This is a genomic window from Moorena sp. SIO4A5 (assembly GCF_010672005.1).
GTDB lineage: Bacteria > Cyanobacteriota > Cyanobacteriia > Cyanobacteriales > Coleofasciculaceae > Moorena.
This window is the reverse complement of the sequence record NZ_JAAHHZ010000033.1, coordinates 1-57671: the sequence shown is the minus strand read 5'-3', so window position 1 is coordinate 57671 and position 57671 is coordinate 1. Positions and strand designations below refer to the sequence as shown.

Here is a 57671-nt window from a genome sequence, read left to right as displayed (position 1 = left end):
TTTTTCCCAGTTGTAGTTAGCTTGCACATATCGTTGTGCCTTCTTAGCCATTTTTGCCAACTCCAGAGGTTGCTGTATGCCTTGGGCTAGACAACGAACGCAGGAGTTAGGGTTTCCAGTCTCGAACAGCAGACCTCGCTCTTGACCAACAAGTTGCCGATGTGGCGGAATGTCACTTGCCACCACTGGGATTCCTTCCCGCATCGCTTCTAGCATCACTAGGGGCATTCCTTCTAAATCAGAAGGCAAAACGAAAATCCCTGCTCCTCGCATGATCTCTGATAAGCGAGATCCTTGGAGTTCACCCGTGAAGAGTATATCGTTATTTCCAGCTGCCATATTGACCAGCTTCGAGGTAAACTCAGGCATTTCACTGATACCACCAGCTAGAACAAGTTTCCATCCTCTAGGCTTGAGGGATTGAAACGCCTCTATCAGTAAATCGGGTCGTTTTTCCGGTACCAGTCTGCCTAGGAATAGAATATAACGTCCCTGTTGTAGTGAGAGGGATTTAAGATAGGGAAATTTCGGGTCTGACTCAGCATATATCCCTGGGGCGTTGGGGATGTCAATTGTATCAATGCCGTAGGTTTTCCAAAAATAAGACTTGAGATTGTTTGATACTACAACCAGTTCATGGGCATAGTTCACTGCCACCTTTTCTCCCAAGTGGATGATACTACTAGAAAGTCGGCCCCACTTAGCTCGTTGCCAGTCCAATCCATGACAGGTAACCACAATCCCTGTAGAAGAGGTAATTCTGGGAATCCAGCTAAACAGGGCTGGACCGACAGCATGGAAATGCACAATGTCATAGCGTTTGATAATTGAAGCGATCGCAGCGAAAGCAGAACTGGTCAACGCATCTAGCCCTCTGAATGATAAGGAGGGTAGGCAAATCACTTGCACACCTTTGTATTTATAAGAGGAAAACCAGGGGGTTTGGGTATAACTCGGTCGAGCGAACAGATCTACCGAGTGACCTTGTGCAACCATTTTGGGATAAACTTCCTGACAGCAGCGCTCAATTCCACCCTGTTTAGCCGGTAAACCTTTTGCTCCAATTACGGCAATTTTCATGATTTGCGATTCTCTTTTAGAAACGGTAGATGTAATCAGACATTGGATAGTAGACCTCTTGCAAAAGTCCCAAACTAGTCTCCACAATCCGTATTGCCTATTGCCTGATCGGAAGTACCCTACTTATGCAAGAAGTCTAATTTAAATGCATTCTGCGGTAGTAGTAGATGACACAGAGCGCTGTTTCCAACGATGCAACATGTCTTTGTAGACATCGCTGACGACTGTGTGGGCTGCATAGGGCTGGGCATTCCTGACACAGGACACAGCCGGATAATCCTCGGCATGTTGCAATACATGACCCAGAGCATTTGCGATCGCATTTGGTGTTCTTTCGTAGGCCACCATCCCACTGTCAGCACGGAGCAGTCTAGGGGTTTCACCACAGTTGGTAGTTACTACAGGTGTTCCACTCGAGAGTGCTTCCAGGACAACCATAGGAAGACCCTCGTAGGCACTGCTCAGTACAAAGGCGCTGCTGATCCGGTGCAACTGGGCTAGTTTTTCAAAGGACACGGACCCGAGCATGGTGACTCGCTCACAGAGCGCCAAACGAGCAATTTCAGAACGGACTTCACCAGCTAATTCTCCATCCCCTGCTATGAGCAGATGAAGACTCGGGTCGTTGAGCGCTGCGTACGCTCGCACCAGTAAAATCGGATCTTTCTGGGGATGAAGGCGACCTGCGAACAAAACAAAACGTGTCTGTTCTGGTAAACCTAGCTGCTGGGCAAGGAGTTTCCTTTGCTTCTCCTGTTCCCTCGCTTCTAACGGATAAAAAATCTCAGTATCAACTGTGTTTTTCAGAAAAGTGACACGCTCAGCTACAGCGGGGTAACGTTCCTGGTAGAATTTTGCTGATTCCGTATTACAAGAATAAATCTGGTCAAATTGCTTAATCAGGAAGCGCTCCAGTGCAAAATACCCTGCCGGAAAATACTGCCATAGCATGGCCTTCTTACTAGTGCCAGCAGCAATCTGCTGCTGAATATCATTGTGAATGAAAAGGGTCTTATCTCCATACCAGTTGAGAGCTGCTAGAGTTGGTTCAAGGCGATGGAAGTGGATAAAATCAGATGCCAAGCAACGACCTAACAAAGCTGCTGTATACTTGACAGTAGTCGGTATAAAGCCCCTAACATTATCATTGAGCATATTAAATAGGGGCATGAATTGGATTGACCGACCAGCATACTCAGTCTTTTGCCATACCCCTGTCGATGATTTGGGTTCTCCTGTTCCTACCAACCGCACCTCAAACTCACTCGGAGCATATTTAATGAAGGAGCGGATCACTGTCTGAATGCCACCGATGCTGCTATTCCATGGATTGAACTGGTAGAAAATCGTCAAAATGGGCTTACGCATGAATTCAAGTTGAGACTTTAACTAATTGCCTGAGGCAACAAAATCAGAGTGATTTGCGCCAACCACTGGTTTGAGGGGGTTCAACTTTTCCTGAAACCAGATGGATTGCCAAGTTGGCAGGATTTTCTAGCCTCGAGAGTATATTATTCACAATTCTGTTCTTTTTCACACAAAATTACTATGAAGTTTCTGTCAAGTATCTGTATATTTTTTGTGAATTTATTGTGGACAATAGTATTGCGGTAAGCATTCCTTAGGAAAGGAATGCTTACCTCTTTTATTCAAAAACTGTTCGCGTAGCGTGGCCAATGGCTGATAGCTGATTGCTTACGTATTGGGATACTTCAGAGGGGCATACAGCAGGTTGGAATTTCTTGGAGTACAGTAGCTATAGCGGTTTTTTCAGCAAATGCAACAGGCAACAGAACAGAAACAACAGATGACAGGGGAGACGCCTGTTCTACGGAGCGCTGATAGCTGATTGTTCTTCTGGCTCAACATCTCAATTCAATACAACTCGGGATTACCCTAAATCCAGGAACGGAACCACATCCGCAGGTGATACCCTGACTCAGACAAGGGTAGACCTAAGTAAATTGGTAACCAGAATATAAAAGCTACTACAACTACCAAGATGACGGTGACACCAGCACTACGATACTGGTTTTGCTCACTGTGTAGCCAGCGGTCAACTAGCCAAGCCAGTGCTAATCCAGAAAACACTGAAGCTCCCATATAATGATAAAGAAACGTGCAGCGAGTCACTTTCGTCCACGGCAATAGGTTAGCGGCGTAGTTTACGATCAAATAGAGGGTAATCCAGGTATAGGAAGTTGGTATGGATTTCCAGCCCACCCCTTCTAAGATCCGTTGGGTTAACAGCAGCAGCAGCAACAAAATTGCTGTAGTCGAGAGCCACCATAGGAAAGGATTGCCCATGGCATGGACATCATAGATTACATTGCTCGCACCAGCCGATAAGGGGGAGTCAGTGGCAACAGCTTCAGGGGTGTGACTAGCAGTCTGATAAAAGTAAGCAACCGGACGCCACATCAACAGCCAACTATACCACCTGGAACAGTAAGGATGGACGTCAGTGCCACTGCCCACATTTTGATGGAAGGTTAAAATTTTGACTTGAGACTCCCAGAATCCAGGGCTAGGATTCATCAGTAAGTGAGGAATCCAAAGGAAGCTGTAGGTGACAACTGGTAAAATCACCAAGTTTAGCACGATGTGCCCGACATTCAGTTCCGTCAGGTTCTGTAATGGATGGCGTCCCGATGCTATAGGGCGAGTACGGGTTTTCTGGCCAAAATAAGTTCTAAATAATTGCCATACCCAAGCGACAGCCCATACTATATAAATGCCTAACAAAAACCACAAGCCATTCCACTTAATCGCTGCGGAAGCACCAAAAAACACACCAGATAGGATTAGCATCAGCCAGCGTTTTGCACTGTGATGATTCAGAGCTAGCAGAAAAAACAACTGACCCAGTAATCCCAAGATCACTAAATATATATTGTTCAGGGCATAGCGGGATTCTACCAGGAATAAACCATCAGTAGCTGCGAACAGAGCAGCAATCAAAGCATAGCTGCGACGTCGATTGAGTTGATAAGCCACAGCCGCCACTACGATCGGAATCAAAGAACCCGTCAGGGCATTCAGCCATCGGTAACTCCAGGTAGACCGTAAGGAACCAGTCAGGTCGTTAACCGTATCCTGCCCAAAGGGGAGGTGAGAGCCAATCCAGATGCCAATGGCAATGATGTACTGACTTAGGGGAGGATGGGGATTGAAAAAGGAAGTACCGGTTAAGTAGTTATTGGCAAATATAGCGTAGTAAACTTCGTCGAATACCAGGCGATTAAATCGACCCAGTCCCCAAAATCGCAGGGCGAGTGACAGTAAAACAATGGCAGTTATGCCAATGCTAAACCAGGGGATAGACGAATCAGACGGCTTTTTTGGCAAAATCATCACCATCGAGGCTTGGGTTATCGGTGAATGGCACACTCAATCTGGAGTAGAGGAGACCTTGATCAGAAATTCTTTTCTGGGGGAAGAGCGGGAAGAGAGATAAGAGTGGAAAGACAACACTGCCCCTTTATCCCCCCTTGTCTACCTTCCCTAATTCAGAAAGTATAAAATATGCCAATTAAATGCACACTAGCTTAATAACCTGTAAGCTGATCACCTGCAACCTGTAACTTATACCTGCTCAGCATCTGTAGCTCGAATAAATGAAATTGGTATAACTTATCCCTATTATCCCTATTATCCCTATTATCCCTATTATCCCTATTATTCCTATTATCCCTATTATAATTTTTACCCTTTTTATGATTTTGACACGCTTATCCTCCCTTCGTCTCTCCCTCTTGCCTATACAATTGTGATAAAAATTGTGATATAACTAGAAAAAATATCAGACAAGTATTCCTGATTTTCCTCTAACTGGATTGAAAAACTAATAATAGGCCTCACCACTGACCTGGCGTTATTATTATCAAATAACTTCACAATTTACACACAAAATATCCCGAATTTATAACTGTTGGTAAAGATTATTAATGGATAAACCTTTTATCAAAAAAACGGTTATTTATGCCAGTTTTTGAGTTAAAATTTATCTGGTTTATATGGACAAAGAGAAAAATATATTTTTCTCTTTGAGGAGAGTTATTACTGGGTGTGCTGCCACTCTAAACCCTCAATAGCAGTAAATATAATTTTCTCTATTAACGAGAAAATTATGCCTCTGCTAATGACTTAAAATTAAATGATTAAAACAATCACAACCCACAGAGTTAGCACATACTAAACACTTATGAGCGGACGACTTATTAATCAAAAAAATGGCATAAACAGTAATCAAAGAAATGACACAGAGATTAATCAAATAAATGGCACAGAGCACGATGACGACCTCCGAGGTAGCGATGAACAAGTTGTACGAGATGAGATCTACGGCCAAGGGGGTGCTGACAGTCTATTCGGAGGTCCCGGAGGTGACTATATCAACCCTGGTATTGATAATTATGCTGATGTGATCTGGTATAAGAACTTTTCCGAGAGGACGGACATCATCGAAAACTTCGATCCCAACGATGAAGATATTGTGGTTCTAACCTCTGGTTTCTTTTGGGATCTTGTTCACAACCAAGGTTTGAATTCAGATGCAAATCTTGGAGATTGGTTGAAAATTGAGTTGGAAATTGATCAGTTTGGTTCACATGCTCTTATTAAAGTAGATCGAGATGGTCTTCAAGGCAACACCCCCTTCAGAACATTAGCTACCCTGAAAAATGTTGATACAAACGATCTAACTATAGATATAGTTGATGGCGATTTTATCATCGGATGATTAACCACAGGTGATTTAGGATTGTCAAGATCAGCTTCGAGGTTACGTGTGGAACCAATCAGCAATCCGGTCAGTCTTTAACCCAAGACTGTCAGATGGGTTTCCAGCGTCTACTCGGAAAAAATATCCAGTTTGGAACTGGGAAGCATCTACCCATGACTAATCTCTAGTTCTCAACAAAGATAATAAATATGTTTCACCTTAAAAACCACAAGTGCTTCTCTTTGAGAACAGGTATTGTCAGCCTGATCGGTGTGGCCAGTCTATTTGATACTAATCCTGCCTCAGCCATCATCATCACTAATGGTAGTTTTGAAAACAATTTTACGGGCTGGGAAACATTGGGTAGTGCTTCTGTGCGCACCGCAGGTTTTGGTAGTAAACCTACTGACGGCAGTTTCTATGCCCAGCTAGATACATTCCTTCCCCAGGAACAAGAGAACTTCATGGAGCTAGCCGATTTTCTAGAGCTGGACATTACAGCGCTGGATCAGATCGGCAATGGAAAGGGGGAGGTGTTTGAAGGATCAGCAATCAGAACTAGCTTTACAGCAGAAGCAGGAGATGTTATTAATTTTGATTACAACTTCCTCACAGATGATTTCGGTTCTGAGTATTTTAATGACTTCGCTTTTGTGGGAATTTCCGGTCAGGTGAATGGTTTGGCTGATACGTTCTCAGTATTAGCTGATTCCAAGACACCGTTTGTGAATGAAACTGGTTTTAGCACCTACTCTCAGACAATTGTTGGCTCTGGAACCTACACCCTGACCATAGGTGTGACAGATGTGGGAGATGGTGCCTTTGATTCAGGAGTACTAATCGATAATGTCAATGTAGTCAGACTCGAAGCACCTGATCCCCCCCCAGTTCCACAACCAGATCCTCCCTCAGTTCCACAACCAGATCCTCCCTCAATTCCACAACCAGATCCTCCCTCAATTCCACAACCAGATCCTCCCTCAATTCCACAACCAGATCCTCCTACCTCAGTTCCAGAACCAACCTCTGTATTGGGGTTACTAGCCCTTGGGGCAATAGGTGTGAGAAGTAAGTTGAACAAACACAAAAAAAAGTTTGAGGGAACTAGTAAAACACAGAGCTAGCTAATGGGGAAACCCGCGAACAATGGACTACAGACAACGGACCAATGAACTAGAGCGACAAGGAGCGAGTTTTGGTTGCTCAGTAATTCTAATCATGACAGAACGCCAGGTCAGATTTATATTCTGCAATAGTTTCGCTTCACGCCTATCCCAACGGCATGACAATCTCTTAACTTAGACTAATTACCAAAGACCGTCATACAAAGTTACACATGCTCTATAATCAGAGTTATGTTATTAGGAAATAATACTTATTATGCTAATCAGTGACCAACGTAAAATCAATCTCCGCAACTTGTAATAGCCTTGTAATAGCTCCGTGCTCTAGGGCTTGTGCTCCTCGTGTTATTATTAATGGTCCAATGAGCAGAACTTTCTCGCTTTACCAAATCTTTTGAAAACTTAATATATAGTGATACCAAGTGGCGAGTAGTCAGCTATCAGCTATTAGCCGTCAGCCCAGAAGCTTAGATCTGACCCTCAACCAATAACCAAAAGCTGCTTGGGGCTTGGCACAATCAATGGCCTTACTGAACTAAGCAATGATATCAAGTAGTGTGGTATCAGTAGTCAGTTACCCAGTAACCATTACCAATTAGCTATTACCAATACCCTATTTTCGTGAATGTGGAAAAACTGTACTGTTGAAGCTTGAAAATTAGGAATTATAATATACTGTGGGTAAGATCTCCATCCTATCCACCTAGCGCTACCACATAGCACAACATTTCTTATGGGGACAACTACAGTTTTACGAATAGGCGATCGCGTTATTAGTGCAGAAGAAATTGTTCCCCTGCTAGCTGGTTACCAATTGCTGCCACCGTTAATCCGTGAGATTATCATTGACGAGGCAGTGGCTACCGCAAGCTGCACACCAGAGGAGAAGGCTCAAGCCTATCAGCAGTTCTTGGAAAAAAATCAGCTCATTGACGAGACGGCTAAACAGGCTTGGCTAAAGCAGCGTGGTATGAATCCAGCTCAATTAGAAGCCCTAGCGGTACGAAGTATTCTGATTGAGAAATACAAACAACAAACCTGGAGTCACAAACTGGAATCTTATTTTCTGGAACGGAAGGGACAATTAGACCGGGTGATTTATTCCCTGATTCGGACTAAAGACCCAGGGGTAGCCCAAGAAATATATTTCCGGATTCAAGAAGGAGAAGAGTCTTTTGCTGACCTAGCCAGGGAATATTCCCAAGGACCAGAAGCTCAGACTGGCGGATTAATCGGTCCGGTGGAACTGAGCGTACCTCACCCCGCTTTAGCCCAAATGCTTCGCCTGAGCCAACCCGGACAACTGTTCCCACCGACACGCTTGGGAGAATGGCTGTTAATCGTGCGTTTGGAGAAGTTTATGCCAGCGCAGTTAGATGATTCGATGCGCCAGCGACTGCTGAATGAATGTTTCAGTACCTGGCTAAGTGAGCAACTGAATCAGCAATTAGCAGCGCTAGATTAACAACTTTACTCTCTTATGAAACAAAACTTAAGAAACTAAAGAGAGGGCTTTGATTCCGGATTTGGGGGAAGATAGGCGGGATTTGGCTAATAGTTTGATCATCTCGCGCCAGATGGAGAAGATTCCAGAAAACCCGTCTAGCTTGCACATATGGTAATCCTGAAACTGTGCCGTGGCTAAATGATCAGTAGTCTATGGCGATCTGGTAAATTTTTGTTGTTTAAGGCTAGTCTCAATAGATTTTCCCTGTTTCCATCATAGCATAGCGAACTAGTTACATTTCTTAATGAAAGAAGCGCTAAGCAAGTCCTAGGGTGCTCTACAGAGTCTTTACATAAAAGACAGACCTAGTATTTGTAGCATATCCTCATAAATACCCCATGAGAAGCTGTTATTAAATTTAAGCTAACTAATCTCAAATTTAAGCTAACTAATCTCAAATTTAAGCTAACTAATCTCAAATCCTAAGAGGCTCAATGACCTATACAACAACAATTCAAGAGTTTCTAGCTGGTATTTCGCCGTTCAATCAATTGTCAAGGACAGCACGGCAAAAACTGTCCACTAGTTGCCAACTGTTGCGCTACCGCATGGGCCAGACAATTGTGGTCAGGGATAAAATGCCAGGCCAAGTCTCGATTCTATTCCAAGGTAAAGCCCGTCTGATTGGCTATGACCAACGCCGTCAAACCCCCACAACCCTCAAATTACTACAACCAGGAGCGATTATTGGCTGGGTAAGTTTGGTCAGGGGAGTACCGTGTGAAACTGCGATCGCATCGGTGGAAGCGGTTTGTGTCACCATCAATGTGGCTGACTTCTTAGGGCTGCTAGATACAGAAAAATCTTTCTCAGATGCCTTCAAAGCCCGTTGTGGTCTAGTGGAAATCTTTGATCTTTTGGGAACAGAGTTGGGGCGTCGGGCTGAGGCAGAGACTGACCTCAAAGCACTTGCCATGTATGCCTGGTCAGACGCTTTAGTTTATAACCTACCTCGGGGCAAGCAAATGTCGAGCCAACTCGACCCCAATCGAGTATGGTTTGTGAGTGGGGGAGCAGCCGCCAATTTACCAGTAGGGTCTTGTCTGAGTTCAGAAGCATTGTCTAGCTTACAGGTCAATGGTCATGGCGCAACGCGCTTGGTGGGAATTCCAGAAGCTATTTTCTCTGAGCAAACCGCCACTGACTCGGAAACCCTGGCTGAGCCTACCGATACAATTCCCAGTATACAAGACGATATTCCCCAGGCTCCAGACCGACCGGATCAGGCTCCCGAGACGATTTACCCTGAGCAAACAACTCCTACAAAATTCCCCTTTATACGGGGTAAAGGAGCGGTGCAGGAATCCTTGGCTTGTTTCCAAATGCTGAGTAAGTACTTTAAAATGCCTTTCCGCAAAGATAGTATACGGAAGGTGCTAAAAAACCAGCATGCTCGCACCGGTCAAATCTCCCTTCAGCACTGTGGTGCAGTGGCAGAACTGATGGGATTAACTGCCCAACTCGCAACAATACCAGCTCACGCTATCAAACGTTTACCGACCCCAGCGATGCTGTTGTGGCACGATAGCTTAGCTATTCTCTATGAAGCCAGTGAACGGCAAATAGTGCTGGCGGTGCCACAGCTGGGAATTCAAAAGCTTAAACCCAAGGATTTTGAAGAAAACTGGGGAGAAGGCGGGCAGGTACTTCTGTTAAAACCTACCAAAGACACCCCTACCCAGCGGTTTGGTCTGAGTTGGTTTTGGCCTTCTATCGTTCGTTACCGCAAGGTATTGACGGAAGTTTTAATTGCTTCTTTCTTTGTCCAACTGTTGGGTCTAGCCTATCCCTTGATTATCCGGGTACTGATTGACAAAGTGATCTCCCAAAACAGTACCGATACCTTGCAAGTACTGGGAATTTTACTGTTGGTGGTGTCGGTTTTTGAGGGGGTTTTAATCACCCTCCGTACCTACCTGTTTGTAGATACGACCAACCGTATCGATATGGCTCTCGGTTCCGAGATTATCGACCACCTGTTGCGCTTACCCTTAAACTATTTCGAGAAACGACCCGTTGGGGAGTTGTCCACTCGCATCAATGAGCTAGAAAATATCCGCCAGTTTTTGACCGGGACAGCCCTAACCGTGGTGTTAGATTCAGTCTTTTCTGTAATCTACATCGTGGTCATGTTCATGTTTAGTTGGGTGCTGACCCTGGTGACTTTGTCAGTGATTCCTTTGTTCATGCTCCTGACCCTGATCGTTTCCCCAATTGTCCGGCAACAGCTACGCACTAAAGCAGAACGGAATGCTCAAACCCAATCCTATCTAGTGGAGGTGTTATCTGGCATTTCCACCGTTAAAGCCCAGAATATTGAATTGCGATCGCGTTGGAAATGGCAAGAGAAATATGGGCGCTATGTTAGTGAAGGCTTCAAGAATGTGCTAACCTCTACCGCTGCTAGTTCTATGAGCACCTTCTTGAACAAACTCTCTGGTTTACTTGTGCTGTGGGTAGGGGTCTATCTAGTACTAAATGGAGAATTAAGCTTAGGGGGCTTGATTGCTTTTCGGATTATTGGGGGCTACGTTACCAGTCCCTTGCTGCGTTTAGCCCAACTTTGGCAAAACTTCCAGTCTACAGCCCTATCCCTCGAACGCCTTAGTGACATTGTCGATACACCCCAAGAAGTGACTGAAGCAGACCAGGGTAATATCCCCTTGCCCTCTGTCAGGGGAGACATTCGCTATGAAAATCTCTCCTTTCGCTTTGCCAAGAGTGGACCAATGCAACTCAATAACATTAATGTGGAGATTCCAGCCGGTTCATTTGTAGGGATTGTGGGTCAAAGTGGTTCCGGTAAGAGTACCATGACCAAACTTTTGGCTAGACTCTATGCTCCAGAGTCCGGTCGCATCATTGTGGATGGTTACGATATCTCGAAAGTCGAACTCTATTCCCTGCGGCGTCAGATTGGGATTGTGCCTCAGGAAACCCTCTTGTTTGAGGGAAGCGTTCAAGAGAATATTGCTCTGACCAATCCTGATGCAGACAGTGATGAAATTATTCAGGCAGCAAAGATAGCAGTGGCCCACGATTTTATCATGGAATTGCCTTTGGGTTACAATAGCAGCGTTGGCGAAAGGGGTTCAGGTCTTTCCGGGGGACAACGACAGCGTATTGCGATCGCCAGAACGATTTTGCAATCACCCCAGTTAATGATATTAGATGAAGCCACCAGCGCCCTCGATTATGACACCGAGCGGCAAGTGTGTTTAAATCTAGCGGAAGCTTTTCAACAAAGCACGGTATTGTTCATTACCCACCGCCTAGGAACCATTCGCAACGCTGATATCATTTTGATGATGGATCGGGGTTCAATAGTAGAGCAAGGTACTCATGATGAACTGATGGCTCAGAAAGGTCGTTACTATTGCCTCTACATGCAACAAGATGCTCAAATGTAGCTATGAAGGGTGAAGCATGAAGCAATATTGGGTGAAGGATTAAGTATGAAGAATTATGAAGTGTGTATTGTCTTGGCAGTTGCTATTTGGTTTAACCCTTGGTGTCGGATAGACTAGGCTCAAGGATAAAAAAATACTAGTGGTCGGGGAGTTGGTTGTACAGAGGCTATCAATTGAAAGAAAGAAGTTTTGGCTAACTCCCCCTAAAGTAAGTGATAAAAATGAGCAATGAGTGAGGTGATTATTAGTTACTAAATATTTAATTAGTCAACCAGATAATTAGTACATTATTCGTTATTTAGATTTTATCCTTCGTTCTTTATCTTTTATCCTTCATACTTCATTCTTTAGACTTCATTCTTTAGACTTCATTCTTCATACTTCATACTTCATACTTCATACTTTCCCAAGTATTAACGAATAGCAGGAGCTAATAACGATGAGCCAATATAATGGCAATGGTAATGGCAATGGTAATGGCAATGGTAATGGCAATCGTTCCAAACCAAATCCAAAAATCAACATAGGTGCTGTCGGTACTATTAGCAAAACCACAGTTCCTCAAGACACCCGAGATAGACATCGTGCTTCTAATAGTCACATCGAATTCGACCAGCCAGTTATTCTAGAACAATCCTCCCATTGGTCTCATGCCATTCTCTGGGCACTGTTGAGTCTAACAACTTTTGGTATGGTGTGGGCTTACTTTGCCAAAATTGACTATGCCGTTCCCGCCCGGGGCAAGCTAGAGCCACAAGGTGCGGTTAAAGAAGTCCAAGCTCCTGTGGGTGGAGTGGTAACAAAAATTCATATTAAGGAAGGACAGCGGGTTAAAGAAGGGGATTTGCTCCTTTCCTTTGAGCCCAAAGCTACTCAGGCTCAACTCACGTCTCTCAATAAACGCCGGGCTACCTTAATCAGAGAAAACCAGTTTTATCAAGCTGCAATTAGTAATCCTAATTATCCACCTGTACCACCACCAGGTATGGATATACAACTGTCCTCACAACTGCCTTCTCTGATCGCTAGTCGAAACACGCTACTGTCAGAAATTGGACTTTATCGCGCTCAACTTAGTGGAGGTTCTTCTAGGGCTAATCTTAACCCTGAACAACGAATTCGTTTACAATATGGTACTGCTGCACTTGACGCTCGGATTGCTGAACTTGAGAGTAGAATTGGCTCCCTACAGGAACAGCTGAAACAGAATCAGATTCAACTTGCCAATGGCAGAGACATCCTAACAGTTGAGCAGGGTATTCTGACAGACCTCAGGCCCCTGTTTGAACAGGGGGGCTTTTCTAAGATTCAGTTCTTGAGGCAGCAAAATGAGGTCAAAAATCGCCAAACTGAGGTAAACGCTAGGATTGAAGAAGAACAACGCTTGCAAAAAGAAATTGCTGGGGTCAGAGCGAGTCTACTCAATACCATTGCGTCTTCTCAACGAGAACTGGCTGATTTGATGGCCCAAAATAAAGAAAGGATTGATAGCATAAACACCCAAATAGCTAGCATTATCAGTCAATTAAATCAACGCATTGTTGATAACAATAAACAGATGGCTGAAATTGATAGCCAGTTGCAGCAGGCTCAACTAACCCTAAGCTATCAAGAACTACGAGCTCCTGTTGATGGAACAGTTTTTGATTTGCAACCCTCAACTCCTGGTTTTGTTGCCAATACCAGTGAGCCAGTGCTCAAAATTGTTCCCGGTAGCTCTCTGATTGCTAAGGTATATCTGACCAACCGAGACATCGGGTTTGTGGAAGCAGGTATGAAAACCGAAGTCAGAGTTGACTCTTTTCCCTTTAGTGAGTTTGGTGATGTCAAAGGGGAGGTACTATCTATTGGTTCTGATGCCCTACCACCGGATCCTGCGGAATTGCGTCAAGACTATACTTTCCCTGCCAAAATTAAATTGGATCAACAGTACATTAAAGCTTATGGCAAAGAAGTGCCATTGCAATCGGGTATGTCTATCAGTGCCAATATCCAGGTGCGTAAGCGAACAGTGATGAGTATTTTCACCGAGATGTTTTTGGATAAGACTGAAAGCTTTACCAAAATGCGTTAGGCGGCAACCACTCCTCAAGATTACGGTTCTACCGACTGCTGAATTTAAGCACAGATGGGTACATTGATGGAAGTAAAGTACATAAAACTTTACACCAGGGTGATGTCTCACCCACTGCTTAAATTCGGTAAGGTGAACCGGGGATGTTTGAACATTTTACAGATAAAGCGATCAAATCCATCATGCTGGCTCAGGAGGAAACCCGTCGCTTGGGACACAGCCTCGTAGGAACTGAGGAACTGCTGTTGGGTTTGATTGCACAAGGAACAGCTGTGGCAGCCAGAGTACTGAGTGATTTTGGTGTTACCCTCGAAGATGCTCGCTACTCGGTTGAAAACACTGTGGGTCGGGGTTCGAGAATGTTTAGCTCAGAACTCCCTTTCACCCCCAAAGCCAAAGAAGTTTTTCAGCAATCTTTCCAGGAAGCTAAGCAACTTGGACACAACTACATCGATACTGAACATTTGTTGCTAGCTATCATTAAAGACAGGAACAGCGTTGCGACTCAAGTATTGGTAAACCTGGGTGTAGACCTAACAGAATTACGCACCCATGTCATTAGTACGATAGCAGAATTAACAGCAGCAACGACTGCTAAGGGACAAGGTTCCTCGTTTATAGGGAATACTCAAAACCAGAAAGCTACCTTAGAAGAATTTGGAACTAATCTGACCAAGTTAGCTGCAGAGGGAAAACTGGATCCGGTGGTTGGTCGTCAGCAGGAAATCGAGCGGGTGGTCCAGATTTTAGGTCGTCGTAGCAAGAATAACCCGATCTTACTGGGGGAACCTGGAGTTGGGAAAACTGCGATCGCAGAAGGTCTAGCCCAACGGATTCTATCTCAAGATGTTCCAGACCTGTTGGCAGACAAACAAGTGATTAGCCTAGATATGGCTTTATTGGTTTCTGGTACTCGCTTCCGGGGAGACTTTGAAGAACGCCTCAAGCAGGTTGTGTCTGAAGTCCAGCAATCGGGGAATATTATCCTAGTCATTGACGAAATTCACACCTTAGTGGGTGCAGGTTCCTTAGAAGGGGGTATGGATGCGGCTAATTTGCTTAAGCCTGCTCTCGCTAGAGGTCAACTCCAGTGCTTGGGAGCTACTACTCTGGATGAATACCGGAAGTATATTGAGAAAGACGCAGCACTAGAACGTCGTTTCCAGCCAGTCATGGTCTCGGAACCTTCTGTAGAGGATACCATTGACATACTCCATGGTTTGCGCTCAACCTACGAGGAGTATCACAAAGTCCAGATTTCCGAGCAAGCGTTACTGGCTGCAGCTCAATTATCAGACCGCTATATCTCCGACCGTTATTTACCTGACAAAGCCATTGACCTGATTGACGAAGCTGGGAGTCGGGTTCATTTGATGCACTCAAAGCCTTCTTCAAGGGCTAGAGCAGAATCAGAGTGGGAGAGTGAGGGAATTGAAGGTAAGTTATCCCCATCTCCAACTATTCCGATTGTGGATCAAGAAGACATTGCTCAGATTGTAGCGTCTTGGACTGGGATACCGGTCAATAAACTGACGGAATCTGAATCAGCTCTGCTGCTGCACTTGGAAGAAACCTTGCACGAGCGGATCATTGGTCAAGACGAAGCTGTTACTGCTGTGTCTCGGGCAATTCGTCGGGCAAGAGTTGGATTAAAGGATCCCAATCGACCGATTGCTAGCTTTATCTTCTCTGGTCCGACTGGAGTTGGTAAGACAGAACTGGCTAAATCTTTGGCTTCCTACCTGTTTGGGTCAGAAGACAAGATGATTCGCCTTGACATGTCGGAATATATGGAACCCCACACTGTTTCCAAGCTGATTGGTTCTCCTCCAGGGTTTGTGGGTTACGACGAAGGTGGTCAACTTACCGAAGCTGTCCGACGCCAGCCCTACTCGGTGGTACTATTTGACGAAATCGAGAAAGCTCACCCTGACGTTTTCAATGTACTGTTGCAACTGTTAGATGATGGTCGCTTAACCGATGCTAAAGGTCGTACTGTAGATTTCAAGAACACAATATTAATCATGACCTCCAACATTGGTTCTAAAGTGATTGAAAAAGGAGGTAGTGCTTTTGGCTTTGAGTCATCAAATAACCAAGATGAATCTAGGTACAACCAGATCCGCACTCAGGTCAATGAAAATCTCAAAGACTATTTCCGTCCTGAGTTCCTCAACCGCCTTGACGAGATAATTGTCTTCCGTCAGCTCAAGAAGAATGAAGTTAAGGAAATTGCTGACATCCTGCTCCAGGAAATCTCTAGCTCTATACAAGAGAAAGGAATTACCCTCGAAGTCACAGAGCGATTCAAAGACCACTTAGTCACAGCAGGCTACGAACCAAGCTATGGTGCTAGACCTCTACGACGGGCAATTATGAGCTTGTTAGAAGATAGCTTAGCCGAAGCCATGCTATCTGGTCAGATTCAAGAGGGTGATACAGCAATTGTTGATGTGGATGAGCACGGTCAGGTCAAGGTATTATCTGGTAATGTCCAAAAAAGGCTGCTGCAACCAGTTGGTGTTTGCTAGTGCTAAGGAGTGATGCCAAATTTCCTTCTAGGCTGGACTTTAAAGGCTGGATCTGTAGAGGGGTTGCCTGCAATCCCTCTAATATATATATCTACATCTACATCTTTATTTTTAGTAGATATATACAGCGCCATAGTTAACCAGGAAAAAGGCTCCTCCTCATGAAGTTAGTTATTCCCGTTGCTCTACCAGAACATTCCTATGATATTGCGATCGCACAACACCTTCCTGATGGCAAGATGACCACAGGTGGCTTAGATGATATTGGGGTTTGGATGAGCCGTCTACAGTTGGGCAAAAAAGTTTTAGTGGTATCTAATCCAGCAATTTTCCGAAGATATGGGAAAAGAGCGATCGCAGCTTTGGAGTTAGTGGGATATCAGGTATCCAGCCTTACCCTGCCGGCTGGTGAACGATACAAAACTGTCAAATCTATCCAAAAGATCTATGATGTTGCCCTAGAAAACCGCCTAGAACGCTCCTCGACTCTAGTGGCATTGGGCGGTGGGGTAATTGGGGATATGACAGGATTTGCTGCTGCCACTTGGCTAAGGGGAATTAATTTCGTTCAGGTACCCACATCGCTGTTGGCCATGGTTGATGCTTCAGTTGGTGGCAAGACCGGGGTGAATCATCCCAAGGGCAAAAACTTGATCGGTGCCTTCCATCAACCACGATTTGTCTTAATTGACCCGTCGGTATTAAAAACATTGCCAGCCAGAGAATTGCGAGCAGGGATGGCAGAAGTGATTAAGTATGGGATTATCTGGGATGAAGAGCTATTTGTGAAACTAGAGGAATCGAAGCGACTTGACCAATTGCGTTACCTGAAAAAGGATTTATTAGAAACAATTCTCTCTCGGTCTTGCCAAGCTAAAGCAGATGTGGTTAGTCAGGATGAGAAAGAAGCTGGGATCAGAGCAATTTTGAACTATGGTCACACCATTGGTCATGCCGTAGAAAGCTTAACTGGCTACAAGTTAGTGAATCATGGGGAAGCGGTAGGGATTGGAATGGTAGCCGCAGGCCAGATTGCCGTGGCACTCCAGATGTGGCAGCCAGAAGATGCCGAACGCCAGGATGCTTTAATCAAAAAAGCTGGACTACCTACTCAGTTACCCAGTGGGCTAGATATTGATGCGATTATTGATACCCTGCAAACTGATAAGAAAGTAAAAGAGGGTAAGGTAAGATTTGTTTTGCCTACCAAGATTGGTGAAGTAACCTTGACAGATCAGGTGCCAACTGATGTGATTAGGGAAGTCCTTCGGCAAATACAGCAATAGGAAAGGGAGTAGGGAGTAGGGAGTAGGGAGTAGGGAGTAGGGAATCGGGAGTCGGGAGTCGGGAGTCGGGAATAGGGAGTAGCTTACAAGGGTAGGTTTTTGACAAAGGGGCGAGTAGGTAGTTTTATTGGCGTTGCGTCAGTCTTTGAATGAATAGGAGTAGAGTGGGCATCCTGCCCGCCCGAAAATATAGAGTGGGCATCCTGCCCGCCCGAAAATATAGAGTGGGCATCCTGCCCGCCCGAAAATATAGAGTGGGCATCCTGCCCGCCCGAAAATAAGGAGGAAACTGGCAAGATGCCAGTTCTACACAAGATGCCAGTTCCACGCAAGATGCCCATTCCACCAAGATGCCAGTTCCACCAAGATGCCCATTCTACAGGTGCGACCCGTGGCGAATTAAATTCGCTACAGGTCGCACCGCTCCCGACTCCCGACTCCCGACTCCCGATTCCCGACTCCCGATTCCCAACTCCCGACTCCCGATTCCCGACTCCCAACTCAAATGTCAAGGTTTGGTAACTTGTTATTAACATCTATCGAAGATGCTATGAAACCATTGATAATCGGCTAAAGGGTTTTACCCCTCATGTCACTCAATTCCTTACTGGGTAAGACTATCTTCAGGTTACCCTAGGGGGCTGAAAGGATTTGCCCACACCATTATCCATAGCAATTAGGGAAAGTTGATCGAGAAATCGCAAAATTTTGAAAATGAGCTAGGGTAGACATTGGCCGCAATCTAGTTATGAATGCTCCCCCCAACTGCTACGGGAGGTGGGGGTGTCCGTCTTGATTACAAGGGTTTATCCCTCGCGACAGGCGGCATTCGCGCCGAAAAGCCAGGACTTTTGCTGGACTTCTCCCCCAAGTCGTTTCCGCTATGGGGCTTGTATTAGAAAATTTTACCTAGAGTCTGACGTATATAAACCGACTACACAGGATTTACAGGTTTGTTTTCCCTGGCGTTGAGAGGTCGTGCCTCTAGGTTGCTCAGAATCTTGTTCTGTCCTTTACCGTACCGCTCAAGCTAAACCAATTATACCACAATAGGCAGTTCTCAGACCCCCACCTGCGTTCTCGTGGTGGGGGAATGGGTCACTCATCTTGTTCAATTTAGGGTATGGTTGCAATTGTTACACCAAAATTCCCCAAAACTATGGGCACAGGGCTTATTGCCCAACGTTAAGGGTGAAATTAAGTGACAGCTCCTAAACTGACCTTTCAGGTTCAGTGTAGGCAACAAGCGCCAATCCGGCTATTGCTTAGGAGGCGCTGGGCTTTAAGAACGGACTGCCCTCTCTTGATGCAATAGCGAGTGGGGGAAACCCCCAAGACCGCGCTGCATCGCTGCCGCTCTGTTTTCTTGGTGTTTTTTTTAAGACTGTTGTCCTGACAAACCAGCATTTAAGGCCGTAGGCCACGCTACGCGAACGGCTTTGTTTACCAGTACATATATTATAGCAATTCCATGCATACCCTGTGAAAAATTAATCCCACACTTATTATGCTGCGCGTTAAAATGTCAGGGGCTTCTTTTGCCGTAAGCTAAAAAATATGCGACCTTAGCAGTAGTGGCAATTCGTTGTAATTCGGTTCCAGTTGAGAGGCAATATTAATGAGTGATGGTATGGCATTCCTGACGGGGGCTGCCTTTGCCGGTATGGCAGCTTTGTTTCTCCTCAAAGGAGGAGGCAATATGGTGGCGAATAACCTTCCCTCTTCCCAACCCTTCCAAATTTCCCCTAACAATCCCTATAATTCCCCTTACACAGATCAACAGCCAAACCAGGCTCTAGCTTCACCGAACTTAAATAATTTAAATAATAATTTAAATAATATGCTCAATGTTGAACAGCAGCGGCGGGACACTGAGCAGCTCAAAGCTATGGTTGAGCAACAACGAGCTGAAACTGAACAGCTCAAAGCCCAACTTCACAATCAGCAGTTACTGCTAGACAATCTAACTGCTCAGGTTGATGCCAGTGTGATCAGGGCTCCTGAGCAACTAATCCCTAATCGTAAAACCACTAATCAAACGGCAAATACCCTGATGTCAGGCATACTTTGGGGACTTGGCGGTATGGCCGTAACCATTGGTGGTGGTGCCGTTGTGATTGGGGGGTTAGCCTTGCTCTCACGACCACAGCGTCCTCCTCGTACAACTTACGTCGTCCAACACCCCTACTCTAGTGTTCCTCCTTCCCTACCAGCGAGACGGCGCTCTGAGTTTATGTCTCATCAATATGATGATAGACTTTATGACCGGATCGACTACGAATAGATTCTCCACGTCTAGTCATCGTAATATAGGTCATCCTCAGAGTCTCGGAATTTCCAGGATTGCCCCAAAAGCTGCCACACTAGAGGTGCGATCGCTCCCCCAAGAAGACCAATACCAACGCTAACAGCCAAGACAACACCGATTGGCAGATCAATTGACTCGAAGACTAAAAACTTCACGGATACTTCCGTGATATTTTGGATCGAGAAAATAGCGATCGCACTAATCCAAATCGCAACTATCAGAGATGTCAGAAGTAAGCCAAGAATTCTGATATGGGAATAGTTCATTATGGTTACTAGTTTCTGGTGACTAGTGTGACTCTATGTCTTCTTTTTTCTAGCACAGTAGCCCATAGAATCCCTTTTTCCGTCAACAGGTTGATCTGGCTTGCCAACCCTGTGCCACAATTGCTGGTAAGAATAGCCCGAGGTGAGAGGGATGCCCCCACTACTCGACCAAACCACCGATCAACGCATTGTCCATGATGGCACCTGGGAACAGTTTAAGTTCATCCAGAAGGGATTTGATGGTTCTCCTGGAGTACGGCTGTTCTACTATGATGGGATAATCGAGATTCTGATGCCAGGACGGGAACACGAAATTTTTGCCAGTATCATCGGTTACTTAATCACAACCTTTCTGACGGAAAAGGGTATTTTCTTTCAGCCAACTCGTTCCATGACTCAGGAAAAAGAAGGCGTCGCCTCTGCCCAAGCTGACGAGTCTTACTGCATCGGTAGTGTTAAGCCGATTCCAGATTTGTCCATTGAAGTAGTTTTTAGCAGTGGTGGCATCAGTAAGTTAGAACGGTATCAAGCTTTAGGTGTTCCAGAGGTTTGGTTTTGGGAAGATGGATTACTAAAGCTTTATCATCTTACTGATGGTAGTTATGTCCCAATCGAGCGTAGCTTGCTACCTGGACTGAGTGAATTGGATCTTGATTGGTTCAGACGCTGTGTTTTGATGGCGGAAACCGATGCGGGAGAAGCGATTAGAGCGTTTCGTCGGCAGATTTAGCTATCAGCTTTCAGTTATCAGCTGTCAGCTTTCAGTTATCAGTTGGGTAGGGTGGGCAAATCTAGATAGTTTCTCCAAAAGTACAGTTATCATCGATATTTGCCCACCCTACTGACTAGGGCTTCGCTAATATACTTCATCATGAGTACCTAAATTAAGCAACAAAATAGCTTCTTCTTGATCTTCAGGATTTTCGATAAATTCAAATAAAATACGGTAGCTGTAGTCAATTGAACATGACCAGATATTGGATAAATCGCCTTTAAGTTTGTGGGTATGTAAGCTAGGATGAAAAGGATCTTCTGCTAACTGACGCACGGTTTTTTCAATTAGCGGTCTAAAATCTGGTCTTTTACGAATTATTCGTTTAAAACCTCGTAGGGATTGGGGTGTCCATGCTATTTTCATGGTTGATCGAGTTCTTCAAGGAATTGATCAACTGAACCAAATGTTACTTTTCCTTCTGCTAATTCTTGGTGAATTTCTTGGATTTCTTGGGATATTATGGCTCTACGTTGTAGATGGAATCGTTTGAGAAGAGTATCGAGTAATATCTCTTGCTCTTCTAAGGACAATTTTTCAACGGTTTCAATCGCTTGCTGAAAGGCTGAGGTTTTGAGCATACTTTCAAGATGATTTGCTGGTTCTTTCTATTTTATCTTTATCAGTCATCCCCTCAACCCAACCTAAAAGATCGGCTTACGCACTCAGTCGGCAGATTTAGCCGTAGAGTGGGCTGCGTCATGAGAGTTTCATCATTTGATCAGTTATCATCAACCTTTGCCCACCCTACTGACTATCAGCTAATGGGCTACGGGAACAGCTAGTCAGCCGTAGGGTGGGCTGCGTCATGGTATTTTCAACATTTGTAGAGTTATCATCGACCTTTGCCCATCCTACAAAAGCGATTGACCGTAGGTCACGCTACGCTCCGGAAGCGTTTCGGCAAAGCCGACGCTACGCGAACGCAAAGCGTGGCCATTCGCGTAGCGTGGCCTTTTGGCCAAGGCCTCAGCTTCCGCGCTTATGCGATCGCACTACGCGCAAGTCAGAAGTCAGAAGTCAGAAGTCTGCTATGACTTACGTTTCGGAGTTTAGGAATGTCAAAGATCTGAATGCGTAGTGCGATAACCTTCAACTAACTAACCTTCAACCAACTAACCTTCAACCTAATTTCAACTTAATAACCCCAAAAAAAATAGCCGCAGAAATACTTTCCACGGCTAGGAATTTTCGCTTATGCACTCAATTTTATCACCTATCCGATTTTGATCGGATGCTTTGTCCAGGGGGGAAACCCCCCCAGAAATTTAAGGTCTTAACGCCAAATCCAATATCTCATCATAATTGTAATAAATTCTCCTGGATTTCCCGTCGGCTGAAGAGGACCCCAGTCAGTAAGTTGAGCGTAGCCCAGGCCATTAAGGATATACACGGTATGGGTTATTTGCTGGCGAGACCCCTTCAAAATGTACGGAACAACGAATCCGTTTGAATTATTGTTTGAATTTGGCTGAGAGTTTTGAGGCATAGTCGAATAATTGTTTTTAGGTTAATATATATAATCATAATGATTGTAATTTAAGTTGTCAAGGGTTTTTATAATTTTTTTTGTTGAGGGGTAATTGAAAGAAAGGTAAGCTATCAGCTATCAGCATAATGCTTAATTTTTTTTTTGATCGAATGGTATAACTGAATAGGATTAAATTTGGAGATAGTATGAATAATATTTGGAAATTTTGTAGGGTGCGTTAGGCGGTTTGGTTGAGAAGATTAGATGATATAACCAAGGGTTGAAGCCGTAACGCACCATGGTATTGGTTAAGAATGGTTTGATTTCAATTTGGATATAGTATGAATAATATTTGGGAATTTTGTAGGGTGCGTTAGGCGGTTTGGTTGAGAAGATTAGATGATATAACCAAGGGTTGAAGCCGTAACGCACCATGGTATTGGTTAAGAATGGTTTGATTTCAATTTGGATATAGTATGAATAATATTTGGGAATTTTGTAGGGTGCGTTAGGCGGTTTGGTTGAGAAGATTAGATGATATAACCATAGTTGAAGCCGTAACGCACCATGGTATTGCTTAAGAATGGTTTGGTTTCAATTTGGAGATAGGATGAATAATATTTTTCAATTTTGTAGGGTGCGTTAGGCGGTTTGGTTGAGAAGATTAGATGATATAACCAAGCGTTTAAGCCGTAACGCACCGTGGTATTGGTTAATGATAGTTTGGTTTCAATTTGGATATAGAATGAATATAATTTTGGGATTTTGTAGGGTGCGTTAGGCGGTTTGGTTGAGAAGATTATATGATATAACCATAGTTGAAGCCGTAACGCACCATGGTATTGCTTAAGAATGGTTTGGTTTCAATTTGGAGATAGGATGAATAATATTTTTCAATTTTGTAGGGTGCGTTAGGCGGTTTGCTTGAGAAGATTAGATGATATAACCAAGGGTTGAAGCCGTAACGCACCATGGTATTGGTTAAGAATGGTTTGGTTTCAATTTGGATATAGTATGAATATAATTTTGGGATTTTGTAGGGTGCGCTAGGCGGTTTGGTTGAGAAGATTAGATGAAATTACCATAGTTGAAGCCGTAACGCACCATGGTATTGGTTAAGAATGGTTTGGTTTCAATTTGTATATCAATGGTGCGTTACATTTCATGCTTCGCACCCTACAAGAGCGATCGCACCAAAATGAGTTAAGCTAGCATCAACACAAAATTACAAGCAACAACAGAGGCGATCGCACGAGCTTGGGTGTGAAGTGCGGTAGCGTAACGCACCGAAGATCACCATACAGATGGTGCGTTACATTTCATGCTTCGCACCCTACGAGAGCTGGGAATACTATAAATGTGAGCATATAGCAGATCCTAATGCCCAATTATAGAAGACCTCATGTTTCCGGTGGTACATATTTTATCACTCAAGTCACTTATCAAAGAGTACCTTGGCTCTGTAGTGACATTGGCAAAAAGGCTCTCAGAGAAGCGATCGCTAAGGTAAGGGAAAAATATCCTTTTTCCATTGAGGCATTTGTTTTGTTACCAGACCATTTTCATGGTTTGTGGACTTTACCCCCTGATGATCCGGATTTTTCGGTGAGATTGCGATTAATTAAAACTTATGTTACCAAACATTATGGACAACAATTAGGGATTAATCGAGCAGTTTCTTGGTCACGACACAAGCGAGGGTAAAGCAATCTTTGGCAACGTCGTTGTTGGGAACATTTAATCCGTAATGAACGGGATTTTGCTCACCATTGTGATTATATTCATGATAATCCGGTTCGACATCGGTTATGTAAACATCCCCAAGATTGGAAGTATTCCAGTATTCATCGGTTTATCGCTCAGGGAATTTATCCAAGGGATTGGGGAAAGGATGGAAGGAAAGAAAAACCACAGGGGATTTGGGATGAATAGAATTTTTTAATTTTGTAGGGATTTCGTGAAATATATTGGCCAAAGCGAAGGCTATAACCCTTGCCCAGCAACGATTCCAGATTTTACGGATTTGACAAATGATAAAGGAATTGCTATATCTAATGAAGATAATTTGTAAATTTTGTATGTAGAGATTTTGTAGGGTGCTAAGGGCAGTTTGGTAATAAGACACGATGTTATGACAAGATTTTGAGCCGTAACGCACCGTAGTATTCGTTGATAAAAATAGATGATATTACATAATTTTAAGCCGTAACGCACCGTGGTATTAGTTACCGTGGTATTAGTTAATAATGGTTTGGTTTCAATTTGCAGATAGATGGTGCGTTACATTTCATGCTTCGCACCCTACAAGAGCGATCGCACTTAAATTTTATTTGCTCGAATGGTATAATTTAATGGGTTTCAATTTGGATATAGTATGAATAATATTTGGTAATTTTGTAGGGTGCGTTAGGCGGTTTGGTTGAGAAGATTATATGAGATTACCATAGTTGAAGCCGTAACGCACCTTGGTATTGTTTGAGAATGGTTTGGTTTCAATTTGGATATTGATGGTGCGTTACATTTCATGCTTCGCACCCTACAAGAGCGATCGCACTACAAGAGCGTACGCTCTTTATTGCATCCATCCATACCCATGCGTACGCTCTTTCATCATCGTAATAAATCCTTTCTGTATCTTTCTATATCCTTCGGGAACTCATACATCTTTTCATAGTTACACGCCTCCATGTATTCCTTAGTATCGCATTTAATTACTGGGCCGTAACCATTGCTCAAACCATTTGCTATTTTGTGTAATGCATCTGATCCGTGCCCTATAGCTGTGTGGTCTATTCTTCCTTGTTTAATGTAAACTGTTATCTCTCTATCAATTAGGACATTATTGTACTGATCTACTAAGTTATCTACTTTTAGATCACTCTTTGTTCTATCCGGATCAGCACCCCCTGAAAACACATATCCATGACAATTACCTTTGCCAAAATCCAAAACCATACAATCTTTAAATTTTTTGTATAACACAATCGATTCACATGTTGCCTTCCATTCATCAGTAAGCTCCTGTTTAACGCGCGTGGTACTATAATCTTCATCGACCTCTATCATTACATTCTCATCTTTTACCATTTTCTGGATTAGTTTGGTTGTTGAACACAATTCCTTGTCTCTTAACTCGTCTTCAACCCTACTGAACATTTTTAGATTTGGGTAAATTTGAACGTGGTTCCTGTTGGTTGTCACCTGCTCCTCTTTTAACAAAATCCTTTTTCTCTTTGTATTACCAACCGCCTCTCTCTCTGAATTCTGCTCATTTGTTTTCTCTTTTCTCCTCCCAAGCTTTTGCCAGGCCTTTTTTCCCATCTCCTCCGCTTCTTTCTCCAACCCCGTTTCCTCATTGATTTGTAACCCGAACTTTTGCCTCCCTGGCCTCACCCTCCCCTCCATCTGCTGCACCACATGCCAAGCCTCATGGGCCAAATGCTTCTCCTGCCCCGGTCCCACATGAATATCCGTCCCCTGCGCATAGGCAAGTGCATTCAACTGTGCCGGTTTGTCCGAGTTGTAATGCACCCTCACATCATCCATGGAGTAGCCAGAGAGGTTTTCAATGCCTGCTTTGAGGCGATCTGGCATGCCAGTTTTGTTTTGATTATCACTCCTCGATGCCCTCAAGCTTTCGCCAGTTATCACCGTATCCCCCGCCAACGGTTGTGCTGTCCGCTGCACCATAATCCTTTTAGGCTGCACTACCTGATGCCCACCGTGATTCGCACCTTGCCTGCTTCTTACACCAGGCTGTCCAAACGAAAACTTGGCTTGCCGCCCCATCTCTCTCCGTCCCCTTTCCGGTTGGGTTACTCCTGATTCTAAGGTGCGCATCACATTAGCACTCATACTTCCCCATTCCCCGACCGCGTTTTCCGCGTTCCACTCCCTTTCCTCTGCTTCCAATATTTCTCGATAACCTTTCCGTCTGGAGTCTTTCTTTTTTTGTTCATCTGACCACGAGGTAGAGTGAGAATATTTCGGTTTATAGGTATGAGTTGTGCGCATAGCTAGTTCCTTTTTCTTAGGTTTGTATTCTGCTATCAGCTGTCAGCCGTCAGCTAATCAATGGGAGGTAGTAAACAAGCTAGGGGGTGCTGGTACGGCTGGTTGAAAATCCCTGCTCGTTTTACACTATCCCTACAGTGCCGTAAACAGGCGTCGAACGTTGACCCATCCCCCCATCACCTGATAGCTGTTCGCTTTGCGATCGCGTAGCGCATTAGCTGACGGCTGAATGCTTACATCCCCTGTACCCTTGAAGAAAACAATATCAGTGGTAGGGTGGGCAAATTCTGTGAATCTGACCATCAGTACCGTTATCCTGTGCATTTGCTACAAGGCGTAGGGTGGGCAAATTCTGTGAATCTGACCATTAGATCAGGAATACTGTCGATTTGCCCACCCTACAAAAGACTTTTTTTGGGGAATCCTTTGGCCTTCATTAATATACAAATGCTAAAGCAGGTTAAACCTAGAATTACTTTCTCGCACCGTATAAGTAACAATTATTAACAACAATTTCTCTGCAAAGGGAATCGGGAGTCGGGAGTCGGGAATCGGGAGTAGAGGGGTAGGGTGGGCAAATACATGTCATCTGACCTTATCCTCACCGATTCGAGTCCATTTGCCCAGCCTACAACAGCTAATTTATAGCAAAGGGAATCGGGGTAGGGTGGGCAAATACATGTCATCTGACCTTATCCTCAGCGATTCGAGTCCATTTGCCCACCCTACAAGAGTTTTGAATGGTCAATTGCTGGGTTTGGATGGTACATTAGCTGCAACAGTATATTGTTTGATCAGTGATCGACACCCCCGGTCGCCATCTACTATTGGAAATTGTATATTTACTTGGAGTGGTAAGCCATGGTGAGGCAGATTGAAACCCTATCGAGATCAGCTCTGCAAACGGAAGTATCTCGCTTGCGGGAAGAGTTGCAGCTTAGAGACCAGTTAGTGCAGCAGCTGTCTCAAGAACTATTCCGGTTGGTGAAGGGTAATGCTAATTTCAAACCTCCCCAAGAGGTATCTGAGCGCCATAAGGCTCAGATGGTGGTCTTGCGAGAACAGTTGCACGATGTGGAGCAGCAGGTGGAATTTTATCAACAGCAAATTGCCACCCGTGACACGGAAATTAAGCAATTGCGGGATAATGTAGAAGAATTAACCGAGCGCTCCCGTCAGCTAGAACAAGTGGTACAAGAGCTACCAAAAATTTATCACCAGAAGTTTTCGGAACGGATGGCACCAGTTAAGGAGAAGGTGACCATGTTACAGCGAGAAAACCGACAACTCCACGCTGAACTCCAGAGTGTCAGTTACCGACTAGCGGTCAGAAGCCGCAATATCACCCGCGTTGACCTACCGAGCTTCAATCGTCAGAATGGTAGTCCAATCCCAACCTTTGGTAGTGTGTAAAAGCCTTTGGGTTAGGGGTGCCTCATCTGGTTTGTTGAAGGTTGAAGGTTGGTTTGTTGAAGGTTGAAGGTTGGTTTGTTGAAGGTTGAAGGTTGAAGGCGTAGGGTGCGTTAGGGGGGGCTCGCCGTAATTTTCCGCCTCAACGCCAGCCAAAAGATCGCCCCCCCGTAACGCACCACCGGGTCAAACTTAAACATAGGTAACACTTTCAACTACAAATGGGGAAAACAGAGAAATAACAAGCGAGAGTTAGCCACCCAATAAATTAGGTGGCCGGGGAGCGTACCGGGATTCCCATACGGCTATCGTGTCATGGAAGCTGTTTTGTCCTCCCTAGGGTTTCCAGGAACTCAGAAAGGCTTAAACCAGAATCTTTAGCCATCTCCTTTAATCCATTCCAGGCCGTTTCTGTAGTCATGACACTATAGGATTTCTTTCGTACACCATGCAAACTCGGTCTTCCAACTTTTTTCTTAGTTTCTTCTGGCATTTGCTTGACACCTTGATTATCAGGGTATATAATTATATTAACACAGCAAAAGGTCGATGCAATATGTACGGTTGTCAACAACATTTAATAAGCACGACATCTGAAAACCAAGCGGTTATAGAATTTATCTGCTCAGAGGCTAACAAATTAACAAATTGCGGAATATATTATTGCCGTCAAATGTTTTTCAAGGCTGGCAAATATCTCAATAACGCAGAATTGGACAAAATAATGAAAAGTAATGTCCACTTCAAAGCGATGAGATCAGCCTGTGCTCAACAGACATTGCATGGAGTTATTGAGTCTTTCAAGTCTTACAAAGCCCTCAAGAAGTTGTATAACAAAGGGCAGTTGGCAGATAAACCTAGAGTCCCAAAGTACCGCAAGAAGGGAGGTCTGGCTGTAGTTAGTTATCCCGCTCGGTGGGTGAAGTTAGTAAAAGGCCAACTCAAGTTTACTTTAGGAAAGCAGATTAAGGTCTGGTTTGGTATTGATCACTTCTTACTACCAATGCCATCTAATATAGACCATAATTCAATTAAAGAATATCGTTTTGTCCCTAGGAATGGCTGTTTTTATTTAGAGTTTGTATATGAAAGGCCAAATCCTGAACCAGTGACGCCAACAAATAAGGTCTTAGGCATAGATCCAGGTCTCAATAACTGGCTAACTTGTGTCTCTAACTTGGGAAAGTCTTTCATTATAGATGGCAAAAAAGTTAAGTCACAAAACCAGTGGTACAACAAACGTGTAGCTGGGATCAAGAAAGGAAAATCTCAAGACTACTGGGATGAGCGATTGGCTTCTTTGACCGAGAAGCGCAATCGGCAAATGCGTGACAACGTGAACAAGGTGGCTAGATTTATTATTAATTGGTGTCAAAGAAACCAAATTAGTACAATAGTCTTTGGCTGGAACAAGCGTAATAAAGACAGTATCAATATTGGCAAAAAGAATAATCAGCAGTTTGTACAGATCCCTACCGCTAAATTAAAGAATCGAATTGAGCAACTGTGTGTCGAGTACGGAATCAAATTTGTTGAAACCGAAGAAAGTTATACGAGTAAAGCCAGCTTTTTAGATCGCGACTTCCTACCTGTACTTGGCGAGAAACCTAAGGGGTGGGTAGCAAGCGGACAGAGAGTTTTGCGTGGACTTTATAGGTCAGGTAAAGGCGAATTGATAAATGCCGATTGCAACGGAGCTTGTAACATCCTCCGGAAAGTAGTGACACAGCTAGGGTTTCCCCTAGCCGAGGTCAGTAGGGCAGATTTGAACCTGCCACAACGATACAGACTGGATTCTCTTTCTAGATCCTATCGTGAAGCGTCACTTCGCGCGGTTTCAACCCGCGAAGTGACATCCGCGCTTGTTTCTACGTTTTTCAAAGCGTAGAGAGTTCAATTGGGGAAAACTTTCTTTTAATCTGTCAACTGGCTAACTTGTCAACTTGCCAACCCTTGGACTTGACCACCCCATATCATGAGCTACTGTCTTAATCCTAAATGCCAAAATCCCCAAAATCCCGATCAGGCCAGGTTTTGTGCCTATTGTGGAACTAGATTACGATTGGGCGATCGCTTCCGTGCTCTGAGGCTGATTAGTATTGGTGGTATGGGGCGTACCTTTCTAGGGGTGGATGAGGCAGATGATAGCAATGCTAAGTGTATCATCAAACAGTTATCCTTACAACAGCAGGATACGAACAATGCTCAGAAAGCGGCTGAGTCTTTCCGCCAAGAAGCGACTAGGCTGCAAGTGCTGGGACAACATCCTCAGATTCCGGAACTTCTGGCCTATTTTGAGGCGGATCATCAATTAGGTATTGCAGGAGAACCTGCTCTAGTCCACAAGTATATCGAGGGGGAAAGCTTAGCCACAGAACTGGAAACGGAAGGGACGTTTAGGGAAAACCAGGTTCGGCAAGTCCTGATTGAATTGCTGCCAGTGCTGCGCTTTATCCATAGTCATCAGGTAATTCATCGGGATATCAATCCCCACAATATCATTCGTCGCCCTCCTCCTGAGTCCTCTTTGTCCCAGCTACCAACACAAAAAACCAGGAAGAGGTTTTATTCTTGGGGGGGAAGGGGGAGCGAACTGTTTCTGGTGGATTTCAGCGCTGCTAAGCTGACTACAAAAACTGTGCTAGCACGAACGGGAACTATGATTGGCTCTGCGGCTTACACGGCTTCGGAACAGTTGATGGGAAAAGCGATCGCAACCAGCGATTTGTACAGTTTAGGGGTGACCTGTATTCATCTGCTTACCAACGTTCACCCCTTTGATATGTTTAATAGTCTAGAAGGGAAGTGGGTTTGGATCGATTACCTCAGGCAACCTGTCAGTGATCAGCTTATTCGCATTCTGAACAAAATGGTAGAGAATTTACCAAACCAACGCTACCAATCTGCTACTCAAGTACTCGGATCACTGGGTTTACCAGAGAATTTCGCTGCTATACCAGTAACGTCTTTATCTACAACAGTTACCCCTAAGTTTGAGACTCCTACTTGGAAATGTGTACATACCTTTTCTGAAGAATCTAGTGGAATTAATTCTATCGCCTTTAGCCCGAATGGAGAAACTATAGTTAGTGGTAGTACAGATAAAACTATCACGCTTTTTAACTGGCAAGCTAAAACAGTTGTCGCCAAACTTTCAGGACATTTAAATGTGATTGAGGCAGTTGGCTTTAGTCCAGATGGAGAAATTATCGCTAGTAGCAGTTGGGATAATACCATTAAACTATGGCATGAGTATACGGGAAATTTAATTCATACCCTTTCTGGACATTCAGGTTGGGTAAAGTGTCTGGCAATTAGTCACAATGGGCAACTTCTAGCTAGCGGTAGTGCTGATCAAACCATTAAGCTTTGGATGCTGAAGAAGGCATCATTACAGACAACTTTCTTTGGCCATTTAGGAACAGTTAATGCTGTAGCTATTAGTAAAGATGGACAACTGCTAGCTAGTGGTAGTGCTGACAAAACCATTAAGCTTTGGAATTTAGTAACTGGTAAGCTCACCGCAACGATTACTGGACATTCGGCATCGGTAGAGTCACTCACCTTTAGCCCTAGTGGTCAAATCTTAATTAGTGGCAGTGCTGATAAAACCATTAAGATTTGGTTGCTCAAGAGGGATCGGTATTTACAAATACCAAAGAAACCGTTGCTTACTCTCACAGGACATGGGCATGCTGTTAAATCTATTGCCATTAGCCCTCAAGGTAATACATTAATTAGTGGTAGTGCCGATAAGACTGTCAAAATATGGCATCCTGGTAGTGGTGAATTGCTCTATACTCTCACGGATCATTTAAGCGCTGTTACTACCGTTGCTATTAGCCATGATGGTGCTACCATTGCTAGTAGTTCTCAAGATAATACTATTAAGATTTGGCAGTTTGAGTGATTGGGAGAAAGGGAACAGGGAATAGGGAATAGGGAGTAGGGAATAGGGAATAGGGAGCAGGGAGTAGGGAGCAGGGAGTAGGAAAGAGCTCGAAAGAGTTTTTAATGTTGTGATAAATTAGCACTATTGTTCTTGAACCTCCCCATCCTAAGAGGATGGGGATTCCCAGGCACAACCTAAATGGCTGTTAACTCCGTGGGCGTAACTTTCCCTCGAACCGAAGGTAGCTGGGTAGGGTCAATACCCAGTTTTTTAAGACCTCGCATTTTAATGTTTACTGCACCATTTACATCAGCATCATCGTGATACCCACACTCAGTGCAAACGAATTTTTCTTTTTTTCGATTACTCCCACTAGTGTGGTGACACTTTGGACATCGCTGAGACGTATGTTTTGGGTTGATTTTAATTACTGGAATGCCTGACTTTGCAGCCACAACTTCAACCTTTTTAACTAGCTCGCCCCAAGCAGCATTAGATATTGCACGGTTTAATCCTCTTTTGGCCGATTGCCCATTGCGTTCGTAGCCGCCATTTTCATTGGGTTTAGGTTTGCAACGGGACTTCATACCTTTGATTAGAGTCGATGCCCAGTATTACCTGGGGCACCTCTCCTTTCGGCTAAGGCCGACGCTGCGCGAACAGAACCGTGCATGAAACTTTCGCCTCACACGGCTCCTAGATATCCTTACCTTTCGGTTTTGCTCCAGTGTATTTGTTGGTGGCAGCTCTGATGGACTGCTAGTAGGTTCTTTTTAGACCAGTTGTCGTGGTTTCCATCTATGTGATGAAGATGTACATCCTCGTCTTCCATGAACCTCAACCCACAATATCCACAGGAATGGTTTTGCTTTTTCAAGGCTTCAGAGGTAGCATCGGAGTATAATCGCGAATTTCGATTGCTCCAGTACACCAGGTCACCGTCGTAGGGTGACTTGGTTCCCCTTACGTTCACGTGTTGGTTTTGTTTATACCCAACTTTTGGGAATGCCTTTTTACATAGTTCATCAGCTCTATACCGACCTACTTTCTTTTCCTTTCGGAACTTTCGGTGGGCAGTGTTGTTCATGAACCACAAAGAATCCCGAGCGCTGCTCATATTGCAGCTGTTATGGTAGTTCCGCCAACCGCGCACAATGGGTGCCAATTTTCTGGCTTTTACTTCGGCACCATAATTCGAGCTGTTGACTATGGCTTTGATTTTCTTACGTATGTTTCGGTGGTTTTCCTCTGAGGGAATTGACCGAAATTTTCCGTTTTTCTGGACTCGGAAATACCAGCCCAGGAAATCAAATCCTTCTGTCGCTTTGGTTAACTTGGTCTTTTCAACGCTTATTTCCATCCCTCTCTCAACCAGGAATGCTTTGATAGAGTCTAGTATCTTCGTGGCGTTATCTTTTGGCTTCAGAATGACCACCATGTCGTCGGCGTACCTTAGACTGGTGTGTATATCTTCTATTCCGTCTAGTGCGATGTTAGCTAACAAGGGACTTACCACTCCTCCCTGGGGCGTGCCTTGCTCTGGAAACTCAGGGTCTACTCCTGCTTTAAGGCATCGGAATATTCCCTTTTTAATAGTTGCCGGAGCAATAACTCGTTTCATTATGGAGTTGTGGGAGATACGGTCAAAGCATTTTTTGATGTCTAATTCTATTATCCTTTTTGTTTTATTAGAGCCGCTTTTATTTGCTTTTAGGTGATTGTACAGGCGTTTTTGCACATCTTGTGCGCATCTTCCTGTCCTAAACCCGTAGCTGTCGGCGCTGAACAAAGCTTCATGAGCTGGTTCTAAGGCAAACTTAATTAGACATTGCCAGGCTCTGTCAGCAATGGTTGGTATCTTTAACATTCTTACTTTTCCATTCTTCTTAGGGATTGGAATTTCACGAAGTCCGCTATGTTTCCAGTCGTGGCCATAGAGGTTCAATGTTTCAACCAGTTCCATGCGTTCTCTGTAGTTGAGGCTTGACTTTCCATCAACTCCAGCCGTTTTCTTTCCTTTGTTTAGCTGTGTCACTTGACGTACTGCCAAAAGCTGAGCTGCGCGGGATTTCAGTATTAGCTTCTGTAAAGACCGTGCTTTCTTCAAGTCACCATCTCGAACTGCTTTGAACACTCTCTTTTGTAGGCGGAAAAGGTCTTGGCGGATTTTCTTCCACTTTTGACTTTTCCAAAGGTCGCTATATCGATTATTAGACATGCGTCTACCTATACTCTCCTAAGGTTTGTGTTTTCTGGATACCCGCAGCCAGTTATTTGGCTGCATCTTACCCGACAGTGAGGATTAAGTTTGGCATAACTTACTAGAGGTTCGACCTTTCTCTAGACTCAATGTTGCTGTCGTTTTTACTCGTTCCGTCTGTTAGATTTATTTGGCGATTTAGGGCAGTCCACTTTGCCTATTCCCTTCTCGAAGATTACGGATACCAAATATATAGCTCCGTGAGAATGTAAGGAATGAAGTCTCGCATATACTGGTCAGATTGCGGCTTGGACTTAAGACACTTTTTAAGGACTTTTGTTAATCTACCCGTGTCGCCTCCCTTTTAGCGGCAGTGTGGCACATCTGATTTACCTCTGATTCCGCCCTGATGCCAGCGTCACTCTGGTGGGTTGCCGCCCATCTCGGTGTGGCCAGATAAGGAGTCACATATCTTCTCATGGGGTTGGGTTTGCACCACCATCCAATCAGACAGTTAGGTTTGAGGTTTATTCCTCGCGCCCCTAGCTTATACCCCTCCCTACTACGGGAGGCTCCTAGCTAGAACGAGCCGCACATATTCAAGTCCTCAAATATCAGGGCATCGGCTTCATTTGTTAGGGTTTTAGCAGTTTCCCAGTGATATGCACGACGTTTATCAGTGATTCGATCATGCAATGAAGCCACTCTAGAGAAGGATTTTTTGCGGTTTTTTGAGCCTTTCTTTTTCCTACTCGCAGATCTTTGCCTTAATCTCAGACGTCTCGCTTGACGTTTTGATTTTTTGTCGTTAGCTGGATTGCTGATTATCTCTCCATTAGAAATACTAACGAGCTTTTTAATACCCAGGTCGCAACCTTTGACACGAGATGCATCAATTTCGCCTTTAGTTTTTACAGATGGATCTGGTACCGATTTGTCCTCAATCTGGAGACTTACAAACCATCCCCGTGCTTTTCGACGAACGGTTACGGACTTCACTGTAAATCCATCAGGGATAGGGCGAGACTTGTGGAAACGCATCCATCCTATCCCTGGTAGATAGATTTGATTGCCATCCAGCTTTACCTGTCCTGGAGCATATTTGAAGCTTCTAAATCGCGAACGTCTCTTAGGTTTAGGGTGTTCTGTCTCTCCTTTGAAAAACTTTGAAAAAGCCACATCTAACTGCCTTAACGTCTGTTGCAAGACAGTTGAATTGATAGTTTTGTACCAAGGTCGCTCTTTTTTGAGAGTTGGGAGACTTGAGCTCTGAGCTTCGTAAGCATTCCTACGAGGGTTCTTTTGACTTTTTTTCCAAGGATATCCGATAGAATGTGACTTGTTCACGGAACAGGTCAATGGACACGCTTCTCCCTTACTTTTAAAATCACAGTAATTACCTAGTCTTGGAGATCTAACTTGATCATAAGACTCATTTCTGTCTCTCAATAAGTAATTGTACTGAGCTAACAGCATATCTAGCCATCGGTTCATTGTGGCTTGTTGCTGATGATTGGGTCTTAGTTTATAGACGTATCCAAGCTGCATGGCTCGACCTCTCCATCCGTGCTATCTTAATTATATATTTCCGAAATTATATTGACAAGAGGATGCCTAAACAAAAATAAAAAAAAGTAGGAAGACCCCGACTTTATGACGAACCTAAAACAACCCATAGCATCAAGGCCACACAAACGGCTTGGAATGGATTGAAATACCTAGCAGCTTCTTCGGAGTTAAGTCTATCGGAGTATCTGGAATTTTTGGGAAAGACTGGTGTGCTACCTGAGTGATCGGTATTTGAAGGGAAAATTCATCCCTGGAGACGAAACCTTAGGAGAGTGGAGCCTTTATGGTTGGCAGGCTATGCATAAAAAGGTTAAAACTTATTGATTAAGGCTCCACTCTCCTTACGGTAACTTTAAGACCTAAGAGGACGGGGTATTCTTTTCCCCTGGCCTTTGGCCACGCTACGCGAACAAACTCCCCTATTCGATAACCTATTTATATAGCGGTTCTCATAGCTATAAGGTACACAGGATTTTTTTCCTGATCTGAAGTTCCCTATTCTCTCTTCCCTACTCCCTACTCCCTGCTCCCTGCTCCCTAACTTTGGAGTTACACTGCATCTATGGACAGACTCGGATCACCCCTATGGAAATTACCATCCAACTCCCCGATGAAATCGCTAGTCAACTCCAAGTAGGTGACCTCTCCCGCAGAATCCTTGAATTGATCGTGGCTGATCACTATCGTCAAGGTCAGCTTGGCGCTGCCCAAGTCCGCAGAATCCTTAACTTCTCTTCTCGCTGGGAAACCTACCAATTCCTCAAGGAGGAAAAAGCTTACCTTCCCTACACCGAAGCTGACCTAGACGAAGATCGCAAAATCCTTGACAATCTATTTTCAAAAGCTTTTAGATAAGCAAAATGGCAACCTCTCTAATAAATCCTGATCAAGATTTCGCTTTATGGGCTGTGCTGCTGTCAGCAGCAACAATTGGATTGTGGGCAGAACGTACTCCTTGGGGAGCTAAACTATCTGGGGCTGTTGTGACCATTTTGGTAACCTTCATCCTATCTAATCTTAGGATTATCCCACCGGATGCTCCCACCTATGGGGTGGTCTGGTCTTACTTAGTTCCTTTAGCGATTCCTTTGCTACTATTCCAAGCTGACTTGTTTCGGATTGTGTGGGAGGCTGGGTCTATCTTAATTGCCTATGTCATTGGTGCAGTGGGAACAATCCTAGGAACAGTAGTGGCTTACTATCTCATTCCTTTAGGAGAAGAAGGTTGGAAGTTGGCAGCAATTTTTTGTGCTACTTATATTGGTGGTTCTGTTAATTTTGCGGCAACCGCTGAAAGCACTGGGTTACGAGCAGGAGATTTACTCAGTGCCGGGGTAGCAGCAGATAATTTAGTTATGACCTTGTACTTTTTACTGTTGTTTGCTTTACCTTCAATGAAGTGGCTACGGGGAATTTTCCCTAACCAACGTTCCCATGAGAATACTAATTCTAGCCAGTTTAGTGTCTTTGATTCCCAGTCTCGACAAGGACTCTCTGTTATCGATATCACTTTGGCATTAGCCATTAGTATGACCACTTGTGCTGTAGGTTATGGTCTCGCTAGCTGGTTGGGCTTCAACAAAGGGGGAATTCTGGTGGTAACGGTTTTAATTGTGATGCTAGCGACAGTATTTCCAAGTTATTTAGGTAGGATAACCGCAGCAGAAAAAATTGGCTATCTGCTGATGCAGGTATTTTTTGCTGTAATTGGAGCCAGCGCTAATGTGGAAATAGTGCTACGAGTCGGATCAGTTCTGTTTATCTTTGCTGGATTAATTCTCGCCATCCATTTGTTAGTGCTACTGGGAGTTGGTCGATTGCTGGGTTTGGATTTAGCTGAATTGCTGATTGCGTCCAATGCTAATATGGGTGGGCCAACTACAGCAGCGGCTATGGCGACAGCACGGCAGTGGGATAAACTTGTTACTCCTGCTATTCTTTGCGGTACTCTGGGTTATGCAGTAGCTACGTTTATTGGTGTAGGATTAGGTAATTTTCTGCGGTCTTTGGGTTGATGTAGTATTTTGAAATTGGGTGAGGTACTTACGCCGGTGGATTTTAGGGAGCAGGGAGCAGGGAGCAGGGAGCAGGGAAGTCGGAAGTGGGAAAAAATACTGTTTACCTCATAGCTATGAAAAACGCTATATCGCATTTTCCTAGGTTTTGGAAATATTTCCGGATATAGGTAGAACTCCCTTGGATTCAGAAATAGTAGATGCACCCTGACTAATCCCTCAGCTACCCGCTGGGGTTTTTTTTTGATCTTGAACAATGGTATCTGGGGTGACGTTTCTGGGGATTTTGGTTTTTGCGATCGCGTAGCGGCTCCATTCGCGTAGCGTGGCCCAAAGGCCAAGGAGCATCGCATTTCCCTATGTTTTGCCAATGTTTCCGCCCACCTTCTGCACTTCAAACTGTAGTATTTTGAAACTCCCCCGGCTTATAGCCTTGAGGAGTTTCAATCGGGAGCAGGTCAAAGTTGATGAACTATCTAGTATTAGAGCAAGCTAAAACCCATGAGGGGGCTATAGCTTTAGTACAAATGCTCTGCATAAGTGACATGCTCCCTGTCAATCTCTTATATAGCGTTTTCCATACTTATGATTTAGACAGGATTTTTTACCAATTCCGAAGTTCCCAATTGCGAAGTTCCCTGTTCCCTAAAATCCCAAAATTGTCTACCTCACCGAATTGAAAACCGCTATATTATTACTAAGGCTGATAAGCATTAAGTAATTTACTGTGAGGCTGTACAAATGGTTAAGATTGATACTCAATCGGTGTAAATCGCTCAAAAATGGGCTTTTGAGATACTGTATTAGGGGTAATACCAAGTATCCTACCAAAGCCCTGTTGACTAATTGCAATTTTTCATATCCTAGATTGGCGAAGGTATTGTTAAAAACTAAATGATTCTATGAAACTAGTTTATAACGAGAAAACAAAGAAGCTTGAATTTCAATTTACATGGGAAACCTTTATCGATCCATTTTCCACTTATAAAACTGCATGGGCACTTATTAGATATGTAGTAGATCTAGTGAAATCACCAGGTAATCTTTCTCAAGATGATAGTGCAATCATAAGGTCAGTCATTGAGGAGGGGCGCAAGCAAAACGTTGATGAAATGGAGATTCAGATGAGCCGTGATGTTGCTTTGGGAATTAATGTAGATGGTATAAAAGGTGTCGATGTGACATTCGGAAGCAAAGGTAAAACAAATTATGTTATGAAGATAAAATATAAGTCTGATGACTAATCAAGCTGTCTAGTTATTATCAAGAATTCCTGTTTAATAACATAAAAGCCAATGAAGATAAAATCTGAAAAGCTGTGGTAGTAAACTTTAGCATGCATGCCTCTTGCCTTAGGCGTAGAACTATATCACAAAACCCAAGGCAATTTAGCAGAAGAATTCCAGGGTTTCTCCCAAGGAATACCACCAACTTCTAATCCACATAACTTACTTTCAGCTATCAAAATCGGTTCAACGTTATCCCCACGTCGTTGTTTAAGTTCCAACCTCAGGTGACCTTGCATAGTATCCCGGCAAATGAAATCTAACCCCTGTTCCGTCGGAGCTCGTAGAGGTGTACCAGGATAGTCAGTTGTACCAGTTAACTCTACTTCATACTCCCCATTGCGCCCTTGCATCTGCCAATTTCCCCAAGGCTCAATCTGCCAGCTTACTTCTGAATTCCACGGCACGAATTCATAAAATTTACCTTCGTAGTGAATGCCAATCAATGCAGCTGCTTCTGCCAACCCCATTACTTCCCGTCTACCACCACCAGCAGTTAGAGCCAGGTCTGGTTGATCGGTAAAACTGTTGCAATTAAGCCAAAACCACTTCTTAGGAAAAGCACGACCCCAATTTTTTTCCCCATAGGCCGGGACATTGGTAAAGTCATATAGCCTACCATTCCAATCAATCCAGCCAGTGGCTAAACCGTGGGCCATCAAGATTTGCCATCCTGGTTCAAATATCTGTAAAAACGAAAGCCAGCCAGCGGTTGATTGCTGGGGTTTTCCCTGATCTCCCCAGCCATAAATCGGTTTAATTTCATAGCGCCAATCACAATAGTTTCCGCTGGCTGGGTCCCGAATAAACCCTTGATTCAAGGTAGCTGTAGCCTGATATCCTTCCTTGATTTGATACTCAAATTTATCCGGGTCAAGGTATTGAGGAGTAATTTGTAATTTAGTTTTACCCCAATGTCCTAGACCTAAGGATTCCGATGACCCCCAAAACTGTTCCGGATGGGGGAAGGTACGACACAGATACTGATCATCAGGGCCTAGAATTTGGGCTGAACCCCCACTATAGGGTTGACCACCAATGGGGTCTTCAATGGAATACATAAACGCAAACGTCTGACCACAACTGGGTAACGTCACCCGATAGTACCAACCTTCAAAAAAGCGATCGCTCTTACCGTCCCAGTGATATCCGCTGTGGGGTGTTTGAAAAGGATGTGTCATAGACTAGGGTTTTGGTAGCTTGGGGGATTTTGCCATTAATTATTATAAATTCCAGCATCAACTCTTCCCCTAGAAGGGTTGAAAGTTAGCAGGTTACATGTTGCATGTTGGGCAAATAACCTACCCCACGGGAACGCCAAAGGCGAACAACCACATAACCTTCTATGGTGGGCAGATGGTGGGCAGTGCCGAGTAACCCTATAACCAGCTTGGTGAATCTGTCTGATGCACTGCCCACCCTACATTAACTGTTCCCTGTTACCCCTACTCCCTACTCCCTACTCCCTACTCCCTAATGCCCGATAAAAAGGTATTCACACCCGAAATGACTGCTGATGGCTCATTCACCTTCTTTTGTTCAGAAATTGGTGAATCCTATCACAGCCGACAAGGTGCCATAGAAGAAGCCCAGCTGAAGTTTGTCAAACCCTGCCAAATAGCTGAAAAAGCCCAACAGCCAGTGCTACGGTTATTAGATATCTGTTATGGTCTAGGTTACAACAGCGCTGCTGCCCTAGCGGAAATTTGGACACACAATCCCCACTGCCATGTCCAACTAGTTGCCCTAGAATTACACTCTACCGTACCACAAGCTGCGATCGCTCAGGGTTGGCTTAATCACTTTCCCAATCCTATCCCCCAACTATTAGAGGCTCTGGCAACTACTGGACTGGTTGAAACCCAGCAATTGCAAGCTCAACTCTATCTCGGTGATGCCAGAAAAACTATCCAACAGGTGCAACAAGCTAACTTCCAAGCTGATGCTATCTTTCTTGACCCCTTTTCCCCACCCAACTGTCCCCAATTATGGACTCTCGAATTTATTCAACACTTAGCCCAATGTTGCTCAGACACCGGTAGACTAGCCACCTACTCTTGTGCCGCAGCAGTGAGAATTGCCCTGATCACAGCTGGGTTTACTATTGGCTCTACCATTGAAGTGGGAAATCGGCAACCCGGTACTGTCGCTAGCTTTACTGAAGCTGATTTACCTAGCTTATCAATCCGAGAACAAGAACATTTGCAAACTCGTGCCGCTGTACCTTACCGAGACCCGAATTTATCAGACTCAGCCTCAGACATTCTACACCGACGCCGCCATGAGCAGCAAAACTCTTTACTTGAAGCAACCTCCCATTGGAAAAAGCGTTGGTTGAGAGAGCAAAGGGAATAGGGAACAGGGAATAGGGAATAGGGAACAGGGAGTAGGGAGTAGGGAGTAGGGAGTAGGGAGTAGGGAGTAGGGAGTAGGGAGTAGGGAGTAGGGAGTAGGGAGTAGGGAGTAGGGAGTAGGGAGTAGCAAAAGGCCAAACGTGTTGCTTAATAATTGAATGATTTTAAGAGTGAGGTGGAATGGGCATCTTGTGTGGAACTGGCATCTTGTGTAGAACTGGCATCTTGCCAGTTTCCTGGAATGGGCATCTTGTGTGGAACTGGCATCTTGCCAGTTTCCTGGAATGGGCATCTTGTGTGGAACTGGCATCTTGCCAGTTTCCTGGAATGGGCATCTTGTGTGGAACTGGCATCTTGTGTAGAACTGGCATCTTGCCAGTTTCATGCTTATTTTCGCGCGGGCAGGATGCCCACTCTACTCCTATTCATTCAAAGACTGACGCAACGCCAGGCAATAGGCAATAGGCAATAGTCAAGACGGTTTTAACGGATGCAGTCCCGATTCCCGATTCCCGATTCCCGATTCCCGATTCCCGATTCCCCTTTTATAGTAATAATACGGTAATTATTGACTTAATTAGCAATTAATCAAATTAAATAGGGAATAACACTATTTATTCTCCCAATATAGTAATCATGCTTCTCCGGAATTATTAATTCTCTCTCGTGCATCTTTAACAAAACTGCCAATTTATGACATCAAACTGAGGTCAAGTGTGAGTATGATAGGGATGCAAAGATGGAAGCAAAAAGCTAATCTATGGTTGCAGTAGCAATTCTAGCGGCAGGACGCGGAACTCGCATGAAATCTGACCTGCCCAAAGTCTGTCACCGTTTGGGTTCACAAACTCTAGTGGAGCGAGTGCTCAACAGTTGTGTTTCTATTAACCCCTCCAGAGTGATGGTGATTTGTGGCTATCAGAGTGAACGGGTAAAAGAAAGTCTGAGCGCCTACACCAATGTAGAATTCGTTGAACAGAAAGAGCAATTGGGTACTGGTCATGCCGTCCAGCAACTGTTGCCCCACTTGGCAGACGATACCGGAGACTTACTGGTCTTAAATGGTGATGTTCCCTTGTTGCGTCCCGACACCATTAAACAACTATTAGAAAGCCATCAAGCCCATAACAATGGCGCTACGATCCTAACTGCCCATGTGCCCAATCCCACCGGTTATGGACGGGTTTTCTGTGATAGTAACAATCAGCTGCAACAGATTGTGGAACACCGGGATTGCACTGATGCTCAAAAGCAAAATAACCGCATCAATGCTGGTGTCTATTGCTTCAACTGGTCTCAATTGGCTTTGGTCTTACCAAAACTCTCTGCGGATAATGACCAAAATGAGTATTACCTAACGGATACGGTTACCATGGTTAATCCAGTAATGGCAGTGGATGTGGAAGATTACCACGAAATTCTCGGGATTAATGACCGTAAACAGCTGGCCATGGCTGAGCAGATTTTGCAAGAGCGGATTAAGGATGGCTGGATGAAGGCAGGGGTGACATTAATTAACCCAAACAGTATCACCATTGATGACACTGTCCAATTGCAACCTGATGTCATCATTGAGCCCCAAACTCATTTGCGGGGTAAGACCGTGATTGGTGCTGGTAGCAGGATTGGCCCAGGGAGTCTGATTGAAAATAGCCAGTTGGGTGAGAAGGTGACCGTGCTATATTCAGTGGTCAGTGATTCTGTGGTTCAAGATGGCACCCGTATTGGTCCCTATTCCCATCTTCGGGGTAATGCCCAAGTAGGAGAATCCTGCCGTATCGGAAATTTTGTGGAACTGAAAAATACTCAGATTGGCGATCGCACTAATGCCTCTCATCTATCTTATTTAGGAGATGCTACCCTAGGGTCCCGAGTGAATATTGGCGCAGGTACGATTACTGCCAATTACGATGGTGTTAAAAAGCATAAAACCCAGATAGGCGATCGCACTAAGACTGGCTCGAATAGTGTTTTGGTGGCACCACTCACCTTAGGAGAAGATGTCACTGTGGCCGCTGGTTCTGTGGTTACCAAGGATGTTCCAAACGATAGCTTGGTAATAGCTCGTGGAAATCAGGTAGTTAAACCCGGTTGGCGATTAAAGACCACTGAAGATTCCAACAGCTGAGCAAGTATAGGGATGGCTGTAAGTTGATCAGGTTGTTGCTAAATTCCCTAAATTGGGTGTTTCAAGAGGGGCAATAGGGGTAACAGAAGTAAGAAGGGGAAGCAAATGACTAAAGACTGCGATAATAATTGTTGAGGTAAAATTTAGCTAGCCTGATGACCTGGGAAATTGCTTCTGTTGTTGCTAAATCTGTTACCCCTATTTTAGGGAGAAAAATTCAAACTAGGCTAACTCCTGCCGACATCCACAAAGCAGTAGAGCAAGGACTCAAAGCTGCCCTAGTGCGAGAAGAACCCTTGGCACCAGAGCAGCGCCTTTTCTATTACTCTGCTCCTGATGCGATCGCGTTTTTTCTGGAAGACTTTTTCCAAGATAGGGAAGTACAGGAGGAATTACACAAACCCCTCCAAGAGGAGCACAAAGCACCATTAACCTCTTTGCTTGTGGAGAAATTTAAGCAGGTAGCCTCAAACTATGCCCCCACTCAACCACAAGATAGTTTTATCCTTCCCTGGATGGAAACCTTTGTCAAGACTTATACTGAGAAAACCAGCACTTATTTACAATTTCAACTAACTAAGGAAAACTATTTCCAGCAAATTTCCAACAAGATTGATCATGTTAAGTTTGCTGGGATGTTGGTAGCGACCCAGCATGGAAACCATTCCCTTAAGCTTGACCAAATTTTTGTCATGCCTGAGGTGGAAGTGTTACATCCTCCCAGTAGTCAGCGACCGGTAGAGTCGCGGGTTTTTCACCCTCAGGTAGCATTACCCGGTAAGCAATGGCAACCATTGCCCATGCAAACGGTTAAAAAAACTCTTGCCCAATATTTATCAGCCGTAAAAACCTGGCAGGTTACCTCTGCTAAATCCCGAAACGTCATGTTACTGGGTGCGCCTGGTTCAGGTAAAACCACCTTAATGAATTATGTTGCTGTCATGTTAGCCCAGAAGCAACCAGAAGCAATGGGGTTAGCGCCAGATCTTGACTGGCTGCCGATTTTAATTGATATTCGGGATTGGGTCGAGTATTCAGATATCAGTATTCTAGAGTATGCACGGCAGTTTGCTGAAAAAACCCTATTGGTGAAATCCCTGCCTAAAGGTTTCTTTGAACATTGGCTGGAGGATGGACGAACATTGATTTTGCTCGATGGGCTTGATCAAGTCACAGAACCAGCAAAAGGTGAGCAAGTCGTAGGTAAAATTAAGGATTTTATCCAGCAATTTCCTAACAATTGGGTAATTATAACCTGCGATAATTCCAGTTACCATAACTCAAATTTTATCTGGGAGTTTTACAGGAACGAAGAATTTTATCCCTATCAAATTCAGTCCTTTGATGACAGTCAAATAGAGGAATTTATTCAGCGCTGGTACTATAGTCAGATTCAATACAAAGCAGAAGCACAACGACTTAAAGAAAGCCTGAGCAAAGTGCTATATGAGCATCAGCAGATTAGACGCCTGGCACGAAACCCCCTATTGTTGACAATTATTACCCTAATTCACCGCTATCATTTCCGATTGCCTTTGGAGCGCTATCAGCTTTATGACCAGGCAGTAGACCTGTTATTAACCTCCTGGGATAATAAACCAGATATTAGTCCAGATATTAGTAATAATCAGAAGCTGAAATATCTGGGATTGAATGATTGTAGACGATTGATGGAACGTCTCGGGTATTGGATGAATATCCAGGAGAGTAAAACGGAGAAAGAAGGTAGGATAGTAATTAATCGAGATGAACTGATCGCTTGGTTTGGTAGAGAAATTAAAAACCTGAAACAGATTCAGTTATACGAGGCCAAGGCAGAGGCAAAACGGTTGGTTAATTTGATTAGGGATAGCGTAGCGGCTCCAAAGGAGCATCGCACTGGCATTTTAACACAACAAGGATTGGATGGTTACGCCTTTATCCATAAAATCTTTCAAGACTATCTGTGTGCTCAAGAAATTAACTATCAAGCCGATAATGAAGAAAATTTTGAGATTATCCTTAATCATATCCAAGACTATCTCCATGACTCCCACTGGCAAGACGTGTTGCTGCTACTAATTGCTCAGCTTAAACCAAAAAAAGCCGCTAAAGCAATTCAGGAAATTTTAAATCATGGCAGTGAGTATGAGTCTTGGTTACATCGGGATTTATTATTTGCTGCCACTTGCCTTACCGAAAATACTCAACCCTTGAAGATAGCAGATAATTCCCTACTGCAATAAATTTTAGCAGCATTAGTTACCCTAGCAGCCAGTGATTCACGGCGAGTTGGTTACCAACTCCATCAGCAAGTCTTTCAAACCCTTTCCGACTTGAATCAGACTGAGATTAAACTTGACCTTTTACAACTATTGAAAGATAGAGCAAACTCTCAGAAAGATACACAATCCCAGGAAAGCCAAGTGGAATTAGGGCAAAACCAATTAGGGCAAAACCAATTAGGGCAAAACCCGACATTCCTCAAAACCTTTTTGGCAGGGCTAGAAGATAATAATAATACCGTGCGTCACCAGGCCAGTGAGATATTAACTAGTGATAGATTAACTAGTGATAGTTTAAATAAATTAGACTCTCCTGACTATTATCTGACTACTCTCCATCACACTAGTCTTCCAAAAAATATTCAGAACTTATCACTAAGCGCTATTGTCAGATTAGACAATACTTCAGAAAGCTTAGTAAATACATTGCTGAGCTGGCTAAAAGATGACGATGCTACGGTTCGTTCTGAAGCAGCTTTAGCATTAGGTGAATTAGCTCAGGTTTCTGAGCCAGTCGTGAATAGCTTGTTGATGCGGTTAAACGATAAAAATTCTCGTGTTCGTTACTCCAGTATCTGGGCATTGGGCAAATTGAAGCAGCGTGGTAAAACCGTTGTGAGTGCGTTATTGACAAGGCTAAACGATCAAAATTCTCGTGTTCGTTGCTTGAGTGCTTCAGTGTTGGGTAAATTAGACCAGCGTAGTGAAACCGTAGTCAGTGCTTTAATCACATCCCTCAAAGATCAAGATTCTGATCTCCGTTGTGCCGCCGCTACTGCTTTAGGTCAGTTAGGTAATGGTCAGTTAGGGAACCTTTCTGAAACAGTTGTCAGTGCCCTACTACCCCAGCTAGATGATCAAGATTCTGATGTACGTTGTGCCACTATTAATGCCTTAAGCCAGTTGGGTAATTCTTCTCAAGTTGTGATCACTGCCTTGCTGGGGTGCCTCAAAGATGAAGAGTCTGGTGTACGTGCCTCAGCAGCTGAGACCTTGGCTGAGTTAGGTAAACCATCTAGTTATGTGTCCAGTGCTCTTGCACAATGGATTGAGCTGCACCAAGCCTCAGACTATGTGGGTAGTGGGATTGATGCTCTATGGAATTTGGAAATCCCACAAGGGAGTAGGGAGTAGGGAGTAGGGAGTAGGGAGTAGGGAGTAGGGAGTAGGAGCTGAGGGGTTGACCACAAGGCTAATTCTCATAAAAAATGGCTCAAAGTATTGCTAGGCAACGCTTTTAGCCATTGAGATACTATTTAGTATAAAAAATCAATTATCAAAATATCAAAGCTATACACAATAGCAGTTTGAGGCCACTAAAGTTAACAGCTTAGTCTAACAGGTACCGAAAAGCCATTACTAATGACTATCAAGATTTCAGCATCCTGTATGCGTAATTGTTCAGATACATTTAAATCGACTTAAATCGACAAAAATTCCACATCCTTAGTCATATTCAAGGTATCCACAATCTTTTCGCCAGTATGATAAGCCGCTAGCAGAACTTCGCTAGTTTTGCCCCATGCGATCGCACCATTAGCATCTAGAGCAATAGCGGCAAAATCTCGCTGATTCTTCCGAGCTTCCTTAAATGAACGCTCCATGGCATTCACCAGGGATAAACCATCAGTGACTCGCACCACAATCCGTGCTGCTAGACACTCTTCCATAATGTCTTCCCCGATACCGGTGCAGCTCACTGCTGCATCACCAGTAGCGTAATTTCCTGCTGGCATTGCCGAGTCACTGACGCGACCAATCCGTTCAAAACCCTTACCACCAGTAGAGGTCCCTGCTGCCAGATGACCCCGGCTATCTAGTACAACCACACCAATGGTTCCCCTTCGAGCTTCAGAGCTGGTCACCAATTCGTCCTCAGCAATCACTCCCGCCATCTTATGGCTAAAATTGGCCTGCCTTTCTTTGAGCCACTCTTGTAACCGCAGCTGCGTCATAGGATTGTAAACCGGGAGTTGCATGTCTCGTAACAATTCTGCCGCTCCATAGTCCGACAGCACGCGGTCATCGGAGCCTTGCAACGCTTCTGCCAGCTGAATCGGATGCTGCACTCGCGACACATTAATCACACCGCTGAAGCGCTGAGATTGACCTTCCATCAGGGACGCACTCATCCGGATTTGCCCATCTGATTGCAACACTGAACCGGTTCCAGCATTAAAGCGCGGGTCATCTTCTAACAGTTGGCAGCCTCGGACCACAGCATCAGTCGCACTACTACCGTTCACTAACAAGGCATAAATCTCCTCAATAATTGAGTGGAGGGACTTGCGAATCGCATCAGCCCCTCCTTTGCCTTTTATAGAACTACCAGCACCACCGTGGATAATGACTTTGGGACACACCGTCTTCACAAACATACACAAGAATGAAGAAAAGATTAAGGATTAGAACACATAGTGTGAATTATGAGAGTCTGCTGTGTCAAGTATGAAAATATACAAAACACAAAAAGTTCACTGACGAAACCTTTGGAACTAGCCCTGGTTATCCTTGATACCTCATCTCTGCTTCACGCCAGATTTCCGTCTGCGACAGCGCTCTGAGCAATATTTGACTTCCTCCCAACAATCTTGCCATTTTTTGCGCCATGTAAAGGAACGTTGACAAACAGGGCAAATTTTTGTTGGCAGGTTCGATTTCAATTGCTGGCGTGTCATATTAGTTCTATTATAGATAATGAGTATCTTTTATTGTAACAAATTATTAATTTCTATCAAGTTTAATAAAAAAAAATTACAAAATTTAATTATATAGCGGTTAATCGTTAATTGTTTATTGTTAATTGAAAACTTTTGAGTTTTGATTGTCTATAGCAATTATAAATAGGTTGTGAAATTTCACGGGGGCAGGATACCCGTACTCACAATGATTTTGGGTTTCGGAATTTTCACAACTCGTTTATAAAACCTATAATTTTTCATACTTATCAAGTACTTTGTCCTAGGTTTTAGGCAATAGGGAGTACGCAATAGGGAGTAGGCATAAGCCAATTGACTGTACATCATTACTAGGATAAATGCTATAGTAAGGGGAAAAAGAACCCTTATTATCAAGTCAGGTTGAATACCCATCTTTCTAGAGAGCGAGGGGAGGGTGGGAAGTGTGGGGAGATAGGGAGATAGGGAGATGGGGAGATGGGGAGATGGGGAGATGGGGAGATGGGGAGATGGGGGAGATTTTTATTAAGGGTAATTATCCCGACATGATATATGACCTTTCCCAACTAATCGATAACTAGATAACAATTAATCAAACTAACAATTAATCAAACTAACAACTAATCAAACTAACAACTAATCAAAGAACCTATGCAACCTATTCGACAAGGGGACGTTATTTTACTTCCTGTAGAGCAAATCAATGGACAACAGTTACCTCACCTAACCCTAGCAGAAGGAGAGGTAACTGGACATTCCCATCGCATCAGTGATGGTGTTGCTCAGTTATACGAAAAAAATGGCATCCTTTATCTACAAGTTGTTTCAGAAATAGCAACCTTAACTCACGAAGAGCATCAGCCCATAGAGCTTCCACAAGGTAGCTGGATGGTGCGAATTCAACGGGAATATGAACCTCAAGGATGGCGATATGTTGCTGACTAATATTATGTCCGGTTGACTACTTATATAGCAAAGGGAACAGGGAGTAGGGAGTAGGGAGTAGGGAGTAGGGAGTAGGGAGTAGGGAGTAGGGAACAGGGAGTAGGGAGTAGGGAGTAGGGCACAAAAATTATCACAATTCATTGAGGTGCCCTATAAAACTTATAACTTGTAACTTGTCACCTGTAACTTGTAACTTGTAACTTGTAACTTAAAAAGTATAAATTACAAATTACCTGAATACAAAGTAATTAACCGAACTCGATACTATCTGTTCACACAAGTTCTGATCGTTAAACCTTCTCCAGTCGAACCAAAGCATTGTAGTCTGGAATATCTACTTCAGGCGATCGCTTGCGTTTATCCAATAGCACATTTCCTTCAGGCCAATGTACCTGTAAATTTCCTGGTGTAATCGGTGCGATATGGATGTTTCCTTGGAATTGACCCTGTTGATTCCTCAGGATTACGGCATCGCCATGGTTTAATCTCAGTTTTTTAGCATCCACCCGACTCATCAGCACCGCCTTTCGCCTTGCCCCAGTAATGGCATCTTTCTGTTCTTGCACCATGCTGTTAAATTGTTTACCTCGCCTGGTGGCTACCAAGAAATGACCTTCTGGCAGCTCTAACTTGGGTGGAGATAAGGGGGAAAAATGGGCTAACCCATCCGGTGTGGGGAAATTCCAGCCAAAGCAGAGATGGGAACCGCCATACTGGAACTGATCACCAGCTTCCTTCAGATGTTGGATACCAGCATACTGGGGGATAACCTGGGCAATTTCTGCCCGAATGGCGGCTGTGCTATCAAAGTATAATTTATCTGCCAAATCCGGACGCACTCGCCGTGCTAGTTCCATAAACACTTCCCACTCCGGACGGGCTTCCCCAATCCGAGGGCCAGGAATTTCTGGACTGAAAATCACCCGTCTCTCGGTACTGGTTTCAGTTACTCCCCCTGGAATTTCGTAGCGAGTCGTGGCGGGTAACAAGACTACGGTTTCCCCAGGTTCTACTAACATTTGACTGGAGAGGACAATATCCATATGGACTCTCAGAGGGATTCGCTGTAGTGCCTCTTTGATATAATCTGGTTCTGGCAACACCTCCAGGAAATTGCCTCCGACGGAAAATACTATATCCAACTCCCCTGAATGGGCAGCATCAATCATTTCCGCTGCTGTTAATCCTTTGGTGGTGGGTACTTCAAACTGCCATTGTTGGCTGAGCTTGGCCGCATTTTCTGGAGTAATGGGCTTACCACCAGGAAAAACCGTGGCATAGCATCCCATTTCTGCTCCTCCTTGCACCCCAGAGTGACCCCGAATCGGCATTAACCCACAGCCTTCTCGACCAACAAACCCTTTTGCTAAGGCTACGTTAATGATGGCTCGCACATTATCTTCGCCACACTGATGCTGGGTAATACCCATGCTCCAGACAAACACAGCTTTATCAGCTTCAGCTAGCATCTTGGCAAAGGCGTACATATGTTCACGGGAGGTACCGGAAAGCTGTTCTAGTTCTTCCCAGGATTGGTTAGCTAGGGTTGCTTTTAATTGCTCAAAATTAGTCGTATGATTTTTGATGAAGGATAAGTCTACCCAATGGTTAGCAATCATCTCCTTAAGGGTGCCATTGAGGAATGCCATATCCCCACCCATATTGATTAAAAAGAAGTCTTCGGCAAATTTAGTACCAAATAAGGCACTTTCGGGAATCGAAGGCACCCAATAGCGTTCCATACCTGGTTCTTGGTAAGTGTTAATTACCACAATTTTGGTACCAGCCTTCTTAGCCCAGTGGAGATACTTAACTGTAACTGGTTGATTGTTGGCAACGTTAGAGCCAATGAATACTAATAAATCTGTGCCAATCCAATCTTGATAAGAACAAGTAGTAGCTGCTACCCCTAATCCTGCTTTAAGTCCAGCAGTACTCGGAGAATGGCAGATGCGAGCAGCATTATCTATATTATTAGTTCCGATTGCCCGCACTGCTTTTTGGGCAGCATAGTAGGTTTCATTTACTGTACCTCTACTGGTTAGATAAACGCTAAATCGGTTAGTGCTGCTATCAATGGGTGAAGGTAAACTATTCCTTAGGGAATCACTGATTAATTCCAGTGCTTTATCCCAACTAATTCGACGAAATCCTTGCTCCCCTCGTTGCCGCATCATGGGGTAAGCAAGCCGTCCTAAATCCCGCAGTTGGATACTTTTTTTCCTCTGAAGCTGAGAGACATCTGCTAAGATTTCGGGGTCAAATGCTGCCATGGTATTCATCCGCAACAGCCGCAGCCGGACATTACAGACATGGACGCCATCAAGAGTCCAGTCTTTCATACCAGTAGTGCCAAGGGCGCAACCGTCGCACACTCCCTGATTTAAGATATCCCAAGCATAGGATAACTGGTCTCGGTTTTCCCAAGCTGCTCTGAAGACTTCCCAATAATTGTTCGGGTATTGTTCACCAATACCGAATGGTTTCCAGTTTGCCCAGTGGGAAGGAGTCCAGCCTTTTTTGGGTTGACGCAGCATGAGTTTGGAGTAACGTTAAAATCTGGGTACTTGATTACGTTACCATAAACTTATAGCAATTATCATAGCTATGAGGTAAACAATTTCTGGATTTTAGGGAGCAGGGAGCAGGGAGCAGGGAATAGGGAATAGGGAATAGGGAATAGAGAATAGGGAATAGGGAACAAAAATTATCACAATTACTCTAGGGATTACTATATAATAAATAACTTAATTTAAGGAAATGCTTAGGATGAAATGTTGGAGGGAATATAACGGTTTATTGGTGTCAATAAAACTGAGGTTTAAAGGGTTGGTTGCTAGGAATTATTGTGTTTGTTGATAGCAGAGCGATCGCTTAATTTAGTAATACCATAAAAAGTTAGATAAATCTATAGTATTTATCTAATGGGTGAGGTATATTTTTAATTTTAAGGAATAGGGCATAACGATGCAGTTCTACTCCCTACTCCCTACTCCCTACTCCCTACTCCCTACTCCCTGCCTTTACAGATAATTTTAAACTTGGTGCAAGCTCTGAGTATAAAGTATGAATCAGCACCGTAGCAAAACTAAATCCCAAGTCTGGGTAGTGGAAAACAGCCAAGTGCGATCGCGTTTAGATCAACTGGCAACAGAAGAACCCTTGGAAATTCGCCTGACCTCTGCCCAGAAAACCGTTGCGGTGACCATGCGCACCCCAGGGGCAGATTTTGAACTAGCAGCAGGGTTCCTCTATAGTGAAGGAATTGTGAAGCATCGGGATGATATTCAACGGATTAGCTACTGTGTGGATTCTAATCGAGATGGTGAGCAGCGCTATAATATTGTGAATGTGACCTTGAGGGAAGAACTGACTCCAGATTTGCAGCCCCTGGAACGCCACTTTTTTACCACCAGCGCCTGTGGAATTTGTGGAAAAGCTAGTCTTGAGGCACTACGGTTGCGAGGGTGTCCAGTGATGTCTGATGCTATGGAAGTCAGCACTGAAGTGATTTACAGCCTCTCGGAACAGCTGCGTTCAGCTCAATCAGTGTTTTCCACAACTGGGGGAATCCATGCTGCTGGGTTGTTTAATTCCCAAGGAGAGTTACTCTGTTTACAAGAGGATGTAGGACGTCACAATGCTGTGGATAAATTGGTGGGTTCAGCGTTATTAACTAATCAACTGCCCTTAAGCGATCGCATTGTCATGGTCAGTGGGCGCTCTAGTTTTGAGATTTTACAGAAATGTCTCATGGCTAGGGTTCCAATTGTTTGCGCTGTATCTGCTCCCAGCAGTCTAGCGGTAACCCTAGCCAGAGAGTTTGGGATTACCCTTGTGGGATTTCTGCGGGGAAAACGGTTTAATGTTTATTCTGGGAAAGAGCGTATTTGCAGTTTTTTTGATCATGGTTGATATGTCAGCATTCAGCGGTCAGCTGTCAGCTGTCAGCATTCCGTAACTCAGATTAAACTTTTGCTTACCTGTTGTCTTGTCCAGTCGCTTATTCAAAAGCTGTTTGGTGTAGCTTATCCTATGCCCATAAGCACATCAAGTACCGTGGCACAGGCTTCTAGCCTGTGCCACCCATTAGCTGATAGCTGATAGCTGATAGCTGAATGCTGAATGCTGAATGCTGAATGCTGATAGCTTACGCTAGATTAAAAAATAAAATCGTTAGCCGTAATCAGATTGACGTCCACATCAGTCAAGAAAGCTAACGGTTGATTATTTTGAGTTGTGATCCAGGTGTCACCATTTTGTTCAAAGATAGAAAGTGAGTCAAAGGTAAACCCTCCCTCTAATTTCAACAAATCTACACCATTTTCAAAGTCAGCAATGGTGTTCTTGCCTGCTGTGGACAAGACAAACATGTCTTCTCCAGCGCCACCAGTCAGGATGTTATCTCCTTGACCACCCTTGAGAAGGTCGTCACCGCTACCGCCGAAGAGTTTATCTTGGCCTTGACCGCCTAAGAGGGTGTCATTGCCAGCCTCTCCAAATAAGTTATCGTCACCATCACCGCCCTCAAGGCTGTCATCACCGCTACCACCGTACAGTTCATCCTGACCACTGCCACCTAAGAGGGTGTCATTACCCTCGTCTCCAAATAAGTTATCGTCACCGCCGTCACCGTTAATAAAATCATCACCTGCTAGACCTTCGGCAATATCTTGACCGGTCAACAGATTGATGATATCATTCTTTGGGGTGAGGGTCAGATTATCGTCGTTGGGGGTTGCGACAATGGAACTTGAGAAAGAGGTAGTGTTGAGCAGTACTGACACGTTGTCGGAGCCAGAGTTGGCCGTCGCAATGTCTGGTTTACCATCACTGTTGAAATCCCCTACAGTGATGGAAGAGGGATTAGTGCCCACACCAAACGAACCAGAAGGGGTAAAGCCTCCTGCACCATCCCCTAATAGCAGTGAGACTTGATCATCACTTGCTGCTGCAATGTCCAAGTTGTGATCACCATTGAAGTCCCCCACGGCGACTTCAGAACCTCCACCTGTTGTAAATGGTATGGGAGAACCAAAGGTACCATTTCCATTCCCCAACAGCACCGCGATTTCGCTCTCACGACCGGAACCGCTACCTACGACTAAGTCTAGATTGCCATTTTTGTCGAAGTCTCCCACAGCACCAGCAGCGGCAAAAGACACACCTGTTGGAATCGCTTGGGCAGGAATGTTGAAACCCCCAGCCCCATTATTCAGCGCTAGGAAGATTACTGATCCCCGAGATCCTATTACTATATCTGGATTACTATCTTTGTTAAAGTCCCCCACAGAGATAGAACCAGCAACACCTGTGCCTGTATTCAGATTGGTGGCTGAGTCAAAGTTTCCGTTCCCCTGACCAAACAACACCGAGAGCTGGGTATTGACGTCGTTTTGGGTCACTACTGCTAAATCTTGGTTGTTATCGCCGTCAAAGTCTGCGACAGCGACAGCAGCGGGTCCCTTGCCTGTAACAAAGCTAGTGGCAGGGTTAAAGTTTCCGTTCCCCTGACCCAACAGCACCGAGACAGTGTTTCCACTGGAAAACTGACCTAGGTCTGCCGTCACCAAATCCAGCTTACCATCTTTGTTGAAGTCTCCCACAGCAACGTCAACGGGAAAACGTCCCACGGCAAAGTTCCCATTTAAGGTATAGCTTCCTGCGCCATTATTTAACAGCACCGATACGTTATCAGAGTTAAAGTTCGCTGTTACTAAATCCAAATCACCATCATGGTCAAAGTCTCCGGTGGCAATAGCAGCAGGACTATTTCCTACTGCAAAGTTGTTAGCATTGCTAAAGGAAACAGCAAAAATTCCTTGATATACCTGGATCAATTCAGGCAAAAATGCTGAATCTACACCAATCTGACCCGTACCACATTCTAGATTCCAATCACCACCCAAGGCAGCATTACCCGTGCGGTTCCCAGAAGCAGCAATCTCAGTACCAGTTATTTGGTGCAGTCGTTCCAAAAATTCTGTACCAGCATCTCCAGTAGCAACATTGCAGCCGTAGAAGAGAATAGGAGTGGGTGAATCAGTCGTTGACCAAGTTTGTAATTGAGGGGTGTAATGATTTAAAGTATCTAGACTAAGTTGACTATTTCCTAAATACAAACACCCCGGTGAACCGTGAGAAACGATGTGAATAGCAGTAATATCAGTGCGTCCTTGCAGAGCCTTGGTAATTTGTTCAACGCCATCCTGTGTAGAGTCCAGGACAATCACCTCAGCTTCCGGTACCGTACCATTAACTAAACTCTGATAATCATCAACCCCTGAGTCAATAAAGACAATAGTGCTAGAGGTTTTGGAGTGACTTACCAGAGTTTTGTGTACCTCAGTCTCCCCAAAGTTCAACGACTTATCGAGTTCGTTAAAACTAGCATTTTTGATATCAAACATGCTAAAATGCCCCTTGATGATGTGTTGGTTTGTAACAGTAGCCACTGGTGAAATGGCTACTAGTCTCAGCAGTCCTCTAAAATCCCATTGATTACTGTTAGCATCCTGCACATTAGTATTAGTATGTGGCTGCCATTCACCTACTAATCGTGACAATTTGCCAACAGAACCAAGCATTCGATAATCAGGGTTTTACTGATTACACTCTCAACCCAAATTACCAATCAGATATTTAGGATAATATTTGCAACCTCAGATATCATAACTACCAATCCGGCCAATGTAGGTGAAGCTTTGATGAAGTATCACTCAAGTTTTATAAAATTTCAGTTAAGCAGGGCTTTCACATTTATTCATTTATTGCCTTTATAAATGAAATGTAAACCTATGATGTCTTTTTTTATTGTCCAAGAAAACTCCGAATCTCTTTCTCCTCTTGCCTTTTGCCTCTTGAATTTTGCCTTCTCTGGCAATACGTGTGTTTACAACTCAAATACAAACGCTATAGCAGTTCTCAATTGGGTGAGGTACCTCGTCTTGGGTTAATGGCAGTAGCAATGCAGTCGCTAATGGGGGAAACCCCCTCAGGTCGGCGCTGCATCGCTTCTCTATACCCCACACCCCACACCCTACACCCTACACCCTACACCCTACACCCCACACCCTACTCCCAGTAAGGCTCACAAGGCTGCTTGTCACCCCGTCGAGCCTAGCTTAAAGTATTGATTAACCTGAAAAATGCCAAAAAAATTGCTTCAACCTCTCACAGGAGATAATCTTCACCGAGAGGGAAGCATAAACTAAGGAAAAACCCAATTGGAAACAAAAAAGAACTTGCTACCTAAGCAATAATCTTCGTATTATAGCACTACTGACCAGAAAAGGAGTGTTTGATGAGATACCCCAAACAAGTAGCACCAGTCAAAAGACCGGATCTGATTCAACCCTATCGGGCAGTGGATGTGGTTCATGGTAGAGGCGAAGACTTGGTGACTATTCGCATGGACTTGACCCATGGTGCCAATTACAATGACCCAGCACCCTTTGCTTACCCTAGTTATCAGCAACTCAAAACCTCTGGCTGGGGCGGATGGTATTGATGTGGTCGTGCCCCTAGGTCAAGGGTCAGCCTATGGGCTGATAGCTGATAGCTGATAGCTGATAGCTGATAGCTGAATGCTTACGGTTAAATAGATGTCGTAAACCATAAGAAACAATAAGAAACAATTATGCCAGAAGAAGAAACTAAAACTCCCAGACGCGGTCGTCGCAGAAAAACCCAGGCCAAGCCAAAAGCAGAACCTGCTGCTGCTTCTCCATCTGTTCAACCAGAGGTTAATGAAGAAAAGAAATCAGTGTTACTTGCTACTGGTCTAGAAGATTATGCACGGTGGAAGGTTATGTTTAAAGACCAGAAGCCAGACAATGACCCCCCTTTCCGTCGGGGACGCATTTGGGCTTAATCAGGAGATGAGTGGATAAGGATAGCAGGGCTGTTTCTTGCGTCCGACTAAAATTTCACGGGTAGGGAGATAGGGAAATGGGGGAAATTTTTATTATATTAATGGTAATTATCCTGAGATGATAATAGCCTTCAATGGTCGTATTTTGACAAAAGCGATCCATCCCTACTCCCTACTCCCTACTCCCTACTCCCTAAAACCACCCGAGTAAAGTCCCTCATCCAATTGAGAAATAGTATATATGATTAATAAAAACAATGCTAAAAAATATGCTCAAAAAAGTAGCCTAAAACTATTCCGTATACCCCTACAAGCTACTTTAATTGGGTTTTTCCTTATCAATGGAGGATGCTTAGCCCAGACCATTCCACTGACCGAAAATCTGATTAACCTCGATTCCGATCACGGAGAAAGGTTACTGATGGCAAGCCAAGCCCGAGAAGACTATTTGCCCCTAAGTATTCAGTTTGTCACTCAGGAAAACCTGGCTT

55 protein-coding genes (1 of these 55 running past the window's edge) are annotated in these 57671 nt (G+C 44.2%); 30 read left to right on the top strand and 25 right to left on the bottom strand.

What is annotated here, in order from left to right; translation table 11 throughout:
- From F6K57_RS12415 to F6K57_RS12405, 3 genes are all read right to left on the bottom strand, one after another.
- Positions 1-1080 carry the 5' portion of a glycosyltransferase family 4 protein gene (locus tag F6K57_RS12415; RefSeq protein WP_293067963.1) on the bottom strand. It extends 366 nt beyond the left edge of the window, so only the first 1080 of its 1446 coding nucleotides appear in the window; it begins with the start codon at positions 1078-1080; the stop codon falls past the left edge of the window.
- A gap of 141 nt (positions 1081-1221) precedes the next feature.
- A complete protein-coding gene (locus tag F6K57_RS12410; protein WP_293067960.1) occupies positions 1222-2448 on the bottom strand; it encodes a glycosyltransferase family 4 protein in 1227 nt (408 codons plus the stop codon).
- 528 nt (positions 2449-2976) lie between these two features.
- Complete coding sequence (locus tag F6K57_RS12405; RefSeq protein ID WP_293067957.1) at positions 2977-4434, bottom strand: phospholipid carrier-dependent glycosyltransferase; 1458 nt, start codon at positions 4432-4434, stop codon at positions 2977-2979.
- An 850-nt stretch (positions 4435-5284) separates the two neighbouring features.
- On the opposite strand from F6K57_RS12405, the gene F6K57_RS12400 reads away from it, so the two are divergent.
- The 7 genes from F6K57_RS12400 (at position 5285) to aroB (ending at position 17735) form a co-directional block, all read left to right on the top strand.
- The gene (locus F6K57_RS12400; protein ID WP_293037434.1) at positions 5285-5821 is read left to right on the top strand and encodes a hypothetical protein; all 537 of its coding nucleotides are present in this window, start codon (positions 5285-5287) and stop codon (positions 5819-5821) included.
- Between the two features lie 191 nt (positions 5822-6012).
- Positions 6013-6927, top strand: coding sequence for a PEP-CTERM sorting domain-containing protein (locus tag F6K57_RS12395; protein ID WP_293067953.1), 915 nt, complete (start codon positions 6013-6015; stop codon positions 6925-6927).
- Between the two features lie 733 nt (positions 6928-7660).
- The gene (locus F6K57_RS12390) at positions 7661-8392 is read left to right on the top strand and encodes a peptidylprolyl isomerase (protein ID WP_009149356.1); all 732 of its coding nucleotides are present in this window, start codon (positions 7661-7663) and stop codon (positions 8390-8392) included.
- A gap of 476 nt (positions 8393-8868) precedes the next feature.
- On the top strand, positions 8869-11844 hold the full coding sequence (locus F6K57_RS12385; RefSeq protein WP_293067949.1) for a peptidase domain-containing ABC transporter: 2976 nt from the start codon (positions 8869-8871) through the stop codon (positions 11842-11844).
- Between the two features lie 439 nt (positions 11845-12283).
- Complete coding sequence (locus F6K57_RS12380; RefSeq protein ID WP_293025648.1) at positions 12284-13918, top strand: HlyD family efflux transporter periplasmic adaptor subunit; 1635 nt, start codon at positions 12284-12286, stop codon at positions 13916-13918.
- 143 nt (positions 13919-14061) lie between these two features.
- On the top strand, positions 14062-16449 hold the full coding sequence (locus F6K57_RS12375) for an ATP-dependent Clp protease ATP-binding subunit (RefSeq protein WP_293067892.1): 2388 nt from the start codon (positions 14062-14064) through the stop codon (positions 16447-16449).
- Positions 16450-16610: 161 nt separating this feature from the next.
- Complete coding sequence (gene aroB, locus F6K57_RS12370) at positions 16611-17735, top strand: 3-dehydroquinate synthase (protein ID WP_293067889.1); 1125 nt, start codon at positions 16611-16613, stop codon at positions 17733-17735.
- Here aroB and F6K57_RS12365 read toward each other — a convergent pair.
- Positions 17704-17841, bottom strand: a complete 138-nt coding sequence (locus tag F6K57_RS12365; RefSeq protein WP_293025643.1) for a hypothetical protein — start codon at positions 17839-17841, stop codon at positions 17704-17706. The genes aroB and F6K57_RS12365 overlap by 32 nt on opposite strands.
- Positions 17842-17859: 18 nt before the next feature.
- Positions 17860-18084 (bottom strand): hypothetical protein, encoded by a 225-nt coding sequence (locus F6K57_RS12360; RefSeq protein WP_293067886.1) that lies wholly within the window; start codon positions 18082-18084, stop codon positions 17860-17862.
- Here F6K57_RS12360 and F6K57_RS12355 point away from each other — a divergent pair.
- Together F6K57_RS12355 and F6K57_RS12350 are read left to right on the top strand one after the other, a co-directional pair.
- The gene (locus F6K57_RS12355; protein ID WP_293067883.1) at positions 18069-18257 is read left to right on the top strand and encodes a hypothetical protein; all 189 of its coding nucleotides are present in this window, start codon (positions 18069-18071) and stop codon (positions 18255-18257) included. The genes F6K57_RS12360 and F6K57_RS12355 overlap by 16 nt on opposite strands.
- A 1096-nt stretch (positions 18258-19353) precedes the next feature.
- The gene (locus F6K57_RS12350; RefSeq protein ID WP_293025637.1) at positions 19354-20019 is read left to right on the top strand and encodes a hypothetical protein; all 666 of its coding nucleotides are present in this window, start codon (positions 19354-19356) and stop codon (positions 20017-20019) included.
- An 11-nt stretch (positions 20020-20030) separates the two neighbouring features.
- On the opposite strand, the gene F6K57_RS12345 is transcribed toward F6K57_RS12350, so the two are convergent.
- Positions 20031-20309: a LapA family protein gene (locus F6K57_RS12345; RefSeq protein WP_293025635.1), complete on the bottom strand. Its 279-nt coding sequence runs from the start codon at positions 20307-20309 to the stop codon at positions 20031-20033.
- A gap of 151 nt (positions 20310-20460) precedes the next feature.
- On the opposite strand from F6K57_RS12345, the gene F6K57_RS12340 reads away from it, so the two are divergent.
- A complete protein-coding gene (locus F6K57_RS12340; protein WP_293025633.1) occupies positions 20461-21039 on the top strand; it encodes a Uma2 family endonuclease in 579 nt (192 codons plus the stop codon).
- A gap of 126 nt (positions 21040-21165) precedes the next feature.
- Here F6K57_RS12340 and F6K57_RS12335 read toward each other — a convergent pair whose 3' ends face one another.
- Together F6K57_RS12335 and F6K57_RS12330 are read right to left on the bottom strand one after the other, a co-directional pair.
- A complete protein-coding gene (locus F6K57_RS12335) occupies positions 21166-21447 on the bottom strand; it encodes a type II toxin-antitoxin system mRNA interferase toxin, RelE/StbE family (protein WP_293025631.1) in 282 nt (93 codons plus the stop codon).
- Positions 21444-21662, bottom strand: a complete 219-nt coding sequence (locus F6K57_RS12330) for a hypothetical protein (protein WP_293025629.1) — start codon at positions 21660-21662, stop codon at positions 21444-21446. Before F6K57_RS12330 ends, F6K57_RS12335 begins: the two co-directional genes overlap by 4 nt.
- 227 nt (positions 21663-21889) lie before the next feature.
- On the opposite strand from F6K57_RS12330, the gene F6K57_RS12325 reads away from it, so the two are divergent.
- Both F6K57_RS12325 and F6K57_RS12320 read left to right on the top strand, forming a co-directional pair.
- Positions 21890-22162 carry a hypothetical protein gene (locus tag F6K57_RS12325; RefSeq protein WP_293025627.1) on the top strand — a complete coding sequence of 91 codons (273 nt, stop codon included), beginning with the start codon at positions 21890-21892 and terminating at the stop codon, positions 22160-22162.
- A gap of 1770 nt (positions 22163-23932) precedes the next feature.
- Positions 23933-24256, top strand: coding sequence for a transposase (locus tag F6K57_RS12320; RefSeq protein WP_293025625.1), 324 nt, complete (start codon positions 23933-23935; stop codon positions 24254-24256).
- 906 nt (positions 24257-25162) lie between these two features.
- On the opposite strand, the gene F6K57_RS12315 is transcribed toward F6K57_RS12320, so the two are convergent.
- The 3 genes from F6K57_RS12315 to F6K57_RS12305 all read right to left on the bottom strand — a co-directional run bounded on the left by F6K57_RS12315 (position 25163) and on the right by F6K57_RS12305 (position 27252).
- Positions 25163-26146, bottom strand: a complete 984-nt coding sequence (locus F6K57_RS12315) for a DUF4157 domain-containing protein (RefSeq protein WP_293067876.1) — start codon at positions 26144-26146, stop codon at positions 25163-25165.
- A gap of 552 nt (positions 26147-26698) precedes the next feature.
- Complete coding sequence (locus F6K57_RS12310; protein WP_293025621.1) at positions 26699-26869, bottom strand: hypothetical protein; 171 nt, start codon at positions 26867-26869, stop codon at positions 26699-26701.
- Between the two features lie 200 nt (positions 26870-27069).
- Positions 27070-27252, bottom strand: a complete 183-nt coding sequence (locus F6K57_RS12305) for a hypothetical protein (protein ID WP_293025619.1) — start codon at positions 27250-27252, stop codon at positions 27070-27072.
- A gap of 175 nt (positions 27253-27427) precedes the next feature.
- Between F6K57_RS12305 and F6K57_RS12300 the strand changes: the two genes are divergently transcribed.
- Positions 27428-27979 carry an Npun_F5560 family protein gene (locus F6K57_RS12300; RefSeq protein WP_293025617.1) on the top strand — a complete coding sequence of 184 codons (552 nt, stop codon included), beginning with the start codon at positions 27428-27430 and terminating at the stop codon, positions 27977-27979.
- 310 nt (positions 27980-28289) lie between these two features.
- Here the strand turns inward: F6K57_RS12300 and F6K57_RS12295 are convergent, their stop codons facing one another.
- Complete coding sequence (locus F6K57_RS12295; RefSeq protein WP_008183384.1) at positions 28290-28469, bottom strand: hypothetical protein; 180 nt, start codon at positions 28467-28469, stop codon at positions 28290-28292.
- Between F6K57_RS12295 and F6K57_RS12290 the strand changes: the two genes are divergently transcribed.
- A complete protein-coding gene (locus tag F6K57_RS12290; RefSeq protein WP_293025614.1) occupies positions 28470-29864 on the top strand; it encodes a transposase in 1395 nt (464 codons plus the stop codon).
- A gap of 87 nt (positions 29865-29951) precedes the next feature.
- Positions 29952-31886: a WD40 repeat domain-containing serine/threonine-protein kinase gene (locus F6K57_RS12285; protein ID WP_293067870.1), complete on the top strand. Its 1935-nt coding sequence runs from the start codon at positions 29952-29954 to the stop codon at positions 31884-31886.
- Here F6K57_RS12285 and F6K57_RS12280 read toward each other — a convergent pair.
- The 5 genes from F6K57_RS12280 to F6K57_RS12260 all read right to left on the bottom strand — a co-directional run bounded on the left by F6K57_RS12280 (position 31864) and on the right by F6K57_RS12260 (position 35616).
- Positions 31864-32010, bottom strand: coding sequence for a hypothetical protein (locus F6K57_RS12280; protein ID WP_293025610.1), 147 nt, complete (start codon positions 32008-32010; stop codon positions 31864-31866). The genes F6K57_RS12285 and F6K57_RS12280 overlap by 23 nt on opposite strands.
- A gap of 52 nt (positions 32011-32062) precedes the next feature.
- Positions 32063-32455, bottom strand: coding sequence for a transposase (locus F6K57_RS12275; RefSeq protein WP_293025608.1), 393 nt, complete (start codon positions 32453-32455; stop codon positions 32063-32065).
- Positions 32456-32574: 119 nt separating this feature from the next.
- Positions 32575-34086 carry a reverse transcriptase domain-containing protein gene (locus F6K57_RS12270; RefSeq protein WP_293030709.1) on the bottom strand — a complete coding sequence of 504 codons (1512 nt, stop codon included), beginning with the start codon at positions 34084-34086 and terminating at the stop codon, positions 32575-32577.
- A gap of 321 nt (positions 34087-34407) precedes the next feature.
- Positions 34408-34548: a hypothetical protein gene (locus tag F6K57_RS12265; RefSeq protein WP_293030707.1), complete on the bottom strand. Its 141-nt coding sequence runs from the start codon at positions 34546-34548 to the stop codon at positions 34408-34410.
- 99 nt (positions 34549-34647) lie between these two features.
- Entirely contained in the window at positions 34648-35616 is a 969-nt protein-coding gene (locus F6K57_RS12260; RefSeq protein ID WP_293026345.1) for a transposase, read from the bottom strand.
- Positions 35617-36222: 606 nt separating this feature from the next.
- Between F6K57_RS12260 and F6K57_RS12255 the strand changes: the two genes are divergently transcribed.
- Positions 36223-36492 (top strand): UPF0175 family protein, encoded by a 270-nt coding sequence (locus tag F6K57_RS12255; RefSeq protein WP_293026349.1) that lies wholly within the window; start codon positions 36223-36225, stop codon positions 36490-36492.
- 5 nt (positions 36493-36497) lie between these two features.
- Positions 36498-37652, top strand: a complete 1155-nt coding sequence (locus F6K57_RS12250) for a DUF819 family protein (protein ID WP_293067865.1) — start codon at positions 36498-36500, stop codon at positions 37650-37652.
- On the opposite strand, the gene F6K57_RS12245 is transcribed toward F6K57_RS12250, so the two are convergent.
- Positions 37592-38005 (bottom strand): hypothetical protein, encoded by a 414-nt coding sequence (locus F6K57_RS12245; RefSeq protein WP_293037485.1) that lies wholly within the window; start codon positions 38003-38005, stop codon positions 37592-37594. The two genes, F6K57_RS12250 and F6K57_RS12245, sit on opposite strands and share 61 nt — an antisense overlap.
- A gap of 549 nt (positions 38006-38554) precedes the next feature.
- Here F6K57_RS12245 and F6K57_RS12240 point away from each other — a divergent pair.
- Positions 38555-38896 (top strand): hypothetical protein, encoded by a 342-nt coding sequence (locus tag F6K57_RS12240; protein ID WP_293067862.1) that lies wholly within the window; start codon positions 38555-38557, stop codon positions 38894-38896.
- Positions 38897-39021: 125 nt separating this feature from the next.
- On the opposite strand, the gene F6K57_RS12235 is transcribed toward F6K57_RS12240, so the two are convergent.
- On the bottom strand, positions 39022-40119 hold the full coding sequence (locus F6K57_RS12235) for a tocopherol cyclase family protein (RefSeq protein WP_293037488.1): 1098 nt from the start codon (positions 40117-40119) through the stop codon (positions 39022-39024).
- A 295-nt stretch (positions 40120-40414) separates the two neighbouring features.
- On the opposite strand from F6K57_RS12235, the gene F6K57_RS12230 reads away from it, so the two are divergent.
- Positions 40415-41293: an MnmC family methyltransferase gene (locus F6K57_RS12230; RefSeq protein WP_293037490.1), complete on the top strand. Its 879-nt coding sequence runs from the start codon at positions 40415-40417 to the stop codon at positions 41291-41293.
- Here the strand turns inward: F6K57_RS12230 and F6K57_RS12225 are convergent.
- Positions 41237-41422, bottom strand: coding sequence for a hypothetical protein (locus F6K57_RS12225; protein ID WP_293067858.1), 186 nt, complete (start codon positions 41420-41422; stop codon positions 41237-41239). The genes F6K57_RS12230 and F6K57_RS12225 overlap by 57 nt on opposite strands.
- A 24-nt stretch (positions 41423-41446) precedes the next feature.
- Here F6K57_RS12225 and F6K57_RS12220 point away from each other — a divergent pair, with 24 nt between their 5' ends.
- The 4 genes from F6K57_RS12220 to F6K57_RS12205 all read left to right on the top strand — a co-directional run bounded on the left by F6K57_RS12220 (position 41447) and on the right by F6K57_RS12205 (position 46818).
- The gene (locus F6K57_RS12220) at positions 41447-41764 is read left to right on the top strand and encodes a hypothetical protein (protein WP_293067855.1); all 318 of its coding nucleotides are present in this window, start codon (positions 41447-41449) and stop codon (positions 41762-41764) included.
- A 288-nt stretch (positions 41765-42052) separates the two neighbouring features.
- On the top strand, positions 42053-43420 hold the full coding sequence (glmU, locus tag F6K57_RS12215) for a bifunctional UDP-N-acetylglucosamine diphosphorylase/glucosamine-1-phosphate N-acetyltransferase GlmU (protein WP_293067853.1): 1368 nt from the start codon (positions 42053-42055) through the stop codon (positions 43418-43420).
- Between the two features lie 155 nt (positions 43421-43575).
- Positions 43576-45645 carry an NACHT domain-containing protein gene (locus tag F6K57_RS12210; RefSeq protein ID WP_293067850.1) on the top strand — a complete coding sequence of 690 codons (2070 nt, stop codon included), beginning with the start codon at positions 43576-43578 and terminating at the stop codon, positions 45643-45645.
- A gap of 129 nt (positions 45646-45774) precedes the next feature.
- Positions 45775-46818, top strand: coding sequence for a sister chromatid cohesion protein PDS5 (locus F6K57_RS12205; protein WP_293067847.1), 1044 nt, complete (start codon positions 45775-45777; stop codon positions 46816-46818).
- A 287-nt stretch (positions 46819-47105) separates the two neighbouring features.
- On the opposite strand, the gene F6K57_RS12200 is transcribed toward F6K57_RS12205, so the two are convergent.
- The 3 genes from F6K57_RS12200 to F6K57_RS12190 form a co-directional block, all read right to left on the bottom strand.
- Positions 47106-48062: an isoaspartyl peptidase/L-asparaginase gene (locus tag F6K57_RS12200; protein WP_293037504.1), complete on the bottom strand. Its 957-nt coding sequence runs from the start codon at positions 48060-48062 to the stop codon at positions 47106-47108.
- 141 nt (positions 48063-48203) lie between these two features.
- Positions 48204-48362 (bottom strand): DUF2256 domain-containing protein, encoded by a 159-nt coding sequence (locus tag F6K57_RS12195; protein ID WP_075904077.1) that lies wholly within the window; start codon positions 48360-48362, stop codon positions 48204-48206.
- 180 nt (positions 48363-48542) lie between these two features.
- On the bottom strand, positions 48543-48710 hold the full coding sequence (locus F6K57_RS12190; RefSeq protein WP_293037507.1) for a hypothetical protein: 168 nt from the start codon (positions 48708-48710) through the stop codon (positions 48543-48545).
- 95 nt (positions 48711-48805) lie between these two features.
- Here F6K57_RS12190 and F6K57_RS12185 point away from each other — a divergent pair, with 95 nt between their 5' ends.
- Both F6K57_RS12185 and F6K57_RS12180 read left to right on the top strand, forming a co-directional pair.
- Positions 48806-48943, top strand: coding sequence for a hypothetical protein (locus tag F6K57_RS12185; protein WP_293037510.1), 138 nt, complete (start codon positions 48806-48808; stop codon positions 48941-48943).
- Between the two features lie 70 nt (positions 48944-49013).
- A complete protein-coding gene (locus F6K57_RS12180) occupies positions 49014-49307 on the top strand; it encodes a hypothetical protein (RefSeq protein ID WP_293067842.1) in 294 nt (97 codons plus the stop codon).
- 290 nt (positions 49308-49597) lie between these two features.
- On the opposite strand, the gene F6K57_RS12175 is transcribed toward F6K57_RS12180, so the two are convergent.
- Positions 49598-51844 carry an FdhF/YdeP family oxidoreductase gene (locus F6K57_RS12175; protein ID WP_293067839.1) on the bottom strand — a complete coding sequence of 749 codons (2247 nt, stop codon included), beginning with the start codon at positions 51842-51844 and terminating at the stop codon, positions 49598-49600.
- Positions 51845-52373: 529 nt separating this feature from the next.
- On the opposite strand from F6K57_RS12175, the gene fdhD reads away from it, so the two are divergent.
- Positions 52374-53222 (top strand): formate dehydrogenase accessory sulfurtransferase FdhD, encoded by an 849-nt coding sequence (gene fdhD, locus F6K57_RS12170; RefSeq protein ID WP_293067836.1) that lies wholly within the window; start codon positions 52374-52376, stop codon positions 53220-53222.
- Positions 53223-53467: 245 nt separating this feature from the next.
- Here the strand turns inward: fdhD and F6K57_RS12165 are convergent, their stop codons facing one another.
- Positions 53468-55873, bottom strand: coding sequence for a DUF4347 domain-containing protein (locus tag F6K57_RS12165; RefSeq protein ID WP_293067833.1), 2406 nt, complete (start codon positions 55871-55873; stop codon positions 53468-53470).
- Positions 55874-56160: 287 nt separating this feature from the next.
- Between F6K57_RS12165 and F6K57_RS12160 the strand changes: the two genes are divergently transcribed.
- From F6K57_RS12160 to F6K57_RS12145, 4 genes are all read left to right on the top strand, one after another.
- Positions 56161-56394 (top strand): hypothetical protein, encoded by a 234-nt coding sequence (locus F6K57_RS12160; protein WP_293067830.1) that lies wholly within the window; start codon positions 56161-56163, stop codon positions 56392-56394.
- Between the two features lie 216 nt (positions 56395-56610).
- Positions 56611-56817, top strand: coding sequence for a cyanobactin biosynthesis system PatB/AcyB/McaB family protein (locus F6K57_RS12155; protein WP_293067827.1), 207 nt, complete (start codon positions 56611-56613; stop codon positions 56815-56817).
- Between the two features lie 129 nt (positions 56818-56946).
- Positions 56947-57180, top strand: coding sequence for a cyanobactin biosynthesis PatC/TenC/TruC family protein (locus tag F6K57_RS12150; protein WP_293017980.1), 234 nt, complete (start codon positions 56947-56949; stop codon positions 57178-57180).
- 241 nt (positions 57181-57421) lie between these two features.
- Positions 57422-57671 (top strand): phytochelatin synthase family protein (locus F6K57_RS12145; protein WP_293067824.1); only part of this gene is annotated, 250 nt, incomplete at its 3' end.

What these genes read in the sequence shown, in the direction of transcription:
- F6K57_RS12400 (WP_293037434.1), top strand. Translation starts at nt 5,285, where the DNA reads ATGAGCGGACGACTTATTAATCAAAAAAATGGCATAAACAGTAATCAA.
- F6K57_RS12295 (WP_008183384.1), bottom strand. Translation starts at nt 28,469, where the DNA reads ATGCCAGAAGAAACTAAGAAAAAAGTTGGAAGACCGAGTTTGCATGGT.
- F6K57_RS12300 (WP_293025617.1), top strand. Translation starts at nt 27,428, where the DNA reads ATGGTGAGGCAGATTGAAACCCTATCGAGATCAGCTCTGCAAACGGAA.
- F6K57_RS12250 (WP_293067865.1), top strand. Translation starts at nt 36,498, where the DNA reads ATGGCAACCTCTCTAATAAATCCTGATCAAGATTTCGCTTTATGGGCT.
- F6K57_RS12385 (WP_293067949.1), top strand. Translation starts at nt 8,869, where the DNA reads ATGACCTATACAACAACAATTCAAGAGTTTCTAGCTGGTATTTCGCCG.
- F6K57_RS12245 (WP_293037485.1), bottom strand. Translation starts at nt 38,005, where the DNA reads ATGCGATGCTCCTTGGCCTTTGGGCCACGCTACGCGAATGGAGCCGCT.
- F6K57_RS12155 (WP_293067827.1), top strand. Translation starts at nt 56,611, where the DNA reads ATGAGATACCCCAAACAAGTAGCACCAGTCAAAAGACCGGATCTGATT.
- F6K57_RS12270 (WP_293030709.1), bottom strand. Translation starts at nt 34,086, where the DNA reads ATGTCTAATAATCGATATAGCGACCTTTGGAAAAGTCAAAAGTGGAAG.
- F6K57_RS12405 (WP_293067957.1), bottom strand. Translation starts at nt 4,434, where the DNA reads ATGATTTTGCCAAAAAAGCCGTCTGATTCGTCTATCCCCTGGTTTAGC.
- F6K57_RS12345 (WP_293025635.1), bottom strand. Translation starts at nt 20,309, where the DNA reads ATGAACTATTCCCATATCAGAATTCTTGGCTTACTTCTGACATCTCTG.
- fdhD (WP_293067836.1), top strand. Translation starts at nt 52,374, where the DNA reads ATGAATCAGCACCGTAGCAAAACTAAATCCCAAGTCTGGGTAGTGGAA.
- F6K57_RS12255 (WP_293026349.1), top strand. Translation starts at nt 36,223, where the DNA reads ATGGAAATTACCATCCAACTCCCCGATGAAATCGCTAGTCAACTCCAA.
- F6K57_RS12390 (WP_009149356.1), top strand. Translation starts at nt 7,661, where the DNA reads ATGGGGACAACTACAGTTTTACGAATAGGCGATCGCGTTATTAGTGCA.
- F6K57_RS12325 (WP_293025627.1), top strand. Translation starts at nt 21,890, where the DNA reads ATGGTATTTTCAACATTTGTAGAGTTATCATCGACCTTTGCCCATCCT.
- aroB (WP_293067889.1), top strand. Translation starts at nt 16,611, where the DNA reads ATGAAGTTAGTTATTCCCGTTGCTCTACCAGAACATTCCTATGATATT.
- F6K57_RS12335 (WP_293025631.1), bottom strand. Translation starts at nt 21,447, where the DNA reads ATGAAAATAGCATGGACACCCCAATCCCTACGAGGTTTTAAACGAATA.
- F6K57_RS12180 (WP_293067842.1), top strand. Translation starts at nt 49,014, where the DNA reads ATGCAACCTATTCGACAAGGGGACGTTATTTTACTTCCTGTAGAGCAA.
- F6K57_RS12320 (WP_293025625.1), top strand. Translation starts at nt 23,933, where the DNA reads ATGCCCAATTATAGAAGACCTCATGTTTCCGGTGGTACATATTTTATC.
- F6K57_RS12355 (WP_293067883.1), top strand. Translation starts at nt 18,069, where the DNA reads ATGCCCATTCCACCAAGATGCCAGTTCCACCAAGATGCCCATTCTACA.
- F6K57_RS12200 (WP_293037504.1), bottom strand. Translation starts at nt 48,062, where the DNA reads ATGTTTGTGAAGACGGTGTGTCCCAAAGTCATTATCCACGGTGGTGCT.
- F6K57_RS12275 (WP_293025608.1), bottom strand. Translation starts at nt 32,455, where the DNA reads ATGAAGTCCCGTTGCAAACCTAAACCCAATGAAAATGGCGGCTACGAA.
- F6K57_RS12380 (WP_293025648.1), top strand. Translation starts at nt 12,284, where the DNA reads ATGAGCCAATATAATGGCAATGGTAATGGCAATGGTAATGGCAATGGT.
- glmU (WP_293067853.1), top strand. Translation starts at nt 42,053, where the DNA reads ATGGTTGCAGTAGCAATTCTAGCGGCAGGACGCGGAACTCGCATGAAA.
- F6K57_RS12210 (WP_293067850.1), top strand. Translation starts at nt 43,576, where the DNA reads ATGACCTGGGAAATTGCTTCTGTTGTTGCTAAATCTGTTACCCCTATT.
- F6K57_RS12175 (WP_293067839.1), bottom strand. Translation starts at nt 51,844, where the DNA reads ATGCTGCGTCAACCCAAAAAAGGCTGGACTCCTTCCCACTGGGCAAAC.
- F6K57_RS12340 (WP_293025633.1), top strand. Translation starts at nt 20,461, where the DNA reads ATGCCCCCACTACTCGACCAAACCACCGATCAACGCATTGTCCATGAT.
- F6K57_RS12260 (WP_293026345.1), bottom strand. Translation starts at nt 35,616, where the DNA reads ATGCAGCTTGGATACGTCTATAAACTAAGACCCAATCATCAGCAACAA.
- F6K57_RS12310 (WP_293025621.1), bottom strand. Translation starts at nt 26,869, where the DNA reads ATGGTCAGATTCACAGAATTTGCCCACCCTACCACTGATATTGTTTTC.
- F6K57_RS12235 (WP_293037488.1), bottom strand. Translation starts at nt 40,119, where the DNA reads ATGACACATCCTTTTCAAACACCCCACAGCGGATATCACTGGGACGGT.
- F6K57_RS12315 (WP_293067876.1), bottom strand. Translation starts at nt 26,146, where the DNA reads ATGCCAGATCGCCTCAAAGCAGGCATTGAAAACCTCTCTGGCTACTCC.
- F6K57_RS12330 (WP_293025629.1), bottom strand. Translation starts at nt 21,662, where the DNA reads ATGCTCAAAACCTCAGCCTTTCAGCAAGCGATTGAAACCGTTGAAAAA.
- F6K57_RS12410 (WP_293067960.1), bottom strand. Translation starts at nt 2,448, where the DNA reads ATGCGTAAGCCCATTTTGACGATTTTCTACCAGTTCAATCCATGGAAT.
- F6K57_RS12375 (WP_293067892.1), top strand. Translation starts at nt 14,062, where the DNA reads ATGTTTGAACATTTTACAGATAAAGCGATCAAATCCATCATGCTGGCT.
- F6K57_RS12195 (WP_075904077.1), bottom strand. Translation starts at nt 48,362, where the DNA reads ATGACACGCCAGCAATTGAAATCGAACCTGCCAACAAAAATTTGCCCT.
- F6K57_RS12395 (WP_293067953.1), top strand. Translation starts at nt 6,013, where the DNA reads ATGTTTCACCTTAAAAACCACAAGTGCTTCTCTTTGAGAACAGGTATT.
- F6K57_RS12190 (WP_293037507.1), bottom strand. Translation starts at nt 48,710, where the DNA reads ATGATGTACAGTCAATTGGCTTATGCCTACTCCCTATTGCGTACTCCC.
- F6K57_RS12265 (WP_293030707.1), bottom strand. Translation starts at nt 34,548, where the DNA reads ATGAGAAGATATGTGACTCCTTATCTGGCCACACCGAGATGGGCGGCA.
- F6K57_RS12150 (WP_293017980.1), top strand. Translation starts at nt 56,947, where the DNA reads ATGCCAGAAGAAGAAACTAAAACTCCCAGACGCGGTCGTCGCAGAAAA.
- F6K57_RS12305 (WP_293025619.1), bottom strand. Translation starts at nt 27,252, where the DNA reads ATGACATGTATTTGCCCACCCTACCCCGATTCCCTTTGCTATAAATTA.
- F6K57_RS12230 (WP_293037490.1), top strand. Translation starts at nt 40,415, where the DNA reads ATGCCCGATAAAAAGGTATTCACACCCGAAATGACTGCTGATGGCTCA.
- F6K57_RS12350 (WP_293025637.1), top strand. Translation starts at nt 19,354, where the DNA reads ATGAGTGATGGTATGGCATTCCTGACGGGGGCTGCCTTTGCCGGTATG.
- F6K57_RS12285 (WP_293067870.1), top strand. Translation starts at nt 29,952, where the DNA reads ATGAGCTACTGTCTTAATCCTAAATGCCAAAATCCCCAAAATCCCGAT.
- F6K57_RS12240 (WP_293067862.1), top strand. Translation starts at nt 38,555, where the DNA reads ATGAAACTAGTTTATAACGAGAAAACAAAGAAGCTTGAATTTCAATTT.